Source organism: Streptomyces sp. NPDC026500 (assembly GCF_055567635.1).
Genome location: NZ_JBVHQB010000037.1, coordinates 1 through 55,170, shown reverse-complemented (window position 1 = coordinate 55,170; position 55,170 = coordinate 1). Strand labels below are relative to the sequence as shown.

The window sequence follows — 55,170 nt, the reverse complement described above, 5'->3', positions numbered from 1 at the left end:
CTGTCGTCACCTCCCCGCCCGAGGCAGGCGGGGAGGTGACGACAGCCCCAGGACCGTACGAGACCGTCACTCCCCTCAGCGGGGCGGTCGGCCCACCTCCCCGACCAGGGACGGCCGCCCCCCTTGTCCCGTCGGCGGGGCTTCTGCCCTCGTCCTCCGACAAGGACCTCTGTCTTCCGACAAGGACTTCGCATGACAGCCACGACAACGCCGTACTCGGAGCTCAAGGCACCGACCACAGCCCGCAGACTGCTCACGGCGCCGACCACCGGACCCCTGGCCGCCCTCCTCCTGGCCTGCGCCTTCTTCTCCTTCTCGACCGACCAGTTCCTGACCGGCGGGAACTTCTCGCTGATCGTGCAGCAGGTCATGGTCGTGGGCACCCTCGCCATCGGGCAGACCCTGATCATCCTCACGGCGGGGATCGACCTGTCGTGCGGGGCCGTGATGGCGTTCGGCAGCATCGTGATCGCCAAGATGGCCGCCGAGGGCTCCCTGCCCCCGCTCCTCGCCGTCGCCCTGGGCCTGGTGGTCTGCGGCGGGTTCGGTCTGCTCAACGGGTTGCTGGTACAGAAGATCCCGCTGCCGCCGTTCATCGTCACCCTTGGCATGCTCAACGTGGCGTTCGCGCTGACCCACATCTACTCCGAGGAGCAGACGGTCACCAACCTGCCCGGCCCGCTGACGGCCCTCGGGGAGACCTTCCCACTGGGCCACACGGACATCACCTACGGCTCCCTGGTCACCATCGCCCTGTTCCTCCTCCTCGCCTACGCGCTGAGCAGCACCGGCTGGGGACGGCACGTCTACGCCCTGGGCAACAGCGCCGAGGCCGCCCGGCTCAACGGCATCCGTACCTCTCGCCTGACCATCGGCATCTACACCGTGGCCGGTCTGCTGTACGGCATCGCCGCCCTGCTGCTCATCTCCCGCACCGGAGTCGGCGACCCGCAGGCGGGACAGACCGACAACCTCGACAGCATCACCGCCGTGGTCCTCGGCGGCACCAGCCTCTTCGGCGGCCGCGGCTCGGTCCTGGGCACCTTCATCGGCGTCCTCATCGTCGGCGTGTTCCGCAACGGCCTCCAGCTGATGGGCGTCGCCTCCATCTACCAGACCCTGATCACCGGAGTCCTGGTGATCCTCGCGGTGACCGTCGACCAGCTCTCCCGGAAGAAGGCCTGATGACCGTCACCTCCTCCCCCACGCCCGTGCTGCAGGCCCGCGGTCTGGTCAAGCGGTACGGCCAGGTCACCGCCATCGACGGCGCCGACTTCGACCTGCTGCCCGGCGAGGTCCTCGCCGTCATCGGCGACAACGGCGCCGGCAAGACCAGCCTGATCAAGGCCCTCACCGGTGCGGTGACCCCCGACGCGGGCGAGATACGACTCAACGGCGAGCCCATCACCTTCTCCGGCCCGCAGAGCGCACGCGCCCACGGCATCGAGACGGTCTATCAGGACCTCGCCGTGGCCGCCTCCATGGACATCGCCTCGAACATGTTCCTCGGGCGCGAGCTGCGCCGCCCCGGCGTCCTCGGCAGTGTCTTCCGCATGCTGGACAAGAAGCGCATGCGCCAGGAGGCCGCCGAGCACATGGCCGACCTGAAGATCGGCCTGCGCTCGCTGACGCAGTCGGTGGAGACGCTCTCCGGCGGACAGCGGCAGGCCGTCGCGGTCGCCCGTTCCGTCGCCTGGGCCCGCTCCGTCGTCGTCATGGACGAACCCACCGCCGCCCTCGGCGTCAAGGAGTCCGGCCAGGTCCTCGACCTCATCCGCCGGGTCCGCGACAAGGGCATGCCGGTCGTCCTGATCAGTCACAACATGCCCCACGTCTTCGAGATCGCCGACCGGATCCACGTCCACCGCCTCGGCCGGCGCGCTGCCGTGATCAAGCCCTCCGACTACTCCATGGCCGAGGTCGTCGCCATCATGACCGGCGCTCTCACCGTCGACGAAACCGGAGATACTGTCGTAGCGGATTCGGAGGCCGCGAAGGCCGCCGGAGTCCGGGCCACCTGACAGCACTACCCAGCTCTCGCATCTTCCGGCCGAGGCCGCGGCCGGAAGCGAGAGCCCTCAGGAGACGGTTTCCTCCATGGCAGCGAACCGCCGCCCCACCCTGGCCGACGTCGCCCGAGAAGTCGGCGTCAGCGCCAAGACGGTCTCCCGAGTCCTCAACGAGGACGGACCCGCCTCCGCGCAGACCAGGGAACAGGTACTCGCCGCAGTGGCCAAGCTCGGCTTCCAGCCGAACCTCATGGCCCGCAACATTCGCATCGGCGGCCCGGACACCACCATCGGGCTGGTCATTCCCGACCTCGCCAACCCCTTCTTCGGAGCCGTGGCCCGCGCCATCGAGGACACCGTCGGCGAACGCGGACTGACCCTCCTCATGGGCTCCTCCGCGGACGACCCCGAGCGCGAACGCGCCCTGACGGACAAGTTCCTCGCCCGCCGCGTCAGCATCCTGATCGTCGTACCGTCCGTCGGCGCCGACCACTCCCACCTCAAGTCCCACCGTACGGCGGGGCTGCCCGTGATCTTCCTGGACCGCCCCGGGGTCGGCCTCGCCACCGACAGCATCGTCAGCTCCAATCGGGCCGGCGCCCACGACGGCGTCGCCCACCTCATCGCCCACGGACACCGGCGCATCGGCTTCGTCGGCGACCTGCCCGTGAAGCTGTACACCCGCCGTGAACGTCTGGCCGGCTACCGCTCGGCACTCCAGGAAGCCGACATCCCCGACGACCGCTCGCTCCTCGCCAACGCCCACAATCAGCAAGGAGCCGAGGCCGCGACCGCCCAACTCCTCGGCCTGGCCGATCCCCCCACAGCCCTGTTCGCCGGCAACAACATCATGGCGCTGGGCATCGTCGCCGAACTGGCCCGCAGCAAGCGCAAGGACGTCGCCGTCGTCGCCTTCGACGACGTCTCGCTCGCCGAGGCACTCGAGCCGGCCCTGACCGTCGTCGCCCAGGACGCGGAAGAACTCGGCAGGGCAGCCGCGACCACCGCGCTGACCCGACTCGACGGCGACCGCACCCGCGCCCGCACCATCACCGTCCCCACCCACCTGGTCGTCCGAGGCTCGGGCGAACTCTGTCTTCCGCCCCGACAAGGGTCACGCCGATCACCTGCTTCTGAAGTTCCTCGATGACAGCGCCGACGTTCAGCGTGATGGTGTCGCCCTTGACCTCGAGCGCTCCGCCTCCCTCCCCGGTGAGGACGTTCGTCGCGGCGGTGTGCGCGCCGCGCTGGATGCTGTCCCACGCCTTGGCAAAAGCATCGCTCGTCACCACTCTGGCGACCGTGTAGCGCACGCCGGCCCTCAGCCCGCCCTTGAGCTCTTCATCCAACGACCTGGCCGCGTCGACTAGGAAACGGGGCGCATTCTGCTGCCTGCCTACTCGCCGGACCTGAACCCTGTCGAGGGCGTGTGGGCCCACGTCAAACGCAGCCTGACCAACCTCGCCGTCGTCGCACTCGACCGACTCGAAGGGCGGCTCCCCCAGCACACGTGGCCGAACCGGGGGAACCTACAGCCGGCCAGTCCCTTAAAGGTGAAGGCCACCTGACCGGCCTGCGCCCTGAGTGCCCGATCTTCACAAGCGAAAACAGCAGGGCCTGAAAAATCCTGGCCTACCAGCGATCTGCAACCGGGTGTGCACCCGACGCCCGGGGATACCTGCCACTCATGAAACTGACGGCGGATGTCCGCAAAGCAGATCGGCGGCTGACACAGCGGGCGGCGGGCCGTATCCCGCCCGGCATCAGCCGGCTGCTGTCCGCGGTGGAGGAGACAGCGGAGAGCAGCAAGACGTGGTGCGGTGCAGCGGCCGTCATGGCGGCGTTCGGTGGGCGGCGCGGGCGCAGATCAGCCGTGCTGGGGCTTGCGGCGCTCGCTGTCGCGCAGTTGGTCTCCAACGGGGTGGGTAAGCAGCCGGTCGACCGGCCCCGCCCGCCCGAGCAGTGGATCAATCACAACGAGGTTGAGGACCGGCCTGACTCCTCCCCTTTCCCTTCGGGCCACACCGCGGCCGCGGTCGCCTTCGTCGCCGCCGTCGCTCCCGTCCGGCCGCCGGCCGCTGCCGCCTGCGCGGTGCCGGCCGCTCTGCTGGCCGTCGAGCGCGCAGGCGGGAGCCCACTACCCCACCGATGTCCTCGTCGGTGCCTTGATCGGGCTGGGCGGTACCTGGCTTACCCGGCATGTCCCGCATCTGCTGGGGCGCTTGTTGTAGTGGCCACACAACGTCCCGCGGCGCATCCGCTGCTCACCGCTGAGTGTTTCCCTCCTGAACTGCCCGGTTCGGGGTACTCGGCTTCTCGCCGAAGGCCGGGCCGGCCGCCGTGGCGCGGCCCGAAGGGCAGGAACGACACAGAGCAGGAGGGGATCGCGTGTCGAGTACACAACCGCAGGGCCCGCTTGCGCACGACGTCGGGCACGAGCCGGTGGGCGAGCTGGTCCAGCAGGCCTCTCAGCAGCTGACTGAGTTGGTCCGCGGCGAGATGAAGCTGGCGCAGGCCGAGATGAAGGAGAAGGGCAAGCGCTACGGCAAGAGCGGCGGCCTGTTCGGCGGGGCTTCGCTGGCCGGTTTCCTGATGCTTCAAGCGCTGGTGGCGAGCGTGATCGCGGCCGTGGCATTGCTGCTGCCGGTGTGGGCGGCTGCCCTCATCGTCACCGCCGTCCTCGGCGCGATCGCCGCGGTCCTGGCCCTCAGTGGCAAGAAGCAGGTTGGCAAGGCATCCCCGCCGACACCCCAGAGCACGATCGAAAACGTCAAGGCCGATGTGGCTGAGATCAAGAGGAGCGCACACCGATGACCCACACGCCCCCCGACCAGCACAGCACCCCTACACCCGCCGAGCTCCGCGAGCAGATCGAACACTTGTCCGCGAGGGCCTGGACCGTCTCTCCGAGTTCGCGGCGGGTGCCGCCGCAGGAAGGGCTGAACGAGAGCTGCTGAACGCGGCCCGGGCCCGAATCCTCAGGGGATCGGGCCCGGACCCTCGGTCGCTTCCGGTCCGGTCGCTCAGGTCAGCCGGTCCTCGTCGCTGTTGTCGTAGTCGTAGTCGGCTTCGATACGTTCCCTGCGCAACCGTGCCGTTTCTTCTGCGACAAAGCGCACGCCGAAAAGCGAAAGATCGCCGACCAGGTGATCGAGGAACTCACCACGCACACCTTCATCGAAGAGAAGACCTTCTGTCCGGCCTCCCGGGAAGCGGCCCCCGATACCAAGGACCTCGTACTCGAAAGCGTCGACGAGCACTACATCGTGCTGTGGATGCTCTCCGAATTCAAGGGCCCTCGACCCCGCCGACGAGCGGTTCGACGCCAAGATGACCGTCCTCATCGAAAACGTCGTCACCACGTCGAGGAAGAAGAGAAGGAATGGTTCCCCGAGGTACGCAAGGCCATGGGCCCCGACCACATCGGCCAGCACAGTCCGGAGGTTCGTCGCTCTCGCTCAGCATGCCGGCACCCCGGCAGCGTCGGACTGCCCGAACTTCTCTCGCCTCAGGCGGGCACCGTTACGGCCTCCACCGGCGGCCTCTACGGCGAACTCTCAGAAGATGACTCTGCTGCCGCACTTACGTCCGCACCCATATCGCAGCCCTACTGGAGGACGGCCGCTGTGATGGCGGGTGGGGGTGGGGGTGCTCCCGTCAGGATTGGCCGTACGGAGATCTGCCGGGCCAGTCCGGCGCGCATCACGGAGGCGGGGCGGGGACAGGACTACTGGACTGTGGGGCACAGCGTGAATTGCCGTCAGCGGTGGGGATGCCCCTGCTCCGGGTCGTCGTCGGGAGTGCTCCAGCCGTCGCCGCGGCGTGCGGGGTCCGCCAGGTCACGACGCGCTTGTGCGGCCTGGGACGGATTGATTGAACGGCGCCGGGCAGAACGCCGGGTACCGATGAAAAACGCGACGACCAGGATGACGACGACAGCGATGCCCGCCGCCATTAGCCACAATGCGCCGCTGTAGGAAGCGGCAGCCAGCACGGTCTCCTTTTCGATGTCCATGGACGCCGGGTACCCCCTCGAGGCCAAAATCCCCGCCGTCCTCACGCCAGGCGGCGGGTGTTTCTACGAGACCGGGCCTTTTACGGCACGACAGAGCTGTCCCCGCTGAGGGACATCAGGCGTCGATGGCCGTCCACGCTGCCCCACGCGCATCATCTGGCGGGCGCTCAGCCTGCGGCAGCGCAGCGGCATCTGCTCGGACTGCTCGCGGACGCGCACGGCGGCCCCCGGGGAGGCAGAGCGCAGATCGCGCCGGTGGCCTGCCGCAGGACCGTCCGGTCCGTGGTCTCGAAAGCGCCGGGCGAACTGGCGTAGAGGTCGAGGGCGCGCACCGTCTCGGTCCGGTCGGCGATCGGCAGGGACAGCGAGGAGCGGATCCGAGGGCGGCCGCGAAGGGTTGGGGGTCACCCCAGCATGTCGTCGACGACGATCTCTTTGCCAGTACGGCCGGCCTGCAGGCAGGGGCCTTCGTGTCCGTACTGCTTCTCGTGCAGGGCAGGAGCTGCCGGACAGGCGCTGACCACGGTCAAAGGACGGTGATCCCGCTCGCGCATGACCCCGATCCCCTCCGTCTGCGACAGATCCAGCGCCGCGTCGGCGAGGACCTGGAGGAAGCCTTCCAGGGACTCGGTGGCCAGTAGCCATTCCATGATGGGGACGGATCCGTACGCGTTTCCGGCACGTTCGGCGTTCTCGTGATTCACCGTGCTCACCTCGCCGGGCCATGAGGTCTGTAGACGGCATCATGTGGATCCAGTCCGGCCAACGCGGGCTTCCGTGAGTACCGCGCGCCCCTCGGCGGAAGGAAAACAGGGCTCGTTACACCCTTGGGAATCTGGAAACCCTGGCGCCTACCAGACAAACAGCCGCCTCGACGCGGTTGCGGCCCAAGGAAAGAGCACGGACATGACCACGGCACGAGACATCATGACGACCGGCACCGAATGCATTCGCGCGGAGGAGACCGTCCTGGACGCGGCGAGGAAGCTGAAGGACTTGGGCGTCGGAGCACTCCCGATCTGCGGCGCCGACAACAAGCTCAAGGGCATGCTCACCGACCGCGACATCGTGGTGAAGGTCCTCGGGGCCGGCAAGGACCCGGCCACCTGCAGCGCCGGCGAACTCGCCCAGGGCGAGGCCGTCACCATCGGCGTCGACGACACCACCGACGAGATCATCCGCACCATGACCAGCCACAAGGTCCGCCGTCTGCCCGTCATCGACGGCCACGACCTCGTCGGCATGGTCGCTCTCGCGGACGCCGCCCGCGCCCTCCCGGATCCCAAGGCCGGCGACCTCCTCGAAGCACTCTCCACCGACTGACCCGCACACGAGCACTGCCTGCGGTCCTGCCGAACGCCCACAGCCGACGGCTGTTCGGGCAAGCCGTCGGCTGACGAGGGGCCGGCCACGTGGTGTCCTTCAGGCCGTGCTCGGCTTCCTCGCCGGGCCGGATCTGCTGACCTTCGGGCTGGTGACGGTGACCGCGTCGGCCATCGGCCGGTCACGGCTGCTGGTCAGCCAGGGCCCGCAGGTAGTCACCGCGGCGTACTTCGCTTTCTCTGCGTAGAGCAGCGCCACCAACGCCACGGACCGGATCACCCAACTGGGACAGATCGTGCTGTTGGTCCTCGTCGGCTGCGACATCGGGACCGCCGTCAACATCACCATTGCGCCGCCGCTGCGCTTCCACAGCGCGGCCTACATCGTCAGCGCCCTCGTCGGCACCCTCCACGACCTGGCGTCTCACATGCATCCCGTCCTTCGTCAGGTAACGCTCGACGCCGAGAGCACCACGCGCCGGTACGAGCGCGCCGGCCGTACCGGCAGTCTCAGGCCCGGACCGATCTCGACACGGCCAAGGAGAGCGCTCACTACGGCGGCGTACTCGTCGTCGAGGCCACCCGCCTGGTGGATGAGGTCCAGTACACCGGCGACACCCTTCAGAGCCGGTTCAGGGCATAGAAACGCCCAACTGGCCTCGCCACGACGAGTCAACCCGTCGGGTGAACCTACGCCTCACGTGGGCGAGGCGCAGGCGTTGCGATTGCGGAACCGGGTACTCAGCGGATCTCACGCTCCTGTCATCGCGACGGGACGTCGTTCCTCTGTCTTCCCTCAGTGATCGGAAACTCCCGTGAGTGCCAAGAAGAAGAACCCCGTGGCAGCAGCAGCCGACAAGGTCGCCGAGAAGGTCCAGGAGGTCGCTCACCCCGGAAACGAACTCCCCGGCGCGCCGGCCCCCGTGCCGCCCCCTGTGGACGAGCCGACCGAGCCGGTCGGCCCGCTGCAGCCCAAGACCGATCAGCGCGGCCCGGACACCTACAGCCCCACCGGGCAGGCGACGGGCATCCCGCAGGCCGAGGTGGCGCAGGCAGGTGAATTCCTGACCACCGCGCAGGGCGCACGACTGTACGACACCGACCACTCGCTGAAGGCAGGGCCGCGGGGCCCGGTGCTGCTGCAGGACCACCACCTGCGCGAGAAGATCACGCATTTCGACCACGAACGCATCCCGGAGCGGGTCGTGCACGCCCGCGGCGCAGCCGCCCATGGCGTCTTCCAGGGTTACGGCACAGCGGAAGGGATCAGCAAGGCCGCGTTCCTCGGTAGAGATGTCGAGACGCCGGTCTTCGTGCGCTTCTCCACCGTGCTGGGCTCGCGCGGCTCCGCGGACACCGTTCGGGACACCCGGGGCTTCGCGACGAAGTTCTACACCACGGAGGGTGTCTTCGATCTGGTCGGCAACAACATCCCGGTGTTCTTCATCCAGGACGCGATCAAGTTCCCCGACGTCATCCACGCCGGCAAGCCGCATCCCGACCGGGAGATCCCGCAGGCGCAGAGCGCCCACGACACGTTCTGGGACTTCGTCACGCTGCACACCGAGGCCACCCACCACACGCTGTGGAACATGTCCGACCGGGGCATCCCGCGCTCGTACCGGATGATGGAGGGCTTCGGGGTCCACACCTTCCGCCTGGTGAACGCCGCGGGCGCGACCACGCTGGTGAAGTTCCACTGGAAGCCGAAGCTGGGAGTGCACTCCCTGGTGTGGGAGGAGGCCCAGATCACCGCAGGCGTGGATCCCGACTTCCACCGCCGGGACCTGGCCGACGCGATCGAGTCCGGCGCCTACCCGCAGTGGGAACTGGGCATCCAGACGTTCCCTGACACCGATGACCAGATGTTCGAAGGCATCGACCTGCTGGACCCGACGAAGATCGTGCCGGAGGAGCTGGCTCCGGTCCAGCCGATCGGACTGCTCACCCTGAACGCCAACCCCTCGAACTACTTCGCCGAGACCGAACAGGTCGCCTTCCACGTCGGACACCTCGTCCCGGGCATCGACGTCACCACCGACCCGCTGCTCCAGGGCCGGCTCTTCTCCTACCTCGACACCCAGATCAGCCGGCTCGGCGGTCCGAACTTCGGGCAGCTGCCGATCAACCGCACCCACGCGCCGGTCAACGAGATGCTCCGCGACGGCATGCACCAGACCGCCGTCCACCGCGGGGTCGCCCCCTACCGGCCCAACTCCCTCGACGGCGGCTGCCCCTTCCTCGCCGGCGCCGACAACGGCGCCTACATCGAGGTCCCCGAGCCGCTGCCCGCGGCGACCAAGGTGCGGGACGCGGCAGCCTCCTTCGACGACCACTTCACCCAGCCGCGCATGTTCTGGCTGAGCATGACGGTCACCGAGCGGGAGCACATCGTCGCCGCCTACACCTTTGAGCTCAGCAAGTGCTGGGAAACAGCGATCAAGGAACGTGCCCTGAAGGTCCTGGCCGACATCGACGCCGAACTGTGCGCCCAAGTCGCCGCCGGCCTCGGCCTGCCCGCCCCCGCGCCGACCGTGACGCCGGTCGAACCCCTGCCCAGCCCGGCGCTCTCCCAGCTCGGCGGCACCTGGCCCCTGGACGGCAGGATCATCGGCATCATCACCGAAGGCGACCAGGACCTGAGCGAAGTACGGTCGGCCCGGCAGGCCATCCTCGACGCGGACATGGTGCCGCTGGTGATCGCCCCCACCGGGGGTGTCCTCGACCCGGACGGCGAGCCCCTCACCGTTCAGCGCACCTTCGCCAATGCCCGCTCCACGGAGTTCGACGCCCTGCTACTGGCGGGCGCACCCGCGATCGGAGCCGACGCCTATGGAGCCCGAGACGCCAAGGTCGACGACGATGTCGCCATGGCCGTAGGCATCGACTCGCGCGTGCTGCTCATGCTGATGGAGGCCTACCGCCACGGAAAGGCCCTCGGGGCGTGGGGCGACGGTACGGAGGCGCTGGTCGCGGCCGGTATCGCGCCCGACTCCCCCGGCGTGGTCAGTGCGGGCTCCGGCGCCGCCACGCTGGAGCAGCTCGCCGAGCTGCTGGGCCGCCACCGCGCCTGGAACCGCTTCGCCCCGTCGGTCTGACCCGCCTTGCCGCGGCTCCTGCCCGGCCAGGCCCGGGCAGGAGCCGATCTCGGCCCACCTGCGCAAACAGGGTCCAGCCGCACGTGCAGAACCTGAGGCCGTCTGACGCCGACCGGGAAACGGCGCCGCGCGATGCCGGGTGCGCGTTGTGCATGAACACACCTGCTCGTCCTCCCGCCTCCAGCACGAAGAGTCGGGTCCTGGAAACCGCATCGTCCAAATGGCTGGCTGCCCTGGACCGTATCGAATGCTCAGAGGTCGCCGACCCGGCGATCAAAGTCCTCCAACAGAGGATCAACTCGCTCCCGTTGGGAAAGGCACGCGATGTACTCCGCGGCAGGCCGCTGAGTCAGCCGCCGCAGTCCGTTCTGGTGCCTTTCGAAGGCTTGACGACCGGTGTGCCGACGTCAAGCTGAGCAGCGTGACTACACGTGCTGCGTCGCCTAGCGACCGACATCGTTGGGGCGCTCTGACGGTGCGGCGGCGTGTTCTGCCGCATCCGTGAGTTCCGGGCCGCCTGGCTGCTGTTCCCGTGGTGTGCGGGTGTGGCCGGGCATCCTGTGGCTACCTGTTTCGTATGCCTCATCATGATCTCCTCGTCCTCGGAGCCGGCTCGGGCAACGCTCTCATCGATGACCGCTTCTCCCACCTCGACGTCGCCGTTGTCGCCGAAGGGCCCTTCGGCGGTACCTGCCTCAACGCCGGCTGTATCCCCAGCAAAATGCTGGCCCTGACCGCGGAGGTGGCCGATACCATCCGTGACAGCGACCGGCTCGACGTAGACGCGCGCCTGCGCGAAATCGCCTGGCCAGAGGTGCAGCGACGGGTTTTCGGCAGGATCGACGCCGCCGCGGAGGAAGGCGAGGAAGGCCGTCGGGAATCCTCGTTCGTCACCGCCTACCGGGGCCGGGCCCACTTTGCAGGTCCCCGCGAGCTGCTGGTGGAGATGGACGCCGGTGCCCAGCGGATCACCGCAGACCGTGTGGTGGTGGCCGCTGGAGGGCGACCGGTCGTCCCACCGGTGGTCGCGGACTCGGGGCTGCCCTTCGAGACCTCCGACACGGTGATGAGGCTGGAGAAGGTCCCGGAGCGGCTCGTGGTCCTCGGAGGCGGCTACATCGCCACCGAGCTCGCACATGTCTTCCACTCGGCAGGCGCCGCCATCAGCGTGATCGAGCAGCAAGAGCGACTCCTGGCCGAACAGGACGAATCGGTGTCCGAGGCCTTCACCGAGCTCATGAAGCCGGTGTGGGACCTACGACTCGGCCGAGGACTGACTCACGCGGCAGGTGAAGCGGGCGAGCTGCGGCTGACTCTCGACGACGGATCGGTGCTCGAGGCGGACACCCTGCTCGTAGCCGTGGGCCGTCGTCCCAACAGTGACGGGCTGAGTCTGGAGCAAGCCGGTATCGCCTGCGATGACGCCGGTCTGATCGAAGTCGACGCGCAGATGCGTACCAGTGCCGCCGGCGTTTGGGCACTCGGCGACATCACTCCCGGGCCCCCGCTGAAGCATGTGGCCAATCGCGAGGCTGAGGTGGTGGCCCACAACCTGCTGCACCCCGGCCGGCCGCGGTCCATGTCCTACGACGCAGTCCCCGCCGCCGTGTTCACCAACCCGCAGATCGCACAGGTCGGCCTCACCGAACAGGAGGCCCGCCGGCAGGGCCTTCGCTACGTCACCGGAGTCCACCGGTATGAGGACGTGGCGTACGGCTGGGCTCTTGAGGACAGGCAGGGCTTCTGCAAAGTGCTGGTGGAGCGTGGTTCGGGACGTCTGATCGGGGCGCACCTGCTGGGAGCGCAGGCCGCTGGCTTGGTGCAGCCCCTCGTCGTCGCCATGACCTTCGGACTGACGGCACAGGAGCTTGCCGACCGGCCCCTGTGGATCCACCCTGCGCTGACCGAGGTCGTCGAAAACGCCCTGCGCGGCCTGGCCGATTGAGCGCGTACCATCCAGAACCCAGTCGGGCCGACACCGCCGAACCGCTCCCTGCCGTTGCCAAAACGGTTGCCCCCTCGATGAGGCCGTGGTTATCCCCTCCGGTGTCCCCGCGCCGGCTTCGTGCCCCGGACCGCATCGCTCGGGGCCCTGTCCCGAGCGAGATGGACGGCCGGCCGCTTTCGGGGCGGACTTCCCCTCTGGACTGATCGGTCACCCGTGGTGCTGCTGGACGTCGGCCTGGGCATCCCTGTTCGGGGTCAGAGCGTCCGACGCTTCGCGGTCCTGCTCGCGCCGTTCATGACCGTCGACGTCCTGGGTTTCTGCTTCCTCGACCTCGTGCAGGACTTCCTCGCCGGCGGTTTTCGGATGCTTCTCGCCCGCCGGGCGCCGGGGCTTGGGGGTGGGGGAAGGCATGAGTCTCCTTACTCGGCAGGCGCACGCGAGGACGCCTTACCGGCTGCGTGCTGGGACTGGCTTTGCGCCGACCGGTCAGCGGCCGAGGGCCTTGGCCAGTTCCTGCTTGTTCATGGACGAACGGCCGTCGATGTTGCGCTTCTTCGCCTCCGCGTACAGCTGGTCCTTCGTCGGCCCCCGGGAACCGCTGTGGGAACGCTCCCCGCCGCGCTGGGAGGCGGACTTCGGATCCTTCGTGGAGGTCTTGCTCGCCGACTTCGACTCTCCCGAGCGGGCGCGCTCCTTGTTCACCGTGCGCGCCGCGATCTCCTTCGCCCGCCCTTCGGAGGTGCCGCGCTGCTCGGCGCTTTCCTTGATGTGCTCGTACTGACGCTCACGCTTCGCGTTGGAACCCCGCGGCATGACGCTCTCCTTCCACACCGGCGGCCCGGGAGCCGCTCCGTCAAGGACGATCACATTGCGCGCACCCGCATGCCGCCTCCCGTCACGCCGCTTCGGAGCATTTCCCCCGAAGCGGCGGGGAGCCCCTCTGGGAGAGAAGAGCCGCGACACGCTTCGTGACCATGAGAGGAGACTGAAGCGTGTCGCGCACTGTTTCGGGTGGAAGGCCTCCCACCATGGCAGCCAGACCTGCGCGAAGAAGCCGAGTGTGAACAGACCACGGCGGCCGACCGCCTCGGCACTCCTCGCCGTGTGCGCTCTCGTTGCCGGCCTCACCGCCTGCGGCCCCCCGGCCGACGCGTCGACGCCGCCTCCGACACAGCCGCGGCTTTCGAGCGAGCTGTCAGCGGGGGCGACCGGGCGGCGATGTGCGCAGCGCTGGCGCCGCAGACGCGCAGCGAGGACGAGGGGTCCGCCTCCGATCCACCACGCGCGCAAAGGTGAACCCGCGAAGCGGCGTACGTCGAGTTTGAGCCCGGGAAATGTGTCAACGCGATCTGTATGGTCCATTCGACACGAGAGACAGAACGCAAATACGCGGCGCCTCCGGGAGACGACATCGCATGGCTGTCCGAGCTGACGGGAGTGGATCGGGTCGCCTCGCTCGCAGAACATGCGACGCAGGAGCTGGATGCCGTCTACTACGACACCGAGGACCTGCGACTGGCACGCACCAGGGCGTCCCTGCGGCGCCGGAGGGGCGGCGCCGACGCCGGCTGGCACCTGAAACTACCCCTGGAGGGAGACACCCGGGAGGAGATCCGGCTCCCGCTGTCATCGGAAGAGGTCCCTGAGGACCTGCGGGATCTGGCTCTCTCGCGCACCCGCGGCGCAGAGCTGCGGCCGGTCGTGCGGATCCGCTCCACCCGATCCCTGCGCCGACTTCTCGACGCCGGGGGTGACGCCCTGGCCGAGCTGAGTACGGATGCGGTGCGCGCCGACTCGCTGCTGGACGACGCCGGGCACACGAAGTGGACGGAGATGGAGGTCGAACTCGTCGACGACGGTGATCCTGCGCTCCTGGACGCCATCGAAAAGGTGCTCCGGAAGAGGGGTGTCGACCGCGCCCAGGGCCCCTCGAAAGTCGTCCGTGCCCTGTCCGAGACGACGTCCCTCCTCGAAGGCACGGCTGATGCGCGCGCCGGGGTCGCCCCGGGATCGGCCGGCGATCACGTGGTCGCGTACGTTCGCCGGTTGGTGGACGCCCTGACGGACCTTGACCCCGCTGTGCGCCGCGACCTGCCCGACGCCGTGCACCGGATGCGCACCACGGCCCGCCGTCTGCGCAGTTGCCTGCGCTCCTACCGACCCGTCCTCGACCGTGAGGTCACCGACCCCGTTCGGCGGGATCTGAGGTGGCTCGGCGCCGAGCTCGGTGTGGAGCGCGACCATGAGGTGCTCCGGGAGCGGCTGACCTCCGGCGTGCGGGAACTTCCCGGCGAACTGGTCCTGGGCCCGGTCGACGCACGGCTGCAGGCCTGGGACGCGGCGCGGCAGGCCGAGGGCCGTCGACGCACCCTGGACGCGCTCGCCACGCCCCGCTACGTGAACCTGCTTGAGCAGTTGAACCGGTTGGCCGAGGCGCCGCCGCTGCGTGCGAAGGCGGCTGGAAAACCGGAGAAGGTCTTGGTCAAGGCGCTTGGGAAGGAGTACGGGCGACTTGGTCAGCGAATGGACCGTGCGCTCGATATGCCGTCCGGACCGGAACGTGATGCCCGGATCCACCACGCCCGCAAGGCCGCCAAGAGGCTTCGCTATGCCGCGGAGGCGGCCCGCCCCGCACTGGGCAAGCCCGTTCGACGCCTCGGCAAGCGCGTCAAGGCCGTACAGCAGGTGAGCGGCGCCCAGCACGACAGTGTCGTGGCCCGTGACACCTTGCGCGGTCTTGCGATCGCCGCACACGCGGCGGGGGAATCCGGCTTCACCTGGGGCCTGCTGCACGGTCAGGAGAGAACCGCGGCGGGGGGCCGGGAACGGCAGCTCCCCGAGGCGTGGGCTCGTGCCCGCGCGGCAGCCCGGCGCAAGGGTCTCCGCCTCTGATCGCGCATGTGACCGTCTGTGCGCTCGTTCGGTACCGGGGCGGTGCAATTCTTCGGATCGCTCTTCCCTGATCGAGCAGGCAACAGTCACCTTGAACACGCAACAGTCACCGCCGCTTTTGTGCTCACCGATGCGCAGCGCGAGCCGGCCACCCCGCCGTCATGCCCGGTCCGCGGCGGCGAGCACCGCGTCGGCCATGGGTTTGTCGAGGGCCGCGTGTACCAGGCCGTCCGCCAGCAAAGGCACCTCGCGACGGGTCACGAGGCCGGCCAGCTTCTCCGGCGAGGCGGGGAGTCCGAGCCGTCGGGCGCCGTCCAGGGCCTTGCGATCCACGTACGGATGGAACTCCGGCCAGATGGCCTGTACGCCGCGGAGGAAGATGTCGGTCCCCGTCGGACCGATGCCCGGAAAGCGCTGCAGCGCTTTTGCGGGGTCGGATTCCTTGCGCAGCCGCCGCAGATCACCGTCGTACTGGTCGAGCAGCAGTTCCGCTCCCTCACCGAGCATGGCGGAGGTGCGCTCGTCATAGCGCCGGTATCCGCCTTTGCCGAGCGCGTCGACACGTTCCTGCCAGGTCGCCCGCGCCATCGACCGGCTGTCGCGCATCCCGGCTTCGAACAGTGCTCTGGCTGCCGAGACCGCGATGTCTGCCTTGATACGGGCACTGAGCAGGTTCGCCAGCACGAGCATCTGGTAGAGCGGAGCCGGGGTGTCACGCAACCGGATTCCGGCCTGCGCCGCGTATGTCCTTTCTTGCCGCCTCAGTAGGGTGTTCACCACTTTCGCGTCTTTTTTCCTGTCGCTGGCGCGGGTATTGCGTTGCGTGGACGTCTCAGGGCGCGTCGTGGCCACGCTGATCACCGCCTCTGCAAATTTCTGGTACGTCTGTGCGGTCTGTTGTGAGAAGCGGCTGGCTGGTTCTGTGGCGTTCGGGTGCCCGTCGGGGTCTGTTCGTGGGCCGGCCTCCCCAGGCGGGGCGGGACGGTGGCCTTCGGATTCCCTATCGCTTGTGGCCGTTCCCGTGTCCGTTCGGGTGCAGAACCACCTTGATCCAGCCCTCGTCACGGGCGTCGAAGTGCTCGTAGGCGGTGGGGGCCTCGTCCAGGCCGAGTTCGTGGGAGACGACGAAGCTCGGCGTTGCCTTCTCGCCGGCGATCAGATCCCGCAGCGCCCGGTTGTACTTCTTCACGGGCGCCTGCCCGGTGCCCATGTGCTGGCCCTTGAACCACATCATGCCGAAGTCGATCGGGACCTTGCCTTGCGCCTCCAGTTCCCCCTGGGCCTCGGCACCGCCGGGGTCCTGGGGCAGGAAGACGCCCACCACGCCGATGTGGCCCGTGAACCTGACCGAGTCGATCAGTGCGTTGAGCGTGAGGCTGGCGTCCTCGTGCCCCTCGGGGTCGTGCGCCTGGTAGCCGACGCACTCACAGCCGTTGTCGGCACCCAGGCCGAGGGTGGCTTCCTTGACGACCTCCGCCGGATTCTGCTCGGCGGTGTTGATCGGGATGGCCCCGATCTCCTCGGCCTTGCGCAACCGGTCGGGCTGGTGGTCGGCCACCCACACGCGGCTGGCGCCCTTGAGGAGGGCGGAGTAGGCCGCCATCAGCCCGACGGGACCGGCCCCGAGGACGATCGTCTGATCGCCCGGTTTGACCTCGGCCATCTCGGTGGCGTGATAGCCGGTGGGGAAGATGTCGGCGAGCATCACATAGTCGGTCTGCCGCTCGGTGGCGTCCTCGCCCAGACGCAGCGCGTTGAAGTCGCCGTAGGGCACGCGCAGCAGTTCCGCCTGGCCGCCCTGGTAGGGGCCCATTTCGGCGAATCCGTAGTCGGCTCCGGCGAGGGCCGGTTCCGGCTGCATGGTCAGGCAGTAGCTCGTCAGACCCTGCTCGCACTGCTTGCAGAAACCGCAGGCGATGTTGAAGGGCAGGACCACATACTCGCCGACCTGGACCTTGCGGACGGCCGAGCCGACCTCCACGACCTGACCCATGTTCTCGTGTCCCAGGGTGCGGCCGGCCTCGAACGAGGTGCGGCCCTCGTACATGTGCAGGTCCGAACCGCAGATGTTGGTGGTGGTGATCTTGACGACAATGTCGCAAGGATGCTCGATCTTCGCGTCCGGTACGTCCTTCACCGTGACCGTTCGCGGACCTTCGTATACCGCTGCTTTCATGATCGCTTCCTTAGGCGCCGCGGCATGACCGCACCACGGCGGTGATGGAGAGGATGCGAAGCCTGACGCCCGTGAGTTGATACGGCGGGGCCCGTGGCTCCGGTCTCTGAAAGCCGTTCACCGGCTCGGAAACGGCCGGGCTGCCGCCGGGCTGCAGGCAGAGCTTCGGTGCTCCGGCGGCGTACCGTCCGAGTCCCCGCCTGCCCCCACGCAAAACAGCCGCGCACCGACCGATCGGCGGAATCTTCGGACCTTACCGGGCACCTGCCGTCGTCGTGGCCGGGCCGGTGATCGGCAAGTCCGCACCGCCCGGTCCTGTGGATCGCCCCGGTGCCGCTCCTGGTCTGCGAGCGGCCGTGACTCGTCACCACGACGGCCTCTACGCGTCGTCGGCGGGTACTCCATCACCCTCCGCTGATGCTCGCGATCACGGCCGGCCTGCCCGGCCCTCCGTGGGCGAGGCCGGGCCGCCGGGGAGTCGGGTGGTGCGGTGGGGCTGAGCCGGTGGACCCCTTGGCCGCTCAGGGCAGCGGTGTTCCACCGGTGGCGTTGACGATTTCCGCGGTGATGTAGCTGGCGTGCGGGGAGGCGAGGAAGACGTAGGCGGGGGCCATCTCGGCGGGCTGGGCGGGCCGGCCGATGGGTGCCTGTTTGCCGAATTCGGCGGTGTCCGGCAGGGTCGCGGGGATCAGCGGGGTCCACACCGGTCCGGGCGCTACGGCGTTGACGCGGATGCCGTCACCGGCGACCATCTGCGCCAGCCCTTGGGTGAAGGTGACGATCGCGCCCTTCGTCGTGGCGTAGTCCAACAGATGCGGGCTCGGCTTGTAGGCCTGCACGGATGTGGTGTTGATGATCGAGCCGCCTGCCGGTATGTGCGGGAGGGCCATCTTGCAGAGCCAGAACATGCCGTAGAGGTTGGTGCGCACGACGCGGTCGAACTGCTCGGTCGAGATCGCTTCGATGCCGTCCGGCTGGGACATCTGGTACGCGGCATTGTTGACGAGGATGTCGATCCGCCCGAACTCCTCGACCGCTCGTTCCACGAGTCGGCGGCACTGGTCCTCCTCGCGGATGTCGCATTCGACAGCGACTGCTTTGCGCCCTGCCTGTTCGACCAGAGCGGCGGTCTCGGCGGCGTCTTCCGCCTCTTGGGGAAGGTGGGTGAACAGGACGTCCGCTCCCTCGCGGGCGAAGGCGAGCGCTACCGCCCGCCCGATGCCGGAGTCGCCTCCCGTCAGCAGTGCCTTGCGGTCTTTCAGCAGGCCGGAGCCCGCGTAGGAATCCTCGCCGTGATCGGGCGGGGGATCCATGGGGCCCGTCCATCCAGGATGCTCCTGGTCCTGTTGCGGGAATTCGGGGCGGGGATGCTTGTCGACCGGGTTGTCAGGCATGAGAACGTCTCCTGAACGGGTGTGAGGTCAGCCAGGACGGCAGATCTCGAGGGCGCCACGGGCATCGCTCGCTCCTGGCTGAGACCGGCACTGCGGCGATCTTGGATTCGAGCTTCGATCGAGTACCCCTGTGCACCCGCCGCATGCGCGTCACGGCTCCCCGGCCTTCTGGGCTGACGGGCACCTCGGCGGCCGGACAGACCTGTTGTTCGCCCTGCTGGCACGCCGTACGGAATCCCGGCAGCCCAGCCAGTCGGGGCGACCCTCCCCCGGGGTCGACGGGTGCCCCGGAAGGCGACGAAGACGTTGCCGCGCCGGCCGACGCGCCTTCACTTTCGCTCCGTGTTGGGAAACACGTACTCGTCGAGGACCAGGCCGACGGCGACGGCCGCCGGGATGGCGACGAGGGCGCCGATGATGCCGAGGAGCGCCCCGCCGATCAGCACCGCGAGGACGGTGACCAGCGGGTGGACGTCGACCGCGAACTTCATGGCCCTCGGCACGATGAGGTAGTCCTCGGCGACCCGGAAGAGGACATAGAAGACCGCGGTCGCGATCGCGATGGGCAGGGACACGGACAGCGCGACGAGGCTGACGACGACACCGGCCAGAGTGGAGCCGACGATCGGGATCAGGTCCATCAGGGCGGTGAAGATGCCCAGGGCGGCGGCGTAGGGGACGCCGGTGCCCGCGCACCAGGCGAAGGTCGCCAAGCCGGCGATCCCCGAGGTGACAAGGTTGCCGAGCATGAACTTCCCGATCCGGTTCATGATCTCTTCGGCCACACCCTCGACGCGTTCACGCCGGCTCGCGGCCACGAAGCGGTAGCAGAACTGTTTGATGGCCGGCAGGGCCGCCATGCAGTAGAGGGTCACCGTGATCACGATCGCCGTTGACGTGAGGGTACTCAGGACCCTCTGGCCTGCGCCGAGGACACCACCGGCCAGCCCGGTCGCTCCGTTTCCCGAGCCGATCTGCTGCTTGGCCTTCTCGACCAGGTGGTAGCGGTCCTCCAGACGGCCGATCGCCGACTGGTGGTCGTGGACCTGTTGCAACCAGCCGGGCACCGCGTCGACCAGTGCGGACATCTCCTTGGCCACCGGCGGAATGACCAGAGCCAGGAACCCGCCGAGCACCACGACGAACCCCGTCAGCACGATCGCGACGGCCCAGCCGCGCCGCAGGCCCCGGCGCGTGAACCACACCACGAGCGGTTCCAGACTGATGGCGATGAACACGGCCAGCAGCAGCAAGGTCAGCATCGAGCTGACCCGCAGAACGGTCTGAACGGCGATCCACGCCAGACTCGCTCCCAGGCCCAGACCGAACCCGACCGTCACCCACGACCGTCCGCGCCCGTCGCGTGGATGTCGACGCGGCGGCTCCGGAGGCGCCTTCCCCCACGTCTCGACGACGTCCGCCGGGCCGGAGCCGAAGCCGTGTACGCCCGTCCCTTCCACCGCACCGCGCTCCTGCCGAACGGACTCGGGCTCGGGCCCGGACTGCGCAGACATCGCGACGCCTCTCCTCGACTGCCTCGAACAGGCGTGGCGCGTGCCAGTCTGGACACGACTGAACGCCTTTCGCCCTGTGCCGTCGCCCACGAGCGGTTCGTCCGAGACGCGTTACGGCACCGGTCCGGGTACCCAGGGACTGCGCTCGTACCGCGTCCGTGCCCTGTCCAGCGCGTCGTGAGCCGACCGGGCCACCCATATGGTGAACGCTTGGCCGACATTCGATCCCTTGAAGCGGGAGCCGAACTCCGTGACCGATCTCGATCCCTTCACCGGCCTGCTCGATTACCCGATGTACATCGTGACCGCGGAGGCCGGTGAGGAGAGAGCCGGCTGCCTGGTGGGATTCGCCTCGCAGTGCTCGATCAGGCCCGCCCGGTTCATGGTCTGGCTGTCCAGAGCCAACCGGACGTACCGGGTGGCCGAGCACGCCGAACGGCTCGCGGTCCATCTGCTCCGCCGCGACCAGCACCGGCTGGCACTGCTCTTCGGCGGCGAGACCGGCGACCGTACGGACAAGTTCACCGACATCCCGTGGCACCTGGGACCGGGCGGATCACTGATCCTCGACGAGGCCCCCGCCTGGTTCGTCGGCCGCGTGGAGAACCGGATCGACGGCGGCGACCACGTCGGTTTCCTGCTCGCTCCGGAGGCGGCGGAGAATCTCGCGGGCAGCCGCACCCCTCTGCTGACGCTGAACGACACCCATGACATCACCCCTGGCCACCCGGCGAACTGAGCAACCCCTCTTCCCGGGCTAACGCAGTCGCCTGCGCCGTATCACCGCTCCCAGACCCACCACCGCTCCCGTCGCGGCGGCCGACACAAGCCCGCGGTGTCGCGCAAGTGCCGCCTGGGCCGAGCGGGGGTGGGACGTCTCATCGAAGGAGCCGTGTGCTCCGTAGTCGTGTTCCGGGGCTTCGTCCGCGGGGTGCCAGAGGTTGGCCGTGCGGGTGCCGGGTTCGCTGTCGTCGGTCTGTTGGGACGCGTAGCCGGTGCGCGCGAGGTAGCGGTCCAGCAGGGCGGGGGCCAGTTTGTTCGCGAGGATCGTCGCGGCGGTGGACGCGCCTACGTAGTACTGCTTGCGGTGCGGATGGTCCGCTGCGTTGACGACGGCCCTGGCGGCCACCTCCGGCTGGTAGATGGGAGGTACGGGCTGGGGGTGCTTCGGCAGCCGGGACAACACCCAGGAGAACTGTGGGGTGTTGACCGCCGGCATCTGCACCACCGTGACACTCACGTTGCTGTGTTGGTGCATCAGCTCGGTGCGGACGCTCGATGTGAAGCCGTTGACGGCGTGCTTGGCACCGCAGTACGCGGACTGCAGGGGGATGGACCGGTCGCCGAGCGCCGAGCCGACCTGCACGATCACGCCTGCGTCGCGCGGGATCATGCGCTGGAGGGCGGCCCGGGTGCCGTGCACGAAGCCCAGATAGCTCACCTCGGTGACCCGCCTGTACTCGTCGGGCTCGATCTCCATGAACGGCGCGAACACCGACGTGAAGGCGTTGTTGACCCAGACGTCGATCGGACCGAAGGCTTCCTCGGCGGCCACGGCCGCGGCCTCGACCTGTGCGGGGTCGGCCATGTCGGTGGGCACAGCGAGGGCACGGCCGCCCCTTTCCTCGACATCGGCGGCCGTGGCGTCGAGGCCCGCCTTGCCACGCGCGAGGAGAACGACGTTCGCGCCACGCTCGGCGAAGAAGCGTGCGGTGGCACGGCCGATGCCGGCGCTGGCCCCGGTGATGACAACGGTCTGCTGGCTCATGCTCGTCCTGTTCGTCTCGGAAGGCGACTTCGGCCTGTTCATCGTGACTCCCTTCCTGTCCCGGTCCACTCCGTCCGGTACTTCTCCGCCTGGTCGGCTCGGAGGGCCAGGCCGTGGCCGGGTGCGCCGTCGGCACCCGGCAGGATGGTGCCCCCGCGCGGGTCGAGGGTTCCGTCGAAGAAGAGGTCCCCGATGCGCGTGTGGTCGTGGAACCACTCCAGATGGCGCAGATTGGGAATCGCGGCAGCCGCGTGTGCGTGCACGTGCGGGGCGCAGTGTCCGGAGAGTTCCAGTCCGGCGGCTTCCGCCAGGGCTGCCGTGCGCAGCCAGACGGTGATTCCGCCGCAGCGGGTGGCGTCGGCCTGGAGGCAGTCCACGGATCCGGCGCCGAGCATGTGCCCGAAGTAGGCGAGGGTGTAGCCGTATTCGCCCGCGGTCACCTCGGGTGCGACGGATGCCCGGACCTGCGCCAGCCCGGCCAGGTCGTCCGAGGAGACGGGTTCCTCGAACCATGTCACGCCGTGCTCGTCGAGGTGGCGGGCCATCCGGATCGCCTGCTTGCGGCCGTACGCGCCATTGGCGTCGGCGTAGAGCTCCGCCGCGTCGCCGATACTGCGCCGAGCCTGCGCGATCCGCTCGCGGTCCCGCTGCTCGGCGCGCCCCCAGGACTCCCCGATTTTGATCTTCACCCGGGGGATTCCCTGTTCCTCGACCCAACCGCGCAGTCGGCGACCCAGCTGGTCCTGGTCGTACGTCGTGAAGCCGCAGCTGCCGTACATCCGCACGTGGGTGCGGCTCCCGCCGAGCAGCCGTACCAGAGGCAGGTCGAGGAGGCGGGCCTTCAGGTCCCACAGCGCGATGTCGACGGCCGAGACGGCGCCGGCGATCAGACCGGGCCGGCCGGCGTTGCGGACCACCCTGTTCATCGCCTCGGCGGCGGCGGGGACGTCCCAGACGCACCGGCCGGTCACGACGTCGGCGAGTTGCCGCTCGATGACGTGGGCGGTCGCCGCCGCGCCGTAGGTGTATCCGAGTCCTGTGGCGCCGCCGCCGCTGACCTGGACCACGATCATGGTGGTCGAGTCCCAGGCCGGCGTGCCGTCGCCCTCCGGGGTGTCGGTGGGGACGGTGTAGACGGCGGTCTCGACCCGGTCCACGAACGGTTCGCCGTCGACAGCGGTGTGCAGCAACTCACCTTCTCCAGCGGCGCCCAGGGGGTGGTCGGCGGCGCGCGGGGTCATCATTCCTCCGGCTTGTCCTGGCGCTTCTTGCCGCCAGGGAGCATGTCCTGCACCTTCGCCTTCAGCCCCTGCCGGATCATGCCGGTCCGGTCGCTGTCGCCCTTGATGACGGCGGAGGCCGCGGCCTCGATCTGGTCGAGGTCGGCATGCGGCGGGATCGGCGGTACGGCGGGGTCGGTGCGGAAGTCGATGACGAACGGCCGGTCGGCGCCGAGCGCCCGCTGCCAGGCGTCCTCCACGTCTCCCGGCTTCTCCACCCGTAGCCCGCCGAGGCCGATCGAGCGGGCGAAGTCGGCGTACGGCACGTCCGGGAGAGACTGCGAGGGCAGGAACTGCGGGGCGCCGGACATGGCGCGCATCTCCCAGGTGACCTGGTTGAGATCCTGGTTGTTGAGGACGGCGACGATCAGCCGCGGGTCCTCCCACTCGGGCCAGTACTTGGCGGAGGTGATGAGTTCGGCCATGCCGTTCATCTGCATGGCTCCGTCGCCCACGATCGCCAGCGCGGGACGATCGGGATGCGCGAACTTCGCGCCGATGACGTACGGGACCCCCGGCCCCATGGTCGCGAGGGTGCCGGACAGGGAACCACGCATGGCGCCGCGCATCCGCAGGTGCCGTGCGTACCAGTTGGCGGCGGAGCCGGAGTCGGCGGCCAGGATCACGTCGTCCGGCAGGAGTGCGTCGAGCGCGTGCACCACGTACTCGGGGTTGATGGGGTCCGCGTCCACGGCCGCACGCCGCTCCATGACCTCCCACCAGCGGGCCGTGTCCTTCTCGATCTTCTTGCGCCACTTGCCGTGCTGCTTCCGCTTCAGCTGCGGCAGCAGGGCCTTGAGGGTCTGCTTCGCGTCACCGACGAGGTTGACCTCGAAGGGGTAGCGCAGCCCGATCATGAACGGGTCGATGTCGATCTGCACGGCGCGGGCCTGGCCGAACTCGGGCAGGAACTGCGTGTACGGGAAGCTGGAGCCGATGACGAGCAAGGTGTCGCAGTCCCGCATCAACTCGTAGGAAGGACGGGTGCCGAGCAGCCCGATCGATCCGGTCACATACGGCAGATCGTCCGGCAGGGCGTCCTTGCCGAGCAGTGCCTTGGCCACGCCGGCGCCGAGCACGTCGGCGATCTCCTGCACTTCGGCCCTGGCACCGCGCGCGCCCTGCCCGATCAGGATCGCGACCTTCTCGCCCGCGTCCAGCACCTCGACCGCGCGAGCGAGGTCCGACGCGGCCGGGACCGGCGCGGAGTGCGTCAGGCCGAGGCTGGACGGCACCATCTTGAAGGCATGGGTCGGCTCCGAGTAGGTCAACTCCTGTACGTCGGCGGGGATGATCACTGCTGTCACCGTGCGCCTGGCGTACGCGGTACGCATGGCCCTGTCGATGACGTTGGGCAGTTGCTCGGGGACGGTCACCATCTCGCAGTACTCGGAAGCGACGTCCTTGTAGAGGCTGAGCAGGTCGACCTCCTGCTGGTAGCTGCCGCCCATGGCACTGCGGTTGGTCTGTCCGACGATGGCGACGACCGGAACGTGGTCGAGCTTCGCGTCGTAGAGACCGTTGAGGAGATGGATCGCACCAGGGCCCGAAGTCGCCGCGCAGACACCGACCTTGCCGGAGAACTTGGCGTAGCCGACAGCCTCGAACGCGGACATCTCCTCGTGCCGCGACTGGACGAACTTCGGCTTGTTGTCGGATCGTCCCCAGGCCGCGAGGAGGCCGTTGATACCGTCGCCGGCGTAGGCGAAGACGTGGTCGACGTCCCATTCGCGGAGCCGCCGGAGAACGTAGTCGGACACCTTGATGGACACGGGATTTCCTCTCATCGCGCTGATTGCCGGTTGCGGAACCAGTGGGTCCCGGCCGCTGCCGCTCCAAGGGCGCAGGCTGCGGCGCCCGCGGCCAGCAGGCGGCCGTCACGGGCGGAGCCCTCGGGCCGGTCGGCGAGCTTCTCGGGGTGATCGGCAGGCAGGTGTTGTCCGTCCATGGCAAGTGCGAGTGCCTCGGCCAGATGCAGGGCACGCCTGCCGGTGTCGCCCTGTTCGATCTGGGTACGGCAGCTGAAGCCGTCCGCGAGGACCAGTGCGCCGGGGGCGGTGTCCCGTACGGCGGGCAGCACCCCTTGCTCCGCCACGGTCATGGACAGGTCGTAATGGCCCTGTTCGAAGCCGAAGTTGCCGGCCAGACCGCAGCAGCCGGCGTCCAGGACGCTCGCGTCGATCCCGGCGCGCCGCATCAGTTCGCGGTCGGCGTCGTCCTTCGTCACCGCGTGCTGGTGGCAGTGGGTCTGCACGATGGCCGCCCGGGTGAGGGACGGGGGCTGCCAGCCTTCAGGGGCGTGGTTGAGGAGTTGCTCGGCGAACGTCCTGAACTGCGCGGCCAGGCGCCGCACATCCTGGTTGTCGGGCATCAACTCGGGGGCGTCTGCGCGAAAGACGGCCGTGCAGGACGGTTCGAGCCCGACGACGGGTGTGCCGGCCTCCAGCCATGGCCGCATGACGTCGAGTGTGCGGCGCAACACCCTTTCGGCGGTGGCGAGTTGGCCGGTGGAGATCCAAGTGAGGCCGCAGCACACGGCGCGGGTCGGGACGGTGACGTGGAATCCGGCGTCCTCCAGGACCCGGACCGCGGACTTCGCGACGCTCGGGTGGAAGTAGGTGCTGAACGTGTCCGGCCAGAGCACGACGGTGCGCGGGTCGGACGGATCGGGTTCCGCACTCCCCCGCGCCTGCCACCACTGCACGAAGGACTCCTCGGCGAAGACCGGCGCGTCGCGTTCCGCGGCCACGCCCGCGAGGCGCTTGCCGAGGCCGGCAACGCCGGGCGCACCGAGCGCGGCGTTGACAAGTCGCGGGGCGATCCGCGCTATCCGCGCCCAAACCGGCAGCCAGCCCATGGAGTAGTGCGCCGCCGGCCGCAGCCGTCCCTGGTAGTGGTGGGACAGGAACTCGGCCTTGTAGGTCGCCATGTCGACCCCGACCGGGCAGTCGGACTTGCAGCCCTTGCAGGCCAGGCAGAGGTCCAGGGCGTCGCGGACCTCGGTGGAGCGCCAACCGTCCGTGATGGCGGAGTCCGCGTGCCCGTCGAGCATCTCGAACAGCAGGCGGGCGCGCCCGCGCGTGGAGTGCTCTTCCTCGCCGGTCGCCCGACAGGAGGGGCACATAGCGCCGCCTTCGTGCGTACGGCAGTTTCCGATGCCGACGCAGCGCAGCACGGCCCGGTCGAAGGAGTGCTCGTCGTCCGGGTAGCTGAAGTGCGTGTCGTGGCTGTCCGGGCGCCACAGGGGTCCCAGGCGCAGGTTCTCGTCCACGCGATGCGGGGCTACGACCTTGCCGGGGTTCATCCGGTTGTCCGGGTCGAACAGGGCCTTCACCTGCCCGAAGGCGGCCACCACATCCTCCCCGAACGTGCGCGGCAGCAGCTCGCCGCGTGCCTGCCCGTCGCCGTGCTCACCGGAGAGCGAACCGCCGTAGGAGGCCACCAGGTCCGCGGCCCGGAAGAGGAACTCCCGGAAGTTCGTGACGCCTTCGGCGGTGGTGAGCTCGAAAGGGATGCGGGTGCACACAGCCCTGCCCGAAGTGCCCGTACAGGGAAGGGTGGTCGTAGCCGAAGTCGGCGAAGAGCTTCTTCAGGTCGCGCAGATAGTCGCCGAGAACCTCGGGTGCCACGGCCGAGTCCTCCCAGCCCTCCCAGGTCTCCCGGCCGTCCGGCGGGCGCGCGGTGACGCCGAGGCCGGCCTCGCGCGCCTTGAGCATCTTGCGTTCGCGCGCCGGGTCGTCGGAGAACGCGACCGTGGGACCGTCCTCGTCGCGTCCGAGCGCCCGGATCAACTCGCGGCCCCGCTCATCGACTTCGTTCTGGCTGTCTCCGGTGAACTGGACAAGGAGCCAGCTCTCGCCCTCCGGAAGTTCGCGCAGCGAGTCAAGATAGGCGTCTTCCTCGCGCATCAACTGGGCCATCCGCCCGTCGAGGGCCTCCAGCTGGGCCGGACTGCTGTGTTCCAGCAACCGGGGCACATCGTCGGCCGCCGCGCAGATGTCGTCGTAACCGAGGACAAGGAGGGCTTCGCACGGCGGGAGCGGTACGAGGTCCAGTTCGGCGCGCAGGACGGTGACGAGGGTGCCCTCGCTGCCCACCAGCGCCCGCGCGACGTCGAATCCGTTCTCGGGCAGCAGCGAGTCGAGGTTGTATCCGGACACCCGGCGCGGAATACGGGGGAATCCGCGGCTTACGTCCGCCATCGTGCGGTCGATGATCTCCCGCAGCCCCCGATAGATCTCGGCCCGCCGGCCGCCGGCCGCGATGATCGCGGCGTACTCGTCTTCGGAGGTGGGGCCGACCCAGCAGCGGGTGCCGTCGTAGGTCAGGATCTCCAGGCGCCGGACGTTGTCCACGGTCTTGCCGTACGCCTGGGCGGACCCGCCACACGAGTTGTTGCCGATCATGCCACCGATCGAGCAGTGGCTGTGCGTGGACGGCTTGGGGCCGAACTGGAGTTTTTGGTCGTCCAGTTGGCGGTTGAGTTTGTCGAGCACGATGCCCGGTTCGACGACGCAGGTGCGTTGGTCGGCGTCGATCGACAGCACGTTGTCGCAGTACTTCGTCCAGTCGATGACCACGGCGGTGTTGGTGCACTGGCCGCCCAAGCTCGTCCCGCCGCCTCGGGACAGCAGGGGTGTCGCGAATTCGGCGCACACCGCGATGGCGTCAGCACCGGCGTCGATCGTGCGCGGGACCACGACCCCGATCGGGACCTGCCGATAGTTCGAGCCATCCGTCGCGTAGGCCCCCCGGCTGCCCGCGTCGAACCGCACCTCGCCGTCCACCCGCTCGCGGAGCGCCTTCTCCAGGGCACGTGTGTCCAACACGGTCTCCGATCCACGTGCCTCGATCACCATCGGCTCCCCTCTACGAGCGCCCGGACGCGGAGGGCCACTCGGATGCGGTAGACGGGTTCCCGGCGAACGGGGCGGCTAACGTCCGACCGGAATAGACCGGTGCCGATGCTCGGTCACCTGAAGTCCTTGCGGATCTTGGCGAACTCGGTGCGGGAGGCTTCGCGTAACGCCTTCAGCCGTCCGGCTTGCGGCTGGTGACCCAGCGTGTTCGATGTCCTACGACGCTGTTCCCGCGGCCGTGTTCACCAACCCGCAGCTTGCACAGGTAGGACGAAGGAGCCGAGCCGGAAGCGTACCCCTGTGTCGCCCATACGTGGGGCGATGCCCGCCGGGACCTCGTCGGCGGACTGGCCGTCCGGAGGACGGGATTCCCTATCGCCGTTCTTGGGGAGCCACGTACAAACGCAGCCGTGCCTGCCCTGCCGCGGGGCTTTCCATGCCGGCGCGCCGCCCCTCCTGGGAGCGCGTCATCGCGCCCGAACCATCTTCGGAACAATCGGAGCGGACAGACTCGGTGTCGGGAGTCTCTTTGCCGTCGCGGGTGATCTCCGAGGCGGTGGTGTTGCCGTAGGACAGCGAGGCGCTTTCGGTGACATCAGGGACAGCCCGTGAGTCGGTCCGGGACCGTGCGCCCTGGTCAGGCTGGTTGACGACCTGCTGCCAACCTCCGTCTTCGTCCCACGCGATGCCGTAGTGCTCGTAGAGGCGGTGTTCCTCGTCCACCGTGAGGAAGCCCCCGGCGTCGACGTCGACATGGGGGGCGTCTTTGACGGTGGCCTCGACGCAGGAGACCTCCAGGTGGTCATCCACCATGGTGGCCTCGCGAGTGGGGACGAGGGACTCGCTGGTGCCGAAGAGCCCAGTCTTGACGCTGACCCACTCGGGTTCGCCGGTCGCGTCGTCAAGGAAGACATGCTTGGTGTCGCCGATCTTGTTTCCGTCGACGTCGTACACCGGATGGTCCAGCACGGCGGCAATCTGCCCTTGAGTGATCATCCTGGCCTCCTGTCTCCCTCGGGCTATCGCGTAACCATCAGAACGACACGGAAACCTATTAATACGAACAATTGCTCTTATCATGCATTTTGCACGGTCGAGGTCATCCGCGCCATGACCGGCCACAAGGTGCGCCCCCTGCCTGTCATTGACGGACACGACCTGGTGAGCACGGTCGCCCTCGCGGACGCAGCCCGCGCCCTCCCGGCCGGGGCCGGGGACGAGCGATGGAAGGATCGCAGGAGCAGAACAGTCGGTCTTGGGCGAAGGCTCGAACATGGATGCGCGGGGCGTCGTATGAACCAGGCTCTGCATCCTGCTACGTCCTGCGGAGTTGATGCCCGCCCGGCCGGAAGTCGACGTCAGTCACGGCGTCGTCTCTGTTCTCTCCTCTTCCCGGGAGCCTCCTCCTCGTCGTTCGCCCCCTCCTCGTCCTCGTTCGCCCCTTCCTCATCCTCCGCCGCTTCTTCGCCCTCGTCCTCGTACGCCGAGTCGGCGCCTTCCTCGGTATCGCCTTCGCCTTCACCTTCGCCTTCACCTTCGCCTTCGCCCTCGGGCTCTTCACCCTCGGATTCCTCCTGCTGAGCCTCTTCCTCTTCCACGGCGTCCTCGTGGGACACGACGACTTCTCCGTCGCGGATTTCGCCGCGCCAGCCCTCGGGTTCCTCGTTGGTGAGGGTCACGTATCGCTGGAAGTTCTTGAAGTCCAGCCGCATGCGGCGTCCTTGCGCCCGCCAGATGTTGCCCGTCTTCTCGAAGAATCCCGACGGGTAGTACTCCACCACCAGCACGATCCGGGTCAGGGTGGGCGCCAGCTCGTGGAAGCTGACCGCGCCGCGCGTGGTCCCCTTGGCTCCCTTCGAGGTCCACACGATCCGGTCATCTGGAATCTGTTCCTGGACGGTCGCTTTGAAGCTGCGCGACGAAGGGCCGACTTTGACCTTCCAGTCGCTCCCACCCTCATCGTCCTTGGAGACGTCGCGAACGCCCTTGGCGAAGCTGCTGAATTTGTCGTACTGCGTCCAGTAGTCGTAGGTGTCCCGGAGCGGCACTCCGACGTCGAGAACCTCGATGATGTTCATGACCTTGCCGCCGCTGGCCTTCCGCTTCCCTTTGCCGCCCCCGAAAGCGCTCTTGGCCTTTTCCACGACGTTGTCCTTGACGCCCTTGGCCTTCTCCGACACGAACGCCTTCAGCGGTGAGTCGCCCTGGAGGATGCGGGACCCGATGGCGGGAAGCGAGCCACCGTTGTCTGCCGCATCGGTGAGCTGTCCGGCGACGTCCGTCAGTTTGTCGCCGGCTTTCTCGGCAAGGTTCTCCACCTGCGCGGACACGAACTTGGACAGTTCCTCACGGAGCTTGTCCATGCCCGACGTACCCTCTGCCGACTCGTCCGTTTCCTTCTCGGCCATGGCTGCCTACCTCCCACGACCGGCGCGCTTGGACGCTGCTCGCTTCGATGACGTCGTCTTCGAGGCAGCGGACTTCTTGGCCGGAGCGGTCTTCTTCGCGGCGGTCTTCTTGCCGGGCGCCGTCTTCTTCGCCGGTGCAGTCTTCTGTGCAGTCTTCTTGGCCGCCCGAGGCTTCTCCCTGCCGGCGGGAGCAGCCTTCTCGCGTGCCGCTGGCGTCCCGCGGGACCGATCCGATGGCGAACGGCGACGCCTCCGCGACTTCGCTTCTGGTTCGCCTTCCGGTTCCTCTTCCTGGTACTCGCCTTCCGGCTCTTCCTCTTCCTCGGCCTGGTCTTCCTCGTACTCGGCCTCAGGCTCTTCTTTCTCAGGCTCTTCTTCCTCCTCGTACTCCGCGTCCTCGCCCTCGTCCTCCGGCGCCTGATCCTCCTCGTCCTCCTCCTGATCCGCCTTCTCCAGGAGTCGGGACGTGCGGTCGCTGAGGGTGTCGGCCAGGACGCTCATGCCCCGGTCGGCGGCGGCGCTCATGGCCTTGCGGCCCGCCTCCAGCACTTCCCCGCGCAACTGCTCCTGCAACTCGGCGACTTGCGGAATCTCCCCCAGCCTGCGCATTCCCTCGGCGGCGAGCTGGCGAGGTTCGAGACCGAATCGCCGGCCAGCCAGATAGGTCGCAATGGACAGGGCCATCCGGCCCTTCTTGGTGCGGCCCAGCGCATAGCCACCCACTACCGCAGCCGCGAGAACCACCTTTTCCTTGTCATCCATGACTGTGTCACCTTCGATCACTCAGGGCGCGAAACAGGCCCGTTCGACATACAGCCGATCGAGCAGCCGCTCCCCTTCTCGTTCGAACTCCTCCAGGCCGATCTCTCGGTCTTTCAAGTCCCGGGTTCAGCAGAGCCAGATGGGCCTACAGCACTCCCGGGTCGTGCAGCCGCGTCCGTTCGTTCGGAACATATCGCCGCACTGGGCAGTGACCGTTTCGAGACGGACTCGACCCCGATCAGCACAAAGAGGTCCGCTCGCAGGCAATACGCATGCCGCACCACTGCGTGGATGTTCGACGGAACGCCGCTTGCCCGGGGCGTAGTTGGGCCTCCGCCAGTCAGCCGGCGCTCTGATGCGCCGACAACTCGCTGGCGATGGCGTCCTCTTGCTGCTCGTACTGGGAGAGTGCAAGGCCAAGACCGAAGAAGGTGGGGGCCCATTCGCCGATGTAGATTCCCCAGCGGTCGGCCCGGGCGATGTCGATGCCGGGCTCTATCTTCAAGGAGCCTGCCCAGGCGACGACGGTGAGGCCTATGGATGCCATGGCGGCCAGGTACGCATGTTCGCTGCGGATACCCATGTCATGCATCTTCTTGATGATCACGATGCGCTCCGTTCGCTAGTCCTTTGACGGACTACCCGGACCATCTAGACCTATTCGCACTATTAGCCACAAAATGTCCACTTGCACGTAGTTCATGGGCCGGCGCACTGCGAGTTCGTCGCGACGCTCTCAGAACTCGATGACCGGCAGTTCGACCCACCTCGCACAAGCCCACCCGGTGCACCCATGATCAGCGAGCGGTCCGAACGCCCCAGGCTGGGAGCGGGCTGCCGGAAGGCGCACCAATCGGGCCTTCCGTCCGGTCGGATGTCGGCGGTCCACCCGGCTCGGCGAGCTCCGGCCCCGAAGGGCTGCCCGCCTCATACGCGCACGTCTTCATGCCAACGCCTCCGACTTCTCAGTCCGGGTGGGGGCTCTGCAGGTCGACGGTGTCAGCACGCAGCGCCCGGATGCCGGACCGGCTCCGGTGAAAGGGCCCGCCCGCCGAGAGGGCGGGCCCTTTCACCGGAGCCGGTCCGTGCTTCAGCGCTTGTCGTGCTTGCCGCGCATGGAGTCCTTGGCGTCGTCCAGGGCTTCCTTCGCCTCGCCCTCCGCCTGGTCCATCTTCCCCTCGGCTTTCATCCGGTCGTTGCCGGTGGCCTTACCGACCGTTTCCTTCATCTTGCCCTTGGCCTTGTCCATGCCGCCCTTGCCAGCCATGCCCTGCTCCTTGCATAGGAAAATCAGTGACAGTGACAAACTAGAACGGAAATACGCATGTCGCTCGGCAAACGTTGCGCTCACGGCCGACTGCGCGGATCCGCTCCCGCCACCTTATGGCGGCGGGTCCGGGACCAGCTTGCGCCTGCCGGCCGCGGCGTCGGACCCGCCGCTGCGAGACGCCCAGAGGGCCGCCCAACGCGGTCACGACTCGAGGGACGAACGTTGCCGCTGTTCGTTCTCGCGTCTTTCGTGGGTGCGGCGGCCGATGTCGGTGACGCGGTCGGCCAGGGCCGGGTGATCGGCACGCAGGTGGGGGCCCGCATCGGAGAGGGGGCCAAGGAGTTGGGCCGGGTCGCTGTCGCCGAGGGCGGCATGGAGAGCGGTGATGGCGCTCGTCGCGGTGCCGGGGAGGTCTGTCAGGGCGGTGATGGTCCCGGCGAGCCGGCGGAGTGCGGCGGCGTGGTCGTGGGCCCAGGCAGCTACGGAGCGGTCTGCCGCGCGCCGGCCGCGGGTGGCCTGCACCCGCTGTTCCTTGGTGGCGCCCGCTTCACCGGGACGCACGCGCAGGTAGCGGCGTTCGGCGGCCTGGCGGCTGGAGACGCCGAGCGGGTGGGCCAGATCGGCCCAGCTCGCGCCCGCCTGCCGCGCCGCTTCGATCAGTCCCGGCTCCCAGCCGGCCAGCTGTTCACGAACCTGCCGCAGGAGGAGCAGTGCAGCGAGGGCACCTTGGGGATCGTCGGGTGCGGCGGTCCTTGCGGACTGTGCGGTCTGCAGGGCCTGCGCGAGGGCCTCGAGGGCCGTGACCGTCGCCGCGAACGATTCCGGCGCCGGAAGTTTGCCGCTCACTCTCCCCTCCTCTTCAGCATCGTCATCTTCTGGATGACGTTTTACTTGTCGTCGTTTGGATGACATGTTACAACGGTGTCAGGTGAAGCGCATTGGCAGCAACTGCCTGAACTCATCTGGAGGTGTATCCCGTGTTGATGCGCACTGACCCGTTCCGGGAACTCGACCGGCTGGCCCAGCATCTGATGGGTCCAGGAACGTGGTCCCGCCCGTCCGCGATGCCGATGGACGCCTACCGAGACGGCGACCAGTACGTCATCGCCTTCGACCTGCCGGGCATCGACCCCGACGCCCTCGACATCGACGTCGAGCGGAACATGCTCACCGTGAAGGCGGAGCGACGCCCGCTGCCGCGTTCGGAGAGCGCCCAGACGGAACTGGCCGAGCGGCCTCTGGGTGTCTTCTCCCGCCAGCTCGTCCTGGCCGACGCCCTCGACACCGAGCACATCTCCGCGGACTACGAGGCCGGCGTCCTGACCCTCCGCATCCCGATCGCGGAGCGGGCCAAGCCCCGCAAGATCAGCGTGCGCGGCACCGGCGAACGCAAGGTACTCGACAGCTGATCCGCCGGTCACACGTCCGCCGGTCGGGCCCAGGACGGTTCGCCCGCAATCCCGCCTGGGCCCCGGCGGCACCGGCCCCCTCACTCCACGCCGGACAACCGACCTCCGCGAAGAACAGGGTTCACACGGAACAGCCGCTCTCCCGCAGGAAGACGGTCACGCAAGGAAAGCCGAAGCCCTCATGACTCTTCTCTCTCCCCCCGCGCCCCCTCCCCCAACGGCAACCGTCACCTTTGACCAGCTGCTGGAAAAGGTGCGCCACGACGGCGCCTACCCCACCCGCCGCCACGCAGAACGCGTCGTACGCCGAGTGCTCGAAGCCCTCGGCCGCCAGTTGACAGGCACCGAGCGGATGGAACTCGCCGCTCGCCTCCCTCAGGAAGCAGCCTGCCACTTCTCCTCGCAGCCCCCTACGAGCAGCCCGCTGACCGGCTGGGGCTTCGTGAAGGACCTCGCTGAGCGAACCGGCGGCACCCCGGCGACGACCCGTTGGGACACCGGATCGGTCCTCGGCGCCGTGGGTCGCATCGCCGGTGACGACCTGACCGCCCGGATCATCGGACAGCTCCCCGACGGCTACGCCCTGCTGTTCGGACGGGCCCAGCTCATCCGGGCCGCCTGACCGCCCGGTGCCGGTGTCGGCACCCAGAACGCAGCGCACATGTCCGCGGTGCGCTGCGTCGTGACCTTGCCACCGTTCGGCCGCAGCGGGAGCACATCGAACCCCAGCCATGCGCCCTTTCTTGGTCGCAGTGCCGTCGCGGGCTGATGACGTAGCCCCTCTGTTCATCCGTCGCGAAAGCGGAGTCGGCACCAGCAGCACAAATCCCGGCAGCCGACGGGCTGCCGGGATCAGAAGTGCTCCACGCCTACTTGGGCCGGACGGCGTCCTTGGCCTTCTCCTTGGCCGCGCGCAGGTCGCCCTTGGACTCCTCGGCACGCCCCTCGGCCTTCAGGGACTCGTTGCCCACCGCACCCCCGACGACCTTCTTGATCTTGCCTTCGGCCTGCCCGCCCTTGGCCTGAGCCTTCTTCTCCGCAGCCACAACCACTCACCCCTGCCTCATTCGGAACTCAAGTACGCCCTCCGTGTCACCCCGGGTTCGCATCCTCAAACCAACCCGAAGACTGCCGCGCATTCGCAGCCGTGGACGGATAAGGAATACGTAAGATCCGCAGGAATGGAGATCGATCCGCAGGGCACACGACGGTCTGGAGGTTGATAACCATGGTTCCTGTTCTTCTTGTTCTTCTGCTCGCCCTGATCCTCTTCGGTGCCGGTTTCGCACTGAAGGCGCTGTGGTGGATCGCCGTGATCGTGCTGATCGTGTGGGTCCTCGGCTTCGTGATCCGTCCGACAGCAAGCGGTGGCCGGCGTGGCCGCTGGTACCGCTGGTAGACGGCCTGAACAGCACATCGTCATGGGGTGGGGCCCGACGCTACGGCGTCGGGCCCCACCCCATCCCCCATCCCGGCGATTGCAGGACGAAAGTGGTGATTCTTCCGGTTCGGGGTAGCTGGAAGCCATGGCCGGAGGCCGCTGTGACGCCAGGAACCAGGACCCTCCAGCACGCCGTCTCCGGTCCTTCACTCTTTCCGCAGCGCGCATGTATAGGCGCAAGAAGCCTGGGAACCCGAACTCCCGGAAGCGTCAATGGTGACGACGCTCCATCTCAACGAGTCCGCAGCTCGACTGTGGGCGGCATTCGATTGATTCATTGAGGAGGGACTTTATGAGTGACAACATCTGGGGCTACCAGCCGACCACCGGCTACACCGGGGGCACCGACCTGACCGGATACAAGGTCGAGGCGACCGACGGCAGTATCGGGAAGGTCGACAAGCACTCGGACGACGTCGACTCCTCCTACCTCGTCGTCGACACCGGCGTGTGGATCTTCGGCAAGCACGTTCTCCTCCCGGCCGGCACCGTGCAGTCGGTCGACCAGGCCGAGCGGAAGATCTACGTCGCGCTCACCAAGGACCAGATCAAGGACTCTCCTGAGTTCGACAAGGACAAGCACACCGGTGACGCCGGCTATCACGATCAGGTCGGCAGCTACTACCAGAACCGGCGCAGCATCTGACATCAGCGCCCCGGCGCGAGCCAGGGGCCGGCCGGAGTGTCTCCGGCCGGCCCTTTCGCGTCCGCGCGGGAGCGGGGAAGCCCCAAGGCGCCAGACCCCTCAGGCAGGGGCCATTGGATCCGCCGACTGGGAAGCACGGCGGTGTTCGTCGTTGATGCGCTGGGCCTCTTCGAGCTGGTCCTCGAGGATGACGATGCGGCAGGCGGCCTCGATCGGCATGCCCTGGTCGACCAGTTCCCGGGCGCGGGCGGCGATGCGCAGCTGGTAGCGGGAGTAGCGGCGGTGGCCGCCCGCGGAGCGCAGCGGGGTGATCAGGCGGGCTTCGCCGATCGCACGGAGGAAGCCCTGGGTGGTGCCGAGGAGTTCGGCGGCCCGGCCCATCGTGTAAGCGGGGTAGTCGTCATCGTCGAGCCGGCCGAACGAGCCGTCTGCTGTCATTGCACCTCTCTGCGGAACGCGTGGAGGGGCCTTGGTGCCGTACGGCACCAAGGCCCCGAAGGAACTGCTACACCATCTACCGGCGCGGATACTGCGCCAGCCTTCTGTTTCCGCGGGCCCGACCGGACTGCTGCCGGGTGCGCGGGGATCGCGGTTGCCTGACCGGAGACCACCTCACTATCGATGTCCTGCGGTACCCGGGCTCAGCAATACGCCCGGGCGATCCTGATGGCGCTTCGGCCCCTCCGTTCTTTCCCTCGTGACCAACACTTACCAAAGGGGGGACTGCGTACTTCCGGCACTGCTCTACTGCGTTTTTCGTTGCGACCCGAGGAAGCGTCACTCTTCGGCAGCCAGCCCCGTCGCCCGTCCTGCGACAACTGCTCAGGCTTAGAACCCCACTGCCGAACGTCCCGGTGCGCGCGCCCGCAGCCGACGCCTTCACCGAGGTACCACGCACTGACTTCACTGCTGAGTACTGCGAACTGCACCAACGGGTAATGCACTTGCCTCTACTGCGGTCCTGCTCGCGGCGGCCCCTGATCACTGCGGGCCACCCGGTCCGGTCGTCAGCCTCGTCGCCGTCCTGCACGAGCCTGGCTTCGCGACTCCACCACCGCACCGCCCTGCACTGCCACTACCTGCACCACTGCCCGACAGTTCGTGTCTGCCGGGCCCTGCTGATTTCGACTACGAGAGAAACCATAATGACGCGATCTTCCAATGTCTACTCCAGCCACCATAGATTTTCGCGTGTTCGAGAGAGAGCAAGTCCACCTCGAACGGCGACGACGGAAGGGCCGGCCTGGTTACCGGCCTGCGGGCCAGGGCATAAGCACGGCGCCCACACCGGGCATTGAACCGCGCAGGCTTGAGGGACCTTGATGGACACGATGAGTGCCGACGCCCCACCGGACCGGCCCGCGGCATCCACCGCCGGCGCACGCGAGAGCGTCCGGGCCTTCGTCAGGGGCTCGGCCTGAACGGCACCGGAGACTTCGACTGACCCATGACCAACCACCTCGCCCGCGCCTCACGGCGTCAGCGTCGGGTGGCACTCCTTGCCAGGGAAACGACCGCACAGGAACAGTCCTGACGTCGCGTGGTGCACTGCTCGGCGGACTGACTGAAGAGATCGTGCACCAGAGGCTTCGCCCGCGCGGTATCCCGGGGGTCGGAAAGGCCCACGTCGGACCTCGCAGGCGCAATGGGTTAACCTCCGTTCCGCTTTCACTCCTGAGACGGGGTGGCAGGTCTACCGTGAAACATCTGGCATGCATGCCTCAAGCGGGGGTACGCCGTCTCTGGCCGCTCAGGAGCAGGCGGTACGGCATCTGAGGCTGGATCACGTAGGAGGGGACGAGCATGACGGTGACCGAGACGATCGAGGCGCAGGCCGTCGTGCTGCCGGAGATCAGTGACCCGTCGCAGATCGCTCCGAAGGACGCCCGTGAGCTGTCGCAGCTGTTCTTCGACCAGCTCGCCGTCCTGGAAGAGGGCACGCCCGAGTACCAGTACGCGCGCAACACCCTCATCGAAATGAACATCACCCTCGTCCAGTTCGCGGCCTCGCGTTTCCGCAGCCGCGGCCAGGACGAGATGGAAGACGTCGTCCAGGTCGGCACCATCGGCCTCATCAAGGCCATCGACCGTTTCGAGCTGTCCCGTGAGGTCGAGTTCACCTCCTTCGCCGTTCCCTACATCGTCGGCGAGATCAAGCGCTTCTTCCGCGACACCACGTGGGCCGTCCATGTCCCGCGCCGCCTGCAGGAAGCACGCGTGGCGCTCGCCAAGGCCACCGAGGAGCTGCGCAGCCGGCTCGGCCGCACCCCCAGCACGCGGGAACTTTCCGAACTGATGTCGCTGTCCGAGGAAGAAGTCATCGAGGCCCGCAAGGCCTCCAACGGCTACACCTCCTCCTCCCTCGACGCCGCCATCAACTCCAGCGAAGACGGTGAGGCTGCGCTCGCCGATTTCATCGGCACCGACGATCAGGCCCTCGAACTCGTCGAGGACTTCAACGCCCTCGCCCCGCTGATCGCCGAACTCGACGGCCGGGAACGGCGCATCATCCACATGCGCTTCGTCGACGAACTCACCCAGGCCCAGATCGGCGAACACCTCGGCGTCTCCCAGATGCACGTCTCGCGCCTCCTCAACCGCACCCTCACCAAGCTCCGGACCGGCATGCTCACCACCGAGTGAATACGCCCGCCCGACCCCGGAACTCCTGACGGCCGACACCCCTGTGCAGGCGGGCGGCTGCCGTGAGCGGCTGGATCTGTTTAGGCGGTCGATGTCGCCCGGCCGCCGGACTGGCGTTATCAGCCCGTGGAACGTAGGTAAGACGGGCACCCGTGCCCGCACCGCGCAGCGGAGCAGGAACCCACCCGAAGCAGCCCACACGGCTTGTGTGGGAGCAGGCGGGAATCCCGGGCCTCTAGGTCCATGAGGATGCCAACCTTTTCTTGTACAAGGGGAGTTGGGACCAAGTTCTGTGTCCGTGCCGGCGCTCGGTGTACCTCGCCCGCACCGGGCGGGCACCACCGAGGGCAGGCTGGAACCGGACCACAGACCGCCCGGTTCCAGCCCTCCGGCCGTCCTCACCGGCCGGTTGAAGCCCGGGACGACGCTCCCGCGCGTCCCCGGGAAAGCCGGTGAGGACGACCGGAGGGAGAACGACGGCGTGGAGGGACAGCCACCACGCCGTTCTCACGCGGCCGCCTCACCGACGAACTGTTCCCCCTGGTCCCCTGTTCTCCACTCTCCTTGGATGACAGGGGACCAGGTATCCGCCGCTCCCAGTCTGCTCCGCCTTCGCCCTCCCGCGAGCCCCACGGCAATGATTGGTACAACACGGCTCTCCCCCTCACGCGACCCAAAGCCGGGGCGGCCTTCGTCGAGTCAACCCTCTTTCAGCTCACCCACCTGCGGTGCGTTGGTGAGGGCCGGGTGGCAGGCTGCCGGCCAGCGAAGGAGCGAGGCGACCATCCTGACCGCCGCCACGGTGACCTCGACTGCAGGAGGCCACCCCTTCCACCGGGAACTCCCCACCGCGCTCGATTGATTCAGAGTGCGCGTCACACCGCGGCCGACACCTCTGGAGAACGGCCCGGGAGGAACAAACCCGCCACTACCGCAGGTGGTCACGGTCACGGCGGGCCCGTACGCAGCGGATCATCTCTTCCGCGTACGGCAGGACGACACACAGTCCGACCCCGGCGGCGATCGCGGCGAGGTAGCGGGCCGGCAGCGGGCGCTGCTTGGGAAGGAGCTTCCAGTCGTCGGTGTGGCCAGCGCCCTTCGTCACCTCACGGACCTGGTCCCAGTGCAGGCACGTGGTGAAAGCGGCCGCGGTCAAGGGCAGCACTTCCAGAAAGCTGTGGATGTGCTGTTCGACAGGCCGTACCTCACGCTTGTCGGTGGCCAGAGACACGTCCCACAGTGCGGTGGCCCCGTGTGCGAGGGCCGCGCCGCCCATGAGCGAGAGCACCAGCGGGTTGACCCTGGCGGTCAGGCCCGCGACCACCGGGATGCCGGCCTCGGTCATCATGAGGGCGTGCACCGCTGATTCCCGTACGCCACTGGTGTGCTCGATGTCCGAGCGGCGGTGCATCACCCAGTCGGCGACGGCCGGGACGAACCACAGCGGCAGGACGCCGTAGAGCAGGAACCTGCGGTTGGCGTTCTCCACGTCGTCCGCCCCGGGCGGAATGCGAAGCGTGGGCCCGGAGCGCCAGCTCTGCCAGCGGGTGAGCGTCGAACGGCGACCCATACGCATGACTTCCTTTCCTCAACGACAGGGCGGCCTCTCGGCCCGGATGGCGAGTCTCAGGCCTCACCCTCCGTTGCCTTTCCTGCGCCCGCGGCATGGGGTGCCGTGGGCCGGTGCCTGGGGCGCAGGATGTCATCGCGGCGACCGGCAGACGCTTCGCCGGCGTCGCACTGGAAACTGGCCGTACTGGTCGTTCCGATGGCTGCGGGCTTGGGAAGTGCAGAAGCCGGTCGGCGTTCGGCTCGGAGTCTCGTGGCGGCCGGGGAGTTTGTGACGGGTGTGGCGGCCGCCTTGGCCAGGTAGGAGCGGGCGGTATCGAGGGCGTCTGTGACTTCGCGGGTTCCGGTGGACACGCACAGGGTGTAGGCGAGGTCCCGCAGGCGCTGGCTGGGGGGCGTCGCGCCGTCGGGCGATTCCTCGGCGAGGAGCAACTCGTATTCCGCGACCCGCTGGTACAGAGTGACGGGGAGGGGCATCAACATCGGTGCGACTCCTTGGGGCTGAGGCCTTCTGGTGTTGTGGGAACTGTCATGACAGCGTGCATGGGGCTTGAGGAAGCGGCCACCCGGCCCTGGGAGTGGAGCAGTCCTCACGCCGCGGAGGCGCTGCCGGAGCGGCTGCGGCACTCGCACTCTCCCAGCACCTCACTGCGTACATGGGCGCAGCTGCGGGTGATGAGCCGCGAGATGTGCATCTGGGAGTACCCCAGCTGATCGGCTATGCGGCTTTGTGTCATGTCCTGGAAGAAGCGCATGTAGAGGACGGTCCGCTCACGTTCGGGGAGCCTGCACAACGCCTTCCTGGCCGCCTCGCGGTCGACGATGACGTCGTAGGAGGGGTCGGTGACGCCCAGGATGTCGGCGAGGCTGTACGCGTCGTCGTCGGTGGCCAGTTCGGCGTCCAGTGAGAGGGTGCTGTAGCTCTCCAGCGCTTCCAGACCCGTGGCGACCTCGTCCTCCGTGAGGCCGGTGCGGGCGGCGATGTCGGCGGGGGTGGGCTGGGGGCTGCCGGGGCGTTGGGTGAGCTCGCGGCGTGCCAGACGGACCTGGTTGCGCAGCTCCTGCACCCGGCGGGGCACCCGTAGGGCCCACGTGCGGTCCCGGAAGTGCCGTTTCACCTCGCCGGTGATGGTCGGCACGGCGTAACTCTCGAAGGCCCCCCCGGCCGGGCTCGAAGCGGTCGACGGCCTTGACCAGCCCGAGTGCTGCCACCTGGCGCAGGTCTTCCATGGCTTCACCGCGGTCACGGAACCGGCCGGCGATACGGTGCGCCATGGGCAGCCAGGCCCTCACGACCTCATCGCGCACGGCATCCCGTTCCGGCCCCTCGCCCAGTTCCGCCAGCCGCTCGAAGAGCGCGGCAGTCTGGGGGGAGTCGTCGTGGGTTCGGCGTGCGCTCCCAGTGAGAAGGGAGACAGAGGTGCTGTCGACCTGCGAACAGTCTGCTGAGTTCATATCAGTGAGCACGGAGATCGCTCCTGAACGCGGGGTTCAGGACGGAGCCCGGAGCCAGATACCGAGCGCGGCCTGAACCGTGTCTGTCAGAGGTTCGCCGCGCGGGAGGTCTGCCCTGCCCGCCGAAGGAAACCGCAGCAGGCAGGGAGAACGGAATCCCCGCGGGGCGTGCGCCTTCGGTCCGAAGCACGAATTCTCGTGTGCCCCTCAGCCATGACCGTAAACACCGCCTTCCCGACTGCGCGCTACATCCTCCGCCCCACCCCGTCCGGCCCGGAAAGCCCGTTCTCGTGCCTCCCCAGAGCGGGCCAAAGGCCGGCCCACCACCGAGGAATGCCGGGCGGGGCGGGATTATCCGGAGCGGACGGATGCGGCCGGGTCGGGGCGGTCTTCTTGCCCCGCCGGACCTGGTCGCCCACTTTCATGCGCGCATCCTCAGATGCCGTCTGCCGCAGCCGGGGGAACAGGTAGTCCTCCTCGTCGCGGATGTGCGAGCGGATCCCGGTCACCAGCTCGCCGATCAGGAGGTCAGAACCCGGTTCATCCGCGTCGAGGCTCTCGAGCTCCTTCATCGTCCGCTCGGCTTCGGCATGGTCCTCGAGCTCCTTGTCGGCGACGTTGTCGCTGTCCGGCCAAAAACTCCCCCACGGCCGGATACAGATAGGCCTCCTCGGCCCTGTCCTCCCCCGGTTCGGCCTCCGATGCTCCCCACACATATCCCGCTCGGGTCACAACAAACCGGGCACCTGGCCCAGCCCTCCCCGACAGCCAGTCCAGCTGGTGCGCACCGACACCCGGCCGCTCAGAGCGGTCTCCGGCCAAGGAACGGACCCGCAGGCCGCCGCACAAGCGGGACGGTCACCCCGCGGATCTCACCGAGCATGCCGGTGACGGCTCTCATCCAGCGGGGGAACCGCTTGTCCCGCGCCGCCCACGGTCACAGGCCGGTGATCAAGCCGGATCGTCACGCCGATGCCCCCGGCATGCGTCGGGTCCAGAGCCGTATCGGCAAGGGTGCAGGAGATGTTCCAGCGGCTGAGGCGCCACTCAAGTACGCCTGCCTCAAACACCCGCGCATCGCCTGCGCAGCTCGGTCCGCCTCTCACCCTACTCACAGGGGCTCCGGCGCAGAGTCCGCCGAAGTTCTACGTCGACAACCCTTCCGCTTCCACCGCCTCCTTGCAGCAGGGCAGGCACCGAGCGCAGCGGTTGGACGGTTTCCCCGGCACAAGTGGCCGAACCAGGGAAACCTGAGCCGAGCCAGTCCCCAACAGGGAAGGCCACCTGGTCGACCTGGCCCCTGAGTACCCCTCTTGCACTCCCATTAACAGCAGTCCCGTTAGGAACGACGGGTCAGTCGAGTCTCGTTGCGTTGCAGAAGATCCGGGCACCGTCCTCGCCTGGCTGGCTCAGAATTGCACTAGAGGTGCGGTCCGCCGAGCAGCCACCGGTGTCAATCCCCTCGAACCGTGGAGACCTCATCACGTTAGGTCTGTGGCGCTCTCCCCTCTCCTCCGCCCTCTGGACCATGGAAGGCGAGTACCACGGGCCTTCGGGAGTCAACCGGTCGGCGATTGAGGGAAGTTGCTGCCACAGGGGTGCACAGCTGCAGGCAGATTCCCCGGCCAGAGCCGCGGAAAATCACCACCATCCAGCCTCCGGCTAGACTCCTCCGAGATCGTCAAGAGATGACGGGGAGAGCGGATCATGGCGCAGAGCCGCGCTGACGCCCGGACACGGCACCCTCGTCATGAACGACGAGGTGAGGCGAGACTTCCCGGAGTATTGGCCACCCTCGCCGCCATCGCCCTCTACCTCGCATTGCCGCAGCAGCTGCTCATCGCACCCCGATACGTGCTGCCCACTCTTGAGGTCCTGCTCCTCATTCCGCTCATCGCGATCAACCCCAGGCGGCTGACCCGTCAGACCAGAATGTTCCGCATCCTGTCGCTGGCCCTCGTCGCCGTCATCGCTGCGAGCAACCTCGTCGCGCTCGCCATCCTGATCGACGAATTGGTGCACGCAGGAGTGAAGGACGGACGCGAGCTCCTGGTGGCCGCCCTGCAGGTCTGGCTCACCAACATCATCGTCTTCGGTCTCGCGTTCTGGGAACTGGACCGAGGCGGCCCCGTCAGCCGCACACAGGCACCGCGCGCCGAGCTCCCGCTGGCGGATTTCCGCTTCTCCCAAGACGAGAACGACGACGCTGTCGAGGAAGTCGCCGACGGCGCCAGCGGCTCCTCCGACTGGGTCCCCACCCTGGTCGACTACCTCTACGTGTCCGTCACGAACTCAACGGCCTTCAGCCCGACGGACACCATGCCGCTCACCACCCGCGCCAAACTCATGATGAGCATCGAAAGCATCTCCGCCCTCCTTACATCACTCCTCGTCATCGCCCGCGCCGTGAGCATCCTGCACTGACATCCGGACAGCCCCTCACTCGCCGGTGCCCGCGCCCCTCGTCCTGCGCGCCCGAAGGCCTACAGGAATCACGAGCTGCCGCCCGGACGAGCGATCACGACTTCGCCGGAAGACATCGCGCCGCCTGCGTCTGACGGTCGGACCCGGCCTGCAGGCGCTGAGCGTTGCGTCGATTCACTGCCGTGCTCGCGTTGGCCGCCACCCGCCGCTGCCGTCCGTGCCAACCACACGGCCTCGTTTCAGTGATAAAAGTGAGGGAACCCGCCCAAATAAGAACATATGGCGCACCCGTGAGGGGGTTCGACCCCATGTCGACAGGGACACTTCTGGCAATCGTCATTCCCGTCGTGGTGGTGATCGCCTTGGCGGCCGTCGCGGTTTCGCTCCTCATGCGCCGCCGGAAACTGCGCGAGCGCTTCGGCCCGGAGTACGCGCGCACGATCGAGGACGCCGACAGCCGCACGGCCGGAGAGCGCGAACTCAGAGCCCGCGAGAAGCGGCACGACGCGCTGGACATCAAGCCGCTGGACAGCAGTGTCAGGGAGCGGTACACGCGGGACTGGACCAGCGTGCAGGACGAGTTCGTGGACCGACCGGAGGCCGCCGTGCACGACGCGGACCACCTGGTGACCTCCCTGATGCACGAACGCGGCTACCCCACCCAGGACTTCGAGCAACAGCTCAAGGACCTCTCGGTCGAGCACGGCCGCACGCTCGAGCACTATCGGGCCGCCCACGACGTCGACGTCCTCAGCACCCGCCACGAGGCGACCACAGAACAGCTGCGGGGGGCGATGGTGCACTACCGCTCCCTGTTCGACGAACTGCTCGCCGACGGCGGGCAATCCCGCCGTGCTCCGGCCTGAACGGCTCAGCGAACGGGCCGCCACCCCGGCGTCCGGGAACGGAGGAGACATGCAACGCAAAGACACACCGGCTACCGCAACAGCGAGCGGCCTGTCCACCGACGACCTCGCCCAGCCCCGCGACCGGTCCACACAAAAGGGCACAGCCGGCACGCAGGAGCAGGCCGATGTTCCCACTTTCCCCGGCGAGAGCACGGACACGCCCGGCAGACCCGTTGAAGACAGGACCGCGGAGGCCGACGTCAGCACCCAGAGCTCGGGCCAGGGCGCCCAAGCCGAGGAGGACCTCCCGCAGCTACTCAGCGCAGAGGACGAGGAAGGGTTCCGCACCCGCTGGCAGGAAGTACAGAACAGATTCGTCGACGACCCGCGCGACGCCGTGCACACCGCCGACGCGCTCGTCGCCGACGTGATGCAAAGGCTGGCCGCCACATTCGCCGACCACAAACAGGAACTGGAAGGACAGTGGAACCGAGGCGAACAGGCGAATACCGAAGACCTGCGCCTGGCGCTGCAGCACTACCGTTCGTTCTTCAACCGCCTGCTGGTCACCTGACACAACGCCGCACCGCAGCGGCTGACCTGGGCTGCGCCCCTCTGATCGCGGGACCCACCTGTCTTCGGGGGATCGGGCAGGCGTGGGTCGGCTCGGCTGCGGACATCGGCAGCACCATCCGAGACCAGGAAAGGGAAGCGAAGTCGATCTCATCGAGGTCAAGATGCTCGTAGCCGTCCATGATCAGCACAATGCCAAGTCACGCTGACGCTGCCGAGCCCCCGGCCCGGCTCGGAAAAACACGGAACGGGAACTCACTCCATCCGGCCCGTATCCGGGCGTCGGCCGCCTGCCGGGCGGCCCGGTCCGCACCCGTCGCGCCAACACAGCGGCGAGCGCCCCATACGCCGGGGAACCGTTCCCTCGGCGGTGCCATGCCCGCCCACTCCAGCCCCAGCAGCACCACCGGGCACCGCACCGGCGCCTGGGCCATCTCGGCCCCGAGACCCAGCCGGCTCGGGGCACGACCGCCGTACGGCCGGCCAGGGGACTCCCGACGGACATGGCTCCTCCGCATAGAACAGCCTGGCGCCCTGGCCAGGATGCCCCTGTCACGGCGGGCTGTACTCCGGTAGCTGACCGACGGCACCGGAATGCGTCCCCGAGCGGGAGTGTCTACCCGGGCCTAGCGTGGAAACGCGCAGCAAGGGACCTGACACTCCAACGGCGGAGGAACGCATGGCCGTACGGCACCGGCTGATCAGAAAGTCTCCTCAGGACGTCTGGGAGGTCCTGTCCGACGTCGAACGGTACGGGGACTGGGTCGTGGGCCCTTCACGGGCCGAGCTGGACGGGGGACGGTGGCCCGAACTGGGGGCTGCCCTCCGCTACGAGATCAAGATCGGGCCGCTCACCCTGCACAACCGGACCGTCGTACGCCGCAGTGAGCCGACCTCCGTCCTCGAGCTGGAAGCGGACAGCGGACCGCTGGGGACCGCGAGGATCGCGATGGAACTGCGGCCCTGGGGCGAGCACACACTGATCATCCTCGATGAACACCCCCTGCGCGGCGCCGGAGGCGCCTTGCACAACGGCCTCCTGGAGGTGGCGCAGCAAATAAGGAACCGCGCCATGTTGGGCCGCCTCGCCCGGCTGTGCGAGGGGGACGAGGACCCGGCCCGCACCACTTCCGTGCGGCGACGACCGATCAAGGCCTGAAACGGCACCGAGATCTGGGGACAGCCGCTCCACCGGGCGCGGCGACCCACCGAGCCGGGAGCGTGTCATGCCGGACGCTGTAGTGATCGGGGCGGGCGCCAATGGGCTGGTCGCGGCAAACCTCCTGGCCGACGCGGGCTGGAGCGTGGAAATCCTGGAGGCCCAGGACGAGCCCGGAGGAGCGGTCCGGCACGACCGGGGGGTCGACCCCGACTTCGCCAGCGACCTCTTCAGCGCCTTCTACCCCCTCGCCGCCGCCTCCCCGGTCCTGGCCGGCCTGCATCTGGAGCGGGAAGGGCTGACCTGGAGCCACGCCCCGAAGGTGCTCGCCCATCCTTTGCGGGACGGGCGCTGTGCCGTTCTCAGCCGTGACCTGGAGGAGACGGCCGCGAGCCTGGAGGCGTTCGCCCCCGGCGACGGGGCCGCGTGGAAGGAGCTGCGGGAGGTCTGGGAGACGTTGCGGGCCGACCTCCTCGACGCCCTCTTCACGCCGTTCCCGCCAGTCCGCGCGGGAGCCCGGCTGGCCCTGCGGCTGCGCGCGGCGGGCGGGCTGCGAATGGCCAGGACGATGCTGATGCCGGTGCGGCGTCTGGGAGAGGAGGAGTTCCGCGGCGAGGGCGGCAGGCTTCTCCTCGCGGGCAATGCCCTGCACGCCGACCTCGCACCGGAGGCGGCAGGCAGCGGCGGCTTCGGCTGGCTCATGTCCATGCTCGGCCAGACCTACGGCTTCCCTGTTCCCACCGGCGGCTCCGGGGCGCTCACGGCTGCTCTCGTCCGTCGGCTGACGCGGCGCGGCGGGACCGTCCGCTGCGGGGAACAGGTCACCGAGGTCGTCGTTCGCGGCGGCCGCGCCGTCGGCGTCCGTACTGCGGGCGGCGAGGGGGTTCCGGCCCGCAAGGCGATCCTGGCCGATGTGTCCGCTCCCGCGCTCTACGGCTCTCTGGTCGCCGAACGGCATCTGCCCGGGCAGCTGCTCACCGACCTGAAACGCTTCCAGTGGGACTTCGCCACGTTCAAGGTCGACTGGGCACTGAACAGCCCGGTGCCCTGGTCCTGCCCGGAGGCCGCGCAGGCGGGAACCGTGCACCTCGCAGACGGCGTGGACGGCCTCACCCGCTTCGCCGCGCAGATCGCCATGGGCCGCGTCCCCGACGAACCCTTCGCCCTCTTCGGCCAGATGACCACCACCGACCCCAGCCGTTCGCCACAGGGCACCGAGTCCGCCTGGGCCTACACGCACGTACCCCACCGAGTTCGGGGCGACGCGGGAAACGACGGGCTGACCGGCTCGTGGGATGCCCGGGAGCAGGAAGCGATGGCAGATCGTGTCGAGGCGCAGGTCGAGCGCTATGCCCCCGGTTTCCGCGGCCTCATCAGGGCCCGGCGCGTCCTCGCCCCGCCCACACTGCAGAGCATGGACGCCAACCTCCACGGCGGCGCCATCAACGGCGGCACCACGGCCCTGCACCAGCAGTTCGTCTTCCGCCCCACACCCGGCACCGGCCGCCCGGAGACACCCGTCGCCGGCCTCTACCTCGCCTCCGCCTCCGCGCACCCGGGCGGAGGAGTCCATGGCGCCCCCGGAGCCAACGCCGCCCGGGCCGCCCTGCGCCGACAGCGCACGGGCGCCCTGTCCCACCTGCAGAACCGACTGCACCAGCGCGACCGCAAGGGGCAGCGCTGACAACCCGCCCGCGGCGTCGACGGCAGGCCCGGCATCGGCAGAGCCGGTGCAGCATCGCTGGCCACGCGTTCTCCGGGCGCTTTGCCTGTTGCAGCCCGGGTCGGCTGAGCACTTCAGGTGCGTCGGCCGGGGTACTCGGCGGGCATGGCGAAAATACATCTTCGCGGACAAAGCAGTCACGACAGTGACGACAAGCCGCCGCCGGACGAGGCCGGACCCGCCCCTGAAGTAGAGCGGCAGGCCCCGGATACGCTGACAGAGCTGCCCCGCAGAGCCTGGGGCAAGGTGTTCAGCGGGAGCCTGCGGGAGTTCAAGAAGGACGAGCTGACCGACCGGGCGGCCGCGCTCACGGACTACGGGGTGCTCGCCTTGTTCCCGGCCCTGCTGGTCCTGGTCTCCCTGCTGGGCATCACCGGCAAGTCGACCGCGGACCGGGTGCTCGACAATCTCAAACAGCTCACCCCCGGCTCGGCCCGCGACATCCTCACCGGCGCGGTGGAACAGCTGCAGGGCAACGCCGGCCTCGGCTCCATCGTGGCGATCGTCGGTCTGGTGGTGGCGGTGCGGTCGGCCTCGGGCTATGTCGCGGCGTTCATCCGCGCCGCGAACGTCGTCTATGACATGCCCGAGGGCCGCCCGGTGTGGAAGATCCTGCCGGTGCGCGTCGGTGTGACGGTCGTACTGATGGTGCTGGCGGTGGTCAGTGCGCTGATCGTGGTGTTCACCGGTGGCGTGGCCCGCCAGGTCGGCACGGCGCTGGGGATCGGGGACACCGCGCTGACCGTGTGGTCGATCGCCAAGTGGCCCGTCCTGGTCGTTCTGGTCACGGTGATGATCGCGATCCTGTACTGGGCGAGCCCGAACGCGAAGGTGAAGGGATTCAAGTGGATCACTCCGGGCAGTTTCCTGCCCCTGGTGCTCTGGATGATCGCCTCCGCCGGATTCGCGTTCTACGTGGCCAACTTCGCCTCGTACAACAAGACCTACGGCACGATGGCCGGTGTCGTCGTCTTCCTGATGTGGCTGTGGATCAGCAACCTGGCCATCCTCCTCGGTCTGGAATTCGACGCGGAGGCGGTACGCCAGCGGGCTATCGCCGGCGGGCTCCCGCCCGATGCCGAGCCCTACACCCAGCCGCGCGACACCCGCACATGGGACGAGGAAGACCTGCGCCGCCTCGACGAAGGCAAAGAATGACCGTTGGCTACTGGGTTGGTATGTACCGGATCGTCCGGACAGGCGGCAGCCCACACCGCTTGCACGGCGGGCCGGATGCACGTTCAGGCCCTGGGGCAGATGACAAACCAGGCGCCGGCGTCCGCAAGGGGTGGATCTCGTGGCCTTCTCCGCCCTATGGGCCGTCACCGTCGCCGTGGCCGTCATATGGGTCTCCCATATGGGTCTCCGCGTGGGCGCGGGGCCGGCGCGCACGGAACCCGCATCGGTGACGCGGTCGCCGCCAGGACACGGTGGCCGGGAAGCGGTCATGCCGATGGCCTGTGGCTTTCCAGGGACGCGGCTCTGGCGGCGGGCGGAACCCAGCCGCGGCGCCGGTGGCGACAACGTGACTGCGCTTGGTCAGAGACCTTGGCGACCGCCGCGGAAATCTGCTGCTTCAGATGGTCGGGCAGCGGATCGCCGGTGATTGCCGCGACCAACTCCTCGGCGATGAGGCGAAGTTTGGTGTTGCTGCGCTGGGACACCTCGACGAGAACGCCCCAGGCGTCTTCCTCGTTCAACCTGAACGTGGCCATCAGGACTCCGCGGGCGAGGTCGATGACCGGCCGGCTTCGCATCGCCCGTTTCAGGTCGATGACCTCGGCGAGCAGGTCCTTCTCGTACTTCCCGTCCGGGTGAGGACCGGCACCGTTCGAGGGCGCGAACAGAGATGCCGTGCCCGTGAGCATGAGCAGCCGCTCGACAGCGCGTCCAGCAGCGCGGATGTGGACCGTCTTGCCCTGGGCGAGAGCAAGGCTCCGGAGGCGCAACAGGACCCGGAGGCCGGAACAGTCACAGAAGTCGACCCGCGCGAGGTCCAGGTCCAGTCCCTGGCACGCCTGGGCCAGGGCGGCACACAGGTTGTGTCGGAGTGGCTGCGCGGTATCGATGTCGATCTCACCGGCGACGACGACCAGTGTCCGTGAGCCGGCGGGATACGCGGCGGTCTCGAGGAAGGGTGACGCGCCTCCCACCCTGGCGCCGCAGGCCAGTGCACCGCGGGCGGCTTCGTCCCCGCTTCCCGCAGGGGGAGAAAGCGGATGTTCTCGCATGGCATACAGGTTCACTCTCCATCCGGTTACACGTCAAGAGATACAGGAACTTTCTTTCACCCTTTTGAATGCGTGAATGAAGAGGCCTAGTCTGGGGGGATGACTGAGGTACGCGAGGGACACAGCGGCTGGACCTTTCTGACCAACCACGCGCGAGTCCTCGCCACGATCGCCTCCGGTGCGCAAGGCACGCGGATCCGCGACATCGCCGCACGGTGCCGGCTCACCGAGCGGGCAGTCCAGAAGATCATTTCCGATCTGGAGCAGGACGGCTATCTGGACCACACCCGGCAAGGGCGCACGAACCACTACCACATCCAGCCCGGGACCATCCTTCGACACCCGGCCGACTCGGGCCTGACGGTGGCCGGCCTCCTGACGGCTCTCGACCAGCACGAGAGCTCCGCCGAAGCCCCGCCCAGGCAGCGGACCGCGCAATCCGCGTCCGATCGCTCCGACGCGTTCGCTCGCGACGACAGCACAGCGGCGTCGTAGGGTTCCTTGCCGCCCTGATCGGTACTTCCCGCGCCAACGCCGGGGCGAGCGGGCCGGAGCAGCGCGCCATCGCCGCTTGGACCGAGTGCCGCCCGGCGAGGTCGTCGAAGATGCCGTGGGCCGCCGCGTAGCCGTGCCCTTCAGCAACCAGGCGCGAACCAGCAGCCCTCCCACAGGCGTACACCGCGGCCCGGGCCGACTTTCCGGGCAACCTCATGCCTCCTGTGACGATCCGCGGCCGCTGGGGTACTCGGTCCCGGGCGGCAGCGAGCCGTCCGAATGCGATCGGAGGAGAAGCCGTGGACGGGATCGTGCTGCTCAAGGAAGACCACAAGAGGGTGGAAAAGCTCTTCAAGCGGTTCGAGAAGGCGGGGGCCAACGCCCACGCGGAGAAGCGGAAGATCGCCGATCAGGTGATCGAGGAGCTCACCACCCACACCTGGATCGAAGAGGAGATCTTCTACCCTGCCGCCCGGGAGGCCGCCCCCGACACCAAGGACCACGTCCTGGAGAGCGTCGAGGAACATCACGTCGTGCTGTGGATGCTCTCCGAGCTGAAGGGTCTCGATGCGGCGGACGAGCGGTTCGACGCCAAGATGACCGTCCTCATAGAGAACGTCCGCCACCACGTCGAGGAAGAGGAGCAGGAATGGTTCCCCGACGTACGCAAGACCATGGGCCGCAACCGGCTCACCGAACTGGGCGAACAGATGGAATCGGCCAAGAAGGAGGCTCCGAGCGAGCCCCTCGCCGTTCCCAGCGCCGAACGGTAGATCGTACCGGCATCCCACGGAGCCTGTGGATCGACACGGGCGTCGGCGACGGGGCCGCAGCCACCTCGTCGATCGAATGCCGCCGAGCCGGCGGCTCATCAACCGCGACCATCCCCCAGGGCATCCACACAGACGCGACTATTCCTCAGGGCATCCAGCACGGAGAGGATCCACGCACATGCGCATCGCATTCCTCGTGGCGCCGGAAGGCGTCGAGCAGATCGAACTCACCGAGCCGTGGGCCGCCGTGGCGAGCAGCGGGGGTACCCCCGTACTCGTGTCCACAAAGGCGGGAGAGGTGCAGGCCTTCCGGCATCTCGACAAGGGAGACACCTTCCCTGTTGACCAGGTGGTGCGGGACGCGTCCGTGGACGAGTTCGACGGTCTGGTGCTGCCTGGCGGAGTCGCCAACCCCGACCAACTGCGCCTGGACGAGCGGGCTGTAGCCTTCGTGAAGGCATTCTTCGACGCGGGCAAGCCGGTGGCGGCTATTTGTCACGCCCCGTGGATTCTCGTCGAGGCCGATGTGCTGCACGGGCGCAACCTCACTTCATGGCCGAGCCTGCGCACCGACATCCGCAACGCTGCCGGGAATTGGGTGGACGAACAGGTCAAGGTCTGCGACGGCGGCCCCAACACCCTTGTCACCAGCCGTAAGCCGGACGACCTGAAGGCGTTCTGCGAAGCCCTGGTGCACGAGTTCGGCCGCGCGACCGCCTGAACGCTGAACCGGATCGGGCGTGTGCTCGCCCCTGTCCCGGGCAATCCGGCCGCTCGGGACAGGGGCTGTCGTGCCATCTGCTGAGAGAGCGAGTGCCCGAACGGCAACGTCCAAGGCGGCTTCCGTCATTCCCGGTCCGCGAAGACGCTGGTGTCCAGGCGGTCGAGGAGGTCGGCGGGGTCTCGGTACACCGCGTGGGCGCCCGCCGACTCCAGGTCCGTCCGCGGGATGTCGCCGGACAGGACCGCCAGGGGTGTCACCCCGTCCCGCACTGCGGCCTTCATGTCCCAGACCGTGTCGCCGACGAACACCGCTCGTTCGCTCGGTACTCCGGCGAGCTCTCTGGCCTGCTCGACAGGGTCGGGGGCGGGTTTGCCTTCGGCGACGTCGTCGCGCTCGCCGCCCCGAGGATGACGTCGTCCGCGTCGATGGCACGGCGGAGCGCGGAGAGTTCCGCGCCGCCCGCCGAGCTCGCCAGGACGATCTCCCAGCCTCGGCCGGCGAGGGCGCGCAGCAGTTCACCGGCCGCGTCCAGTGCCGGCAACCGGTCGAAGTACGTTGCGTAGAGCGCGTGGTGGGCTGCGACGAATTGTTCGTCGTCCTCGGGGTCGCGGTCCTTGCCGAGCAGGTGCTCGATCAGGTCACCGCTGCTCAGGCCCACGGCCCGGTGGATGTCCCGCATGGGGACGCGGTGGCCGGCCTGCCGGAAGGCCTCCCACCAGGTGACGACGTGCAGGTGGTTGGTGTCGACGAGCGTTCCGTCGACATCGAAGATGGCGGCGCGCTTCGTGCTCATCGTTGATGTCCTCGCCCTCTCACAGTTCGCGCAGGGCGGGAAGCAGTTTCCGCTCGGCCCATTCCAGGTACGGTTGCTGGTGGTCGCCGCCGATCTGGATGAGCGCGACCTCGGTGAAACCCGCTTCGACGAAGGGCCGTACGGCGTCGACGACGGAGTCCACGTCGTCTCCGCAGGGAATGGACTCGGCCACGTCCTCGGGCCGTACGAACTGGGTCGCGCCGGCGAATCCTTCGGGCCCGGGCAGTTCGGAGTTGACAGGCCAGCCGCCGCCGAACCAGCGGAACTGGTCGTGGGCGCGGGCGACGGCCGCGTCCCGGTCCGTGTCGTAACAGAGGGGCAGCTGGCCCACCTTGGGTTTGCCGGCGCCGCCGTGACGGTCGAACTCGGAGATCAGGTCGGCCTTCGGTTCGGTGGCGATCAGCAAGTCGGCGAGGTGTCCGGCGAGTTCGCACGAGCGCTCACCGGAGACGGCGACTCCGATCGGCGGGGGCGTGTCGGGCAGATCCCACAGTCTGGCGTTCTCCACGTCGAAGTGGGCACCGTGGTGGTTGACGCTTCCGCCCGCGAAGAGCGAGCGGATGATCTCCACGGCCTCTTCGAGCATCTTCAGCCGGACGTGTGCGCCCGGCCATCCGCCGCCCACCACATGCTCGTTGAGGTTCTCCCCCGAGCCGAGACCCAGGCGGAAGCGTCCCTGGGACAGGAGTTGCACGGTGGCGGCCTTCTGGGCGACGACCGCGGGGTGGTAGCGGGTCGTCGGGCACGTCACGTACGTCATCAGGGGGATGCGTTCGGTGGCCTGCGCGGCGGCACCGAGGACACTCCACGCGTACGGGGCGTGTCCCTGGGAGTCCAGCCATGGGAAGTAGTGGTCGGACGTGACGGAGAAGTCGAAGCCGGCGCGCTCGGCTCCGGCCACATGGCCGACGAGCTCACGCGGGCCGGCCTGTTCCGTCATCATCGTGTACCCGATCTGCACCATGTCGCTCTCCTCCTCGTGGCCGGGCGCCGCTGGGGTGGGCCAGGGGATCCCCTGTCCGGTCAGCGGCCGGAACCCAAGTGGGCGTGGGTTGCGGCCTTCTTCCTCGCCGATGCTGCCGCTCTGTCGCTCTATTGCTTCGTGCGGAGTCGCAGGTCGACCTCCTTCTCCTGGTCTCCCGACGCCGTGCCCTGTTCCTGGACGGCGAACGAGCCGCTCAGAGCTTCACGGAGCCGGTCCACGGCGAGATAGCCACCCTGCAGCGTGGCGCTGATCGATCCGTCCAGAGGGGTGGGCCCGGTCGGGATGCGTTCCTCGGTGGGATCGAAGTCCGCGGTCCACACGGGAGGACGGTCGCCCGGCTGCTCGTGAGGAACGCCGTCCGCGGGCCGGTCGGTCGGGAACGCCGTCCGCAGGACACCGAACACGGTCGCGACGTCCTCCTTCGACCCTCCGGCGAGGGACACGGTGCCCATCGGGTCACTCTCCTTTCCGCTGGGGTACGACGATGTACTTCGGGTCCGCCGCGGAGGCGATGCCCGCCTCGAAGACCCCGAAGCGGGTGCA

Annotated in this window: 52 protein-coding genes and 5 pseudogenes; 28 read left to right on the top strand and 29 right to left on the bottom strand. The window is 68.3% G+C overall.

From position 1 onward, the window contains the following. The first annotated feature begins 192 nt into the window (after positions 1 to 192). The 7 genes and pseudogenes from ACZ4N5_RS39930 (at position 193) to ACZ4N5_RS39900 (ending at position 4,966) form a co-directional block, all read left to right on the top strand. The gene (locus ACZ4N5_RS39930) at positions 193 to 1,185 is read left to right on the top strand and encodes an ABC transporter permease (RefSeq protein WP_351119202.1); all 993 of its coding nucleotides are present in this window, start codon (positions 193 to 195) and stop codon (positions 1,183 to 1,185) included. Further along, on the top strand, positions 1,185 to 2,021 hold the full coding sequence (locus ACZ4N5_RS39925; RefSeq protein WP_266765073.1) for an ATP-binding cassette domain-containing protein: 837 nt from the start codon (positions 1,185 to 1,187) through the stop codon (positions 2,019 to 2,021). The genes ACZ4N5_RS39930 and ACZ4N5_RS39925 overlap by 1 nt, the downstream gene beginning before the upstream one ends. A gap of 76 nt (positions 2,022 to 2,097) precedes the next feature. After that, positions 2,098 to 3,159: a LacI family DNA-binding transcriptional regulator gene (locus ACZ4N5_RS39920; RefSeq protein WP_467761876.1), complete on the top strand. Its 1,062-nt coding sequence runs from the start codon at positions 2,098 to 2,100 to the stop codon at positions 3,157 to 3,159. A 235-nt stretch (positions 3,160 to 3,394) separates the two neighbouring features. Continuing rightward, positions 3,395 to 3,499 (top strand): annotated as a pseudogene (locus tag ACZ4N5_RS39915) (transposase); the annotation flags it as partial. Positions 3,500 to 3,696: 197 nt separating this feature from the next. Further along, the gene (locus ACZ4N5_RS39910) at positions 3,697 to 4,488 is read left to right on the top strand and encodes a phosphatase PAP2 family protein (protein WP_467761875.1); all 792 of its coding nucleotides are present in this window, start codon (positions 3,697 to 3,699) and stop codon (positions 4,486 to 4,488) included. Beyond that, complete coding sequence (locus tag ACZ4N5_RS39905; protein WP_261709739.1) at positions 4,452 to 4,823, top strand: phage holin family protein; 372 nt, start codon at positions 4,452 to 4,454, stop codon at positions 4,821 to 4,823. Before ACZ4N5_RS39910 ends, ACZ4N5_RS39905 begins: the two co-directional genes overlap by 37 nt. Continuing rightward, the gene (locus tag ACZ4N5_RS39900) at positions 4,820 to 4,966 is read left to right on the top strand and encodes a hypothetical protein (RefSeq protein WP_467761874.1); all 147 of its coding nucleotides are present in this window, start codon (positions 4,820 to 4,822) and stop codon (positions 4,964 to 4,966) included. The genes ACZ4N5_RS39905 and ACZ4N5_RS39900 overlap by 4 nt, the downstream gene beginning before the upstream one ends. Positions 4,967 to 5,032: 66 nt before the next feature. On the opposite strand, the gene ACZ4N5_RS39895 is transcribed toward ACZ4N5_RS39900, so the two are convergent. The 3 genes from ACZ4N5_RS39895 to ACZ4N5_RS39885 all read right to left on the bottom strand — a co-directional run bounded on the left by ACZ4N5_RS39895 (position 5,033) and on the right by ACZ4N5_RS39885 (position 6,728). After that, positions 5,033 to 5,443, bottom strand: coding sequence for a hypothetical protein (locus ACZ4N5_RS39895; protein WP_467761873.1), 411 nt, complete (start codon positions 5,441 to 5,443; stop codon positions 5,033 to 5,035). 326 nt (positions 5,444 to 5,769) lie between these two features. Next, positions 5,770 to 6,024: a DUF6479 family protein gene (locus ACZ4N5_RS39890; protein WP_467761872.1), complete on the bottom strand. Its 255-nt coding sequence runs from the start codon at positions 6,022 to 6,024 to the stop codon at positions 5,770 to 5,772. 404 nt (positions 6,025 to 6,428) lie between these two features. Further along, complete coding sequence (locus ACZ4N5_RS39885; RefSeq protein ID WP_467761871.1) at positions 6,429 to 6,728, bottom strand: hypothetical protein; 300 nt, start codon at positions 6,726 to 6,728, stop codon at positions 6,429 to 6,431. A 202-nt stretch (positions 6,729 to 6,930) separates the two neighbouring features. On the opposite strand from ACZ4N5_RS39885, the gene ACZ4N5_RS39880 reads away from it, so the two are divergent. The 4 genes from ACZ4N5_RS39880 (at position 6,931) to ACZ4N5_RS39865 (ending at position 12,389) form a co-directional block, all read left to right on the top strand. Next, a complete protein-coding gene (locus ACZ4N5_RS39880) occupies positions 6,931 to 7,347 on the top strand; it encodes a CBS domain-containing protein (RefSeq protein WP_467761870.1) in 417 nt (138 codons plus the stop codon). A 106-nt stretch (positions 7,348 to 7,453) separates the two neighbouring features. Further along, complete coding sequence (locus ACZ4N5_RS39875; protein WP_467761869.1) at positions 7,454 to 7,594, top strand: hypothetical protein; 141 nt, start codon at positions 7,454 to 7,456, stop codon at positions 7,592 to 7,594. 591 nt (positions 7,595 to 8,185) lie between these two features. After that, positions 8,186 to 10,444, top strand: a complete 2,259-nt coding sequence (locus ACZ4N5_RS39870) for a catalase (RefSeq protein ID WP_467761868.1) — start codon at positions 8,186 to 8,188, stop codon at positions 10,442 to 10,444. 577 nt (positions 10,445 to 11,021) lie between these two features. Further along, positions 11,022 to 12,389, top strand: coding sequence for a mycothione reductase (locus ACZ4N5_RS39865; protein WP_467761867.1), 1,368 nt, complete (start codon positions 11,022 to 11,024; stop codon positions 12,387 to 12,389). Positions 12,390 to 12,599: 210 nt separating this feature from the next. On the opposite strand, the gene ACZ4N5_RS39860 is transcribed toward ACZ4N5_RS39865, so the two are convergent. Together ACZ4N5_RS39860 and ACZ4N5_RS39855 are read right to left on the bottom strand one after the other, a co-directional pair. Next, positions 12,600 to 12,803, bottom strand: a complete 204-nt coding sequence (locus ACZ4N5_RS39860) for a hypothetical protein (RefSeq protein WP_467761866.1) — start codon at positions 12,801 to 12,803, stop codon at positions 12,600 to 12,602. 75 nt (positions 12,804 to 12,878) lie between these two features. Beyond that, positions 12,879 to 13,205: a plasmid stabilization protein gene (locus ACZ4N5_RS39855; RefSeq protein ID WP_467761865.1), complete on the bottom strand. Its 327-nt coding sequence runs from the start codon at positions 13,203 to 13,205 to the stop codon at positions 12,879 to 12,881. A 540-nt stretch (positions 13,206 to 13,745) separates the two neighbouring features. On the opposite strand from ACZ4N5_RS39855, the gene ACZ4N5_RS39850 reads away from it, so the two are divergent. Further along, a complete protein-coding gene (locus ACZ4N5_RS39850; protein WP_467761864.1) occupies positions 13,746 to 15,284 on the top strand; it encodes a CYTH and CHAD domain-containing protein in 1,539 nt (512 codons plus the stop codon). A gap of 159 nt (positions 15,285 to 15,443) precedes the next feature. On the opposite strand, the gene ACZ4N5_RS39845 is transcribed toward ACZ4N5_RS39850, so the two are convergent. The 4 genes from ACZ4N5_RS39845 to ACZ4N5_RS39830 form a co-directional block, all read right to left on the bottom strand. Continuing rightward, positions 15,444 to 16,136, bottom strand: a complete 693-nt coding sequence (locus ACZ4N5_RS39845) for an HhH-GDP family DNA glycosylase (RefSeq protein ID WP_467761863.1) — start codon at positions 16,134 to 16,136, stop codon at positions 15,444 to 15,446. A 148-nt stretch (positions 16,137 to 16,284) separates the two neighbouring features. Beyond that, complete coding sequence (locus tag ACZ4N5_RS39840; RefSeq protein WP_467761862.1) at positions 16,285 to 17,460, bottom strand: glutathione-independent formaldehyde dehydrogenase; 1,176 nt, start codon at positions 17,458 to 17,460, stop codon at positions 16,285 to 16,287. Positions 17,461 to 17,981: 521 nt separating this feature from the next. Further along, positions 17,982 to 18,854: an SDR family oxidoreductase gene (locus ACZ4N5_RS39835; RefSeq protein WP_467761861.1), complete on the bottom strand. Its 873-nt coding sequence runs from the start codon at positions 18,852 to 18,854 to the stop codon at positions 17,982 to 17,984. A 329-nt stretch (positions 18,855 to 19,183) separates the two neighbouring features. Then, positions 19,184 to 20,368 (bottom strand): AI-2E family transporter, encoded by a 1,185-nt coding sequence (locus ACZ4N5_RS39830; RefSeq protein ID WP_467761860.1) that lies wholly within the window; start codon positions 20,366 to 20,368, stop codon positions 19,184 to 19,186. A 250-nt stretch (positions 20,369 to 20,618) separates the two neighbouring features. Between ACZ4N5_RS39830 and ACZ4N5_RS39825 the strand changes: the two genes are divergently transcribed. Next, positions 20,619 to 21,107, top strand: coding sequence for a flavin reductase family protein (locus ACZ4N5_RS39825; RefSeq protein WP_467761859.1), 489 nt, complete (start codon positions 20,619 to 20,621; stop codon positions 21,105 to 21,107). A gap of 18 nt (positions 21,108 to 21,125) precedes the next feature. Here the strand turns inward: ACZ4N5_RS39825 and ACZ4N5_RS39820 are convergent, their stop codons facing one another. From ACZ4N5_RS39820 to ACZ4N5_RS39800, 5 genes and pseudogenes are all read right to left on the bottom strand, one after another. After that, positions 21,126 to 22,136 (bottom strand): SDR family oxidoreductase, encoded by a 1,011-nt coding sequence (locus ACZ4N5_RS39820; protein ID WP_467761858.1) that lies wholly within the window; start codon positions 22,134 to 22,136, stop codon positions 21,126 to 21,128. A gap of 38 nt (positions 22,137 to 22,174) precedes the next feature. Further along, complete coding sequence (locus ACZ4N5_RS39815; RefSeq protein WP_467761857.1) at positions 22,175 to 23,380, bottom strand: enolase C-terminal domain-like protein; 1,206 nt, start codon at positions 23,378 to 23,380, stop codon at positions 22,175 to 22,177. Continuing rightward, entirely contained in the window at positions 23,377 to 25,203 is a 1,827-nt protein-coding gene (locus ACZ4N5_RS39810; RefSeq protein ID WP_467761856.1) for a thiamine pyrophosphate-requiring protein, read from the bottom strand. Before ACZ4N5_RS39810 ends, ACZ4N5_RS39815 begins: the two co-directional genes overlap by 4 nt. Continuing rightward, a pseudogene (locus ACZ4N5_RS39805) lies at positions 25,200 to 28,275 on the bottom strand (FAD-binding and (Fe-S)-binding domain-containing protein). Before ACZ4N5_RS39805 ends, ACZ4N5_RS39810 begins: the two are co-directional and overlap by 4 nt. A 372-nt stretch (positions 28,276 to 28,647) precedes the next feature. Continuing rightward, entirely contained in the window at positions 28,648 to 29,271 is a 624-nt protein-coding gene (locus ACZ4N5_RS39800) for a PRC-barrel domain-containing protein (RefSeq protein WP_467761855.1), read from the bottom strand. A 114-nt stretch (positions 29,272 to 29,385) separates the two neighbouring features. Between ACZ4N5_RS39800 and ACZ4N5_RS39795 the strand changes: the two are divergent. Continuing rightward, a pseudogene (locus tag ACZ4N5_RS39795) lies at positions 29,386 to 29,478 on the top strand (CBS domain-containing protein); the annotation flags it as partial. 155 nt (positions 29,479 to 29,633) lie between these two features. On the opposite strand, the gene ACZ4N5_RS39790 reads toward ACZ4N5_RS39795, so the two are convergent. From ACZ4N5_RS39790 to ACZ4N5_RS39770, 5 genes are all read right to left on the bottom strand, one after another. Continuing rightward, a complete protein-coding gene (locus tag ACZ4N5_RS39790) occupies positions 29,634 to 30,683 on the bottom strand; it encodes an SRPBCC family protein (protein WP_467761854.1) in 1,050 nt (349 codons plus the stop codon). A gap of 6 nt (positions 30,684 to 30,689) precedes the next feature. Beyond that, on the bottom strand, positions 30,690 to 31,445 hold the full coding sequence (locus tag ACZ4N5_RS39785) for a histone protein (RefSeq protein ID WP_467761853.1): 756 nt from the start codon (positions 31,443 to 31,445) through the stop codon (positions 30,690 to 30,692). 340 nt (positions 31,446 to 31,785) lie between these two features. Further along, entirely contained in the window at positions 31,786 to 32,052 is a 267-nt protein-coding gene (locus ACZ4N5_RS39780; protein ID WP_467761852.1) for a hypothetical protein, read from the bottom strand. Positions 32,053 to 32,535: 483 nt separating this feature from the next. Continuing rightward, positions 32,536 to 32,712, bottom strand: coding sequence for a CsbD family protein (locus tag ACZ4N5_RS39775; protein ID WP_425874020.1), 177 nt, complete (start codon positions 32,710 to 32,712; stop codon positions 32,536 to 32,538). A gap of 204 nt (positions 32,713 to 32,916) precedes the next feature. Then, complete coding sequence (locus ACZ4N5_RS39770; RefSeq protein WP_467761851.1) at positions 32,917 to 33,561, bottom strand: type III effector protein; 645 nt, start codon at positions 33,559 to 33,561, stop codon at positions 32,917 to 32,919. Between the two features lie 131 nt (positions 33,562 to 33,692). On the opposite strand from ACZ4N5_RS39770, the gene ACZ4N5_RS39765 reads away from it, so the two are divergent. Next, entirely contained in the window at positions 33,693 to 34,124 is a 432-nt protein-coding gene (locus tag ACZ4N5_RS39765) for an Hsp20/alpha crystallin family protein (RefSeq protein WP_467761850.1), read from the top strand. Between the two features lie 181 nt (positions 34,125 to 34,305). Further along, positions 34,306 to 34,746 carry a DUF2267 domain-containing protein gene (locus tag ACZ4N5_RS39760; protein WP_467761849.1) on the top strand — a complete coding sequence of 147 codons (441 nt, stop codon included), beginning with the start codon at positions 34,306 to 34,308 and terminating at the stop codon, positions 34,744 to 34,746. 247 nt (positions 34,747 to 34,993) lie between these two features. Here the strand turns inward: ACZ4N5_RS39760 and ACZ4N5_RS39755 are convergent, their stop codons facing one another. Beyond that, complete coding sequence (locus ACZ4N5_RS39755) at positions 34,994 to 35,170, bottom strand: CsbD family protein (protein ID WP_467761848.1); 177 nt, start codon at positions 35,168 to 35,170, stop codon at positions 34,994 to 34,996. Positions 35,171 to 35,352: 182 nt separating this feature from the next. Between ACZ4N5_RS39755 and ACZ4N5_RS39750 the strand changes: the two genes are divergently transcribed. Both ACZ4N5_RS39750 and ACZ4N5_RS39745 read left to right on the top strand, forming a co-directional pair. After that, positions 35,353 to 35,523 carry a hydrophobic protein gene (locus ACZ4N5_RS39750; RefSeq protein ID WP_261710066.1) on the top strand — a complete coding sequence of 57 codons (171 nt, stop codon included), beginning with the start codon at positions 35,353 to 35,355 and terminating at the stop codon, positions 35,521 to 35,523. A gap of 334 nt (positions 35,524 to 35,857) precedes the next feature. After that, on the top strand, positions 35,858 to 36,211 hold the full coding sequence (locus ACZ4N5_RS39745; RefSeq protein WP_467761847.1) for a PRC-barrel domain-containing protein: 354 nt from the start codon (positions 35,858 to 35,860) through the stop codon (positions 36,209 to 36,211). Between the two features lie 99 nt (positions 36,212 to 36,310). On the opposite strand, the gene ACZ4N5_RS39740 is transcribed toward ACZ4N5_RS39745, so the two are convergent. After that, entirely contained in the window at positions 36,311 to 36,649 is a 339-nt protein-coding gene (locus ACZ4N5_RS39740; protein ID WP_467761846.1) for a helix-turn-helix domain-containing protein, read from the bottom strand. Between the two features lie 1,365 nt (positions 36,650 to 38,014). Here ACZ4N5_RS39740 and ACZ4N5_RS39735 point away from each other — a divergent pair. After that, positions 38,015 to 38,854, top strand: coding sequence for an RNA polymerase sigma factor SigF (locus ACZ4N5_RS39735; RefSeq protein WP_467761845.1), 840 nt, complete (start codon positions 38,015 to 38,017; stop codon positions 38,852 to 38,854). Positions 38,855 to 39,782: 928 nt separating this feature from the next. On the opposite strand, the gene ACZ4N5_RS39730 is transcribed toward ACZ4N5_RS39735, so the two are convergent. From ACZ4N5_RS39730 to ACZ4N5_RS39715, 4 genes and pseudogenes are all read right to left on the bottom strand, one after another. Next, a complete protein-coding gene (locus ACZ4N5_RS39730; RefSeq protein ID WP_467761844.1) occupies positions 39,783 to 40,424 on the bottom strand; it encodes a diguanylate cyclase in 642 nt (213 codons plus the stop codon). 56 nt (positions 40,425 to 40,480) lie between these two features. Next, on the bottom strand, positions 40,481 to 40,906 hold the full coding sequence (locus tag ACZ4N5_RS39725) for a DUF5133 domain-containing protein (RefSeq protein WP_467761843.1): 426 nt from the start codon (positions 40,904 to 40,906) through the stop codon (positions 40,481 to 40,483). Between the two features lie 107 nt (positions 40,907 to 41,013). Next, positions 41,014 to 41,878 (bottom strand): annotated as a pseudogene (locus tag ACZ4N5_RS39720) (SigB/SigF/SigG family RNA polymerase sigma factor). 245 nt (positions 41,879 to 42,123) lie between these two features. Next, a complete protein-coding gene (locus tag ACZ4N5_RS39715; RefSeq protein WP_467761842.1) occupies positions 42,124 to 42,450 on the bottom strand; it encodes a hypothetical protein in 327 nt (108 codons plus the stop codon). Between the two features lie 1,213 nt (positions 42,451 to 43,663). Here ACZ4N5_RS39715 and ACZ4N5_RS39710 point away from each other — a divergent pair. The 6 genes from ACZ4N5_RS39710 to ACZ4N5_RS39685 all read left to right on the top strand — a co-directional run bounded on the left by ACZ4N5_RS39710 (position 43,664) and on the right by ACZ4N5_RS39685 (position 49,763). After that, complete coding sequence (locus tag ACZ4N5_RS39710) at positions 43,664 to 44,302, top strand: hypothetical protein (RefSeq protein ID WP_355858450.1); 639 nt, start codon at positions 43,664 to 43,666, stop codon at positions 44,300 to 44,302. A gap of 308 nt (positions 44,303 to 44,610) precedes the next feature. Then, complete coding sequence (locus tag ACZ4N5_RS39705; protein ID WP_467761841.1) at positions 44,611 to 45,168, top strand: hypothetical protein; 558 nt, start codon at positions 44,611 to 44,613, stop codon at positions 45,166 to 45,168. 49 nt (positions 45,169 to 45,217) lie between these two features. Further along, entirely contained in the window at positions 45,218 to 45,724 is a 507-nt protein-coding gene (locus ACZ4N5_RS39700) for a hypothetical protein (protein WP_467761840.1), read from the top strand. A gap of 678 nt (positions 45,725 to 46,402) precedes the next feature. Then, on the top strand, positions 46,403 to 46,882 hold the full coding sequence (locus tag ACZ4N5_RS39695) for an SRPBCC family protein (protein ID WP_467761839.1): 480 nt from the start codon (positions 46,403 to 46,405) through the stop codon (positions 46,880 to 46,882). A gap of 67 nt (positions 46,883 to 46,949) precedes the next feature. Continuing rightward, positions 46,950 to 48,566, top strand: a complete 1,617-nt coding sequence (locus ACZ4N5_RS39690; protein WP_467761838.1) for a phytoene desaturase family protein — start codon at positions 46,950 to 46,952, stop codon at positions 48,564 to 48,566. A gap of 144 nt (positions 48,567 to 48,710) precedes the next feature. Next, complete coding sequence (locus ACZ4N5_RS39685; RefSeq protein ID WP_467761837.1) at positions 48,711 to 49,763, top strand: YihY/virulence factor BrkB family protein; 1,053 nt, start codon at positions 48,711 to 48,713, stop codon at positions 49,761 to 49,763. A gap of 287 nt (positions 49,764 to 50,050) precedes the next feature. Here the strand turns inward: ACZ4N5_RS39685 and ACZ4N5_RS39680 are convergent, their stop codons facing one another. Then, positions 50,051 to 50,836 (bottom strand): ANTAR domain-containing protein, encoded by a 786-nt coding sequence (locus ACZ4N5_RS39680; protein ID WP_467761836.1) that lies wholly within the window; start codon positions 50,834 to 50,836, stop codon positions 50,051 to 50,053. Between the two features lie 99 nt (positions 50,837 to 50,935). Here ACZ4N5_RS39680 and ACZ4N5_RS39675 point away from each other — a divergent pair, with 99 nt between their 5' ends. The 3 genes from ACZ4N5_RS39675 to ACZ4N5_RS39665 all read left to right on the top strand — a co-directional run bounded on the left by ACZ4N5_RS39675 (position 50,936) and on the right by ACZ4N5_RS39665 (position 52,825). Beyond that, positions 50,936 to 51,331, top strand: coding sequence for a helix-turn-helix transcriptional regulator (locus ACZ4N5_RS39675; RefSeq protein WP_467761835.1), 396 nt, complete (start codon positions 50,936 to 50,938; stop codon positions 51,329 to 51,331). 299 nt (positions 51,332 to 51,630) lie between these two features. Continuing rightward, positions 51,631 to 52,104, top strand: coding sequence for a hemerythrin domain-containing protein (locus ACZ4N5_RS39670; protein ID WP_467761834.1), 474 nt, complete (start codon positions 51,631 to 51,633; stop codon positions 52,102 to 52,104). A gap of 178 nt (positions 52,105 to 52,282) precedes the next feature. Then, positions 52,283 to 52,825 (top strand): type 1 glutamine amidotransferase domain-containing protein, encoded by a 543-nt coding sequence (locus tag ACZ4N5_RS39665; protein ID WP_467761833.1) that lies wholly within the window; start codon positions 52,283 to 52,285, stop codon positions 52,823 to 52,825. Positions 52,826 to 52,950: 125 nt separating this feature from the next. Here ACZ4N5_RS39665 and ACZ4N5_RS39660 read toward each other — a convergent pair. The 3 genes and pseudogenes from ACZ4N5_RS39660 to ACZ4N5_RS39650 form a co-directional block, all read right to left on the bottom strand. Further along, positions 52,951 to 53,621: pseudogene (locus tag ACZ4N5_RS39660) on the bottom strand (HAD family hydrolase). Positions 53,622 to 53,640: 19 nt separating this feature from the next. Further along, positions 53,641 to 54,606, bottom strand: coding sequence for an LLM class F420-dependent oxidoreductase (locus tag ACZ4N5_RS39655; protein ID WP_467761832.1), 966 nt, complete (start codon positions 54,604 to 54,606; stop codon positions 53,641 to 53,643). Positions 54,607 to 54,734: 128 nt separating this feature from the next. Then, positions 54,735 to 55,079, bottom strand: coding sequence for a hypothetical protein (locus ACZ4N5_RS39650; protein ID WP_467761831.1), 345 nt, complete (start codon positions 55,077 to 55,079; stop codon positions 54,735 to 54,737). Positions 55,080 to 55,170 lie beyond the last annotated feature (91 nt).

What these genes read in the sequence shown, in the direction of transcription:
- ACZ4N5_RS39930 (WP_351119202.1), top strand. Translation starts at nt 193, where the DNA reads ATGACAGCCACGACAACGCCGTACTCGGAGCTCAAGGCACCGACCACA.
- ACZ4N5_RS39925 (WP_266765073.1), top strand. Translation starts at nt 1,185, where the DNA reads ATGACCGTCACCTCCTCCCCCACGCCCGTGCTGCAGGCCCGCGGTCTG.
- ACZ4N5_RS39920 (WP_467761876.1), top strand. Translation starts at nt 2,098, where the DNA reads ATGGCAGCGAACCGCCGCCCCACCCTGGCCGACGTCGCCCGAGAAGTC.
- ACZ4N5_RS39910 (WP_467761875.1), top strand. Translation starts at nt 3,697, where the DNA reads ATGAAACTGACGGCGGATGTCCGCAAAGCAGATCGGCGGCTGACACAG.
- ACZ4N5_RS39900 (WP_467761874.1), top strand. Translation starts at nt 4,820, where the DNA reads ATGACCCACACGCCCCCCGACCAGCACAGCACCCCTACACCCGCCGAG.
- ACZ4N5_RS39890 (WP_467761872.1), bottom strand. Translation starts at nt 6,024, where the DNA reads ATGGACATCGAAAAGGAGACCGTGCTGGCTGCCGCTTCCTACAGCGGC.
- ACZ4N5_RS39880 (WP_467761870.1), top strand. Translation starts at nt 6,931, where the DNA reads ATGACCACGGCACGAGACATCATGACGACCGGCACCGAATGCATTCGC.
- ACZ4N5_RS39865 (WP_467761867.1), top strand. Translation starts at nt 11,022, where the DNA reads ATGCCTCATCATGATCTCCTCGTCCTCGGAGCCGGCTCGGGCAACGCT.
- ACZ4N5_RS39860 (WP_467761866.1), bottom strand. Translation starts at nt 12,803, where the DNA reads ATGCCTTCCCCCACCCCCAAGCCCCGGCGCCCGGCGGGCGAGAAGCAT.
- ACZ4N5_RS39855 (WP_467761865.1), bottom strand. Translation starts at nt 13,205, where the DNA reads ATGCCGCGGGGTTCCAACGCGAAGCGTGAGCGTCAGTACGAGCACATC.
- ACZ4N5_RS39850 (WP_467761864.1), top strand. Translation starts at nt 13,746, where the DNA reads ATGGTCCATTCGACACGAGAGACAGAACGCAAATACGCGGCGCCTCCG.
- ACZ4N5_RS39840 (WP_467761862.1), bottom strand. Translation starts at nt 17,460, where the DNA reads ATGAAAGCAGCGGTATACGAAGGTCCGCGAACGGTCACGGTGAAGGAC.
- ACZ4N5_RS39835 (WP_467761861.1), bottom strand. Translation starts at nt 18,854, where the DNA reads ATGCCTGACAACCCGGTCGACAAGCATCCCCGCCCCGAATTCCCGCAA.
- ACZ4N5_RS39830 (WP_467761860.1), bottom strand. Translation starts at nt 20,368, where the DNA reads ATGTCTGCGCAGTCCGGGCCCGAGCCCGAGTCCGTTCGGCAGGAGCGC.
- ACZ4N5_RS39820 (WP_467761858.1), bottom strand. Translation starts at nt 22,136, where the DNA reads ATGAGCCAGCAGACCGTTGTCATCACCGGGGCCAGCGCCGGCATCGGC.
- ACZ4N5_RS39815 (WP_467761857.1), bottom strand. Translation starts at nt 23,380, where the DNA reads ATGATGACCCCGCGCGCCGCCGACCACCCCCTGGGCGCCGCTGGAGAA.
- ACZ4N5_RS39810 (WP_467761856.1), bottom strand. Translation starts at nt 25,203, where the DNA reads ATGAGAGGAAATCCCGTGTCCATCAAGGTGTCCGACTACGTTCTCCGG.
- ACZ4N5_RS39800 (WP_467761855.1), bottom strand. Translation starts at nt 29,271, where the DNA reads ATGATCACTCAAGGGCAGATTGCCGCCGTGCTGGACCATCCGGTGTAC.
- ACZ4N5_RS39790 (WP_467761854.1), bottom strand. Translation starts at nt 30,683, where the DNA reads ATGGCCGAGAAGGAAACGGACGAGTCGGCAGAGGGTACGTCGGGCATG.
- ACZ4N5_RS39785 (WP_467761853.1), bottom strand. Translation starts at nt 31,445, where the DNA reads ATGGATGACAAGGAAAAGGTGGTTCTCGCGGCTGCGGTAGTGGGTGGC.
- ACZ4N5_RS39775 (WP_425874020.1), bottom strand. Translation starts at nt 32,712, where the DNA reads ATGGCTGGCAAGGGCGGCATGGACAAGGCCAAGGGCAAGATGAAGGAA.
- ACZ4N5_RS39760 (WP_467761849.1), top strand. Translation starts at nt 34,306, where the DNA reads ATGACTCTTCTCTCTCCCCCCGCGCCCCCTCCCCCAACGGCAACCGTC.
- ACZ4N5_RS39750 (WP_261710066.1), top strand. Translation starts at nt 35,353, where the DNA reads ATGGTTCCTGTTCTTCTTGTTCTTCTGCTCGCCCTGATCCTCTTCGGT.
- ACZ4N5_RS39745 (WP_467761847.1), top strand. Translation starts at nt 35,858, where the DNA reads ATGAGTGACAACATCTGGGGCTACCAGCCGACCACCGGCTACACCGGG.
- ACZ4N5_RS39740 (WP_467761846.1), bottom strand. Translation starts at nt 36,649, where the DNA reads ATGACAGCAGACGGCTCGTTCGGCCGGCTCGACGATGACGACTACCCC.
- ACZ4N5_RS39735 (WP_467761845.1), top strand. Translation starts at nt 38,015, where the DNA reads ATGACGGTGACCGAGACGATCGAGGCGCAGGCCGTCGTGCTGCCGGAG.
- ACZ4N5_RS39730 (WP_467761844.1), bottom strand. Translation starts at nt 40,424, where the DNA reads ATGGGTCGCCGTTCGACGCTCACCCGCTGGCAGAGCTGGCGCTCCGGG.
- ACZ4N5_RS39725 (WP_467761843.1), bottom strand. Translation starts at nt 40,906, where the DNA reads ATGTTGATGCCCCTCCCCGTCACTCTGTACCAGCGGGTCGCGGAATAC.
- ACZ4N5_RS39715 (WP_467761842.1), bottom strand. Translation starts at nt 42,450, where the DNA reads ATGAAGGAGCTCGAGAGCCTCGACGCGGATGAACCGGGTTCTGACCTC.
- ACZ4N5_RS39705 (WP_467761841.1), top strand. Translation starts at nt 44,611, where the DNA reads ATGTCGACAGGGACACTTCTGGCAATCGTCATTCCCGTCGTGGTGGTG.
- ACZ4N5_RS39700 (WP_467761840.1), top strand. Translation starts at nt 45,218, where the DNA reads ATGCAACGCAAAGACACACCGGCTACCGCAACAGCGAGCGGCCTGTCC.
- ACZ4N5_RS39695 (WP_467761839.1), top strand. Translation starts at nt 46,403, where the DNA reads ATGGCCGTACGGCACCGGCTGATCAGAAAGTCTCCTCAGGACGTCTGG.
- ACZ4N5_RS39690 (WP_467761838.1), top strand. Translation starts at nt 46,950, where the DNA reads ATGCCGGACGCTGTAGTGATCGGGGCGGGCGCCAATGGGCTGGTCGCG.
- ACZ4N5_RS39685 (WP_467761837.1), top strand. Translation starts at nt 48,711, where the DNA reads ATGGCGAAAATACATCTTCGCGGACAAAGCAGTCACGACAGTGACGAC.
- ACZ4N5_RS39680 (WP_467761836.1), bottom strand. Translation starts at nt 50,836, where the DNA reads ATGCGAGAACATCCGCTTTCTCCCCCTGCGGGAAGCGGGGACGAAGCC.
- ACZ4N5_RS39675 (WP_467761835.1), top strand. Translation starts at nt 50,936, where the DNA reads ATGACTGAGGTACGCGAGGGACACAGCGGCTGGACCTTTCTGACCAAC.
- ACZ4N5_RS39665 (WP_467761833.1), top strand. Translation starts at nt 52,283, where the DNA reads ATGCGCATCGCATTCCTCGTGGCGCCGGAAGGCGTCGAGCAGATCGAA.
- ACZ4N5_RS39655 (WP_467761832.1), bottom strand. Translation starts at nt 54,606, where the DNA reads ATGGTGCAGATCGGGTACACGATGATGACGGAACAGGCCGGCCCGCGT.
- ACZ4N5_RS39650 (WP_467761831.1), bottom strand. Translation starts at nt 55,079, where the DNA reads ATGGGCACCGTGTCCCTCGCCGGAGGGTCGAAGGAGGACGTCGCGACC.